Source organism: Actinoplanes sp. ATCC 53533 (assembly GCF_003947245.1).
The window spans coordinates 1-53,975 of sequence record NZ_QHHV01000035.1; the positions used below are offsets into that span (position 1 = coordinate 1).

49 protein-coding genes and 1 pseudogene are annotated in these 53,975 nt (G+C 71.3%); 17 read left to right on the top strand and 33 right to left on the bottom strand.

Features of this window, described 5'->3' with window-relative positions:
* From DMB66_RS13595 to DMB66_RS13610, 4 genes are all read right to left on the bottom strand, one after another.
* A partial coding sequence (locus DMB66_RS13595; RefSeq protein WP_199752304.1) for a transposase occupies nt 1–678 on the bottom strand: 678 nt, incomplete at its 3' end.
* A gap of 98 nt (nt 679–776) precedes the next feature.
* Nucleotides 777–1,070 (bottom strand): SAM-dependent methyltransferase, encoded by a 294-nt coding sequence (locus DMB66_RS13600; protein ID WP_125804435.1) that lies wholly within the window; start codon nt 1,068–1,070, stop codon nt 777–779.
* Nucleotides 1,071–1,092: 22 nt separating this feature from the next.
* Nucleotides 1,093–2,367 (bottom strand): sorbosone dehydrogenase family protein, encoded by a 1,275-nt coding sequence (locus tag DMB66_RS13605; RefSeq protein ID WP_125804436.1) that lies wholly within the window; start codon nt 2,365–2,367, stop codon nt 1,093–1,095.
* A 134-nt stretch (nt 2,368–2,501) separates the two neighbouring features.
* On the bottom strand, nt 2,502–4,427 hold the full coding sequence (locus DMB66_RS13610) for a BTAD domain-containing putative transcriptional regulator (RefSeq protein ID WP_125804437.1): 1,926 nt from the start codon (nt 4,425–4,427) through the stop codon (nt 2,502–2,504).
* Nucleotides 4,428–4,453: 26 nt separating this feature from the next.
* On the opposite strand from DMB66_RS13610, the gene DMB66_RS13615 reads away from it, so the two are divergent.
* From DMB66_RS13615 to DMB66_RS13625, 3 genes are all read left to right on the top strand, one after another.
* Nucleotides 4,454–4,972 (top strand): hypothetical protein, encoded by a 519-nt coding sequence (locus tag DMB66_RS13615; RefSeq protein ID WP_125804438.1) that lies wholly within the window; start codon nt 4,454–4,456, stop codon nt 4,970–4,972.
* Between the two features lie 138 nt (nt 4,973–5,110).
* Nucleotides 5,111–7,312, top strand: a complete 2,202-nt coding sequence (locus DMB66_RS13620; RefSeq protein ID WP_370318371.1) for a glycoside hydrolase domain-containing protein — start codon at nt 5,111–5,113, stop codon at nt 7,310–7,312.
* An 8-nt stretch (nt 7,313–7,320) separates the two neighbouring features.
* Nucleotides 7,321–8,595 carry a glycosyltransferase gene (locus tag DMB66_RS13625; RefSeq protein ID WP_125804440.1) on the top strand — a complete coding sequence of 425 codons (1,275 nt, stop codon included), beginning with the start codon at nt 7,321–7,323 and terminating at the stop codon, nt 8,593–8,595.
* 55 nt (nt 8,596–8,650) lie between these two features.
* Here the strand turns inward: DMB66_RS13625 and DMB66_RS13630 are convergent, their stop codons facing one another.
* On the bottom strand, nt 8,651–10,189 hold the full coding sequence (locus DMB66_RS13630; protein WP_125804441.1) for a carboxylesterase/lipase family protein: 1,539 nt from the start codon (nt 10,187–10,189) through the stop codon (nt 8,651–8,653).
* 124 nt (nt 10,190–10,313) lie between these two features.
* Entirely contained in the window at nt 10,314–12,980 is a 2,667-nt protein-coding gene (locus DMB66_RS13635; protein ID WP_125804442.1) for a PEP/pyruvate-binding domain-containing protein, read from the bottom strand.
* Nucleotides 12,981–13,072: 92 nt separating this feature from the next.
* On the opposite strand from DMB66_RS13635, the gene DMB66_RS13640 reads away from it, so the two are divergent.
* Both DMB66_RS13640 and DMB66_RS13645 read left to right on the top strand, forming a co-directional pair.
* The gene (locus tag DMB66_RS13640) at nt 13,073–13,486 is read left to right on the top strand and encodes an NUDIX domain-containing protein (RefSeq protein ID WP_233624530.1); all 414 of its coding nucleotides are present in this window, start codon (nt 13,073–13,075) and stop codon (nt 13,484–13,486) included.
* Between the two features lie 47 nt (nt 13,487–13,533).
* Complete coding sequence (locus DMB66_RS13645; protein WP_125804443.1) at nt 13,534–14,079, top strand: hypothetical protein; 546 nt, start codon at nt 13,534–13,536, stop codon at nt 14,077–14,079.
* 170 nt (nt 14,080–14,249) lie between these two features.
* Here the strand turns inward: DMB66_RS13645 and DMB66_RS13650 are convergent, their stop codons facing one another.
* The 5 genes from DMB66_RS13650 to DMB66_RS13670 are packed head-to-tail and all read right to left on the bottom strand — an operon-like array spanning nt 14,250 to nt 20,298.
* Nucleotides 14,250–15,044: an alpha/beta fold hydrolase gene (locus DMB66_RS13650; RefSeq protein ID WP_233624531.1), complete on the bottom strand. Its 795-nt coding sequence runs from the start codon at nt 15,042–15,044 to the stop codon at nt 14,250–14,252.
* A 1-nt stretch (nt 15,045) separates the two neighbouring features.
* A complete protein-coding gene (locus tag DMB66_RS13655) occupies nt 15,046–15,837 on the bottom strand; it encodes an MBL fold metallo-hydrolase (RefSeq protein ID WP_125804444.1) in 792 nt (263 codons plus the stop codon).
* Entirely contained in the window at nt 15,834–16,634 is an 801-nt protein-coding gene (locus DMB66_RS13660; RefSeq protein ID WP_125804445.1) for an alpha/beta hydrolase, read from the bottom strand. The genes DMB66_RS13655 and DMB66_RS13660 overlap by 4 nt, the downstream gene beginning before the upstream one ends.
* 10 nt (nt 16,635–16,644) lie before the next feature.
* On the bottom strand, nt 16,645–17,472 hold the full coding sequence (locus DMB66_RS13665) for an alpha/beta fold hydrolase (RefSeq protein WP_125804446.1): 828 nt from the start codon (nt 17,470–17,472) through the stop codon (nt 16,645–16,647).
* A 57-nt stretch (nt 17,473–17,529) separates the two neighbouring features.
* Nucleotides 17,530–20,298 carry a LuxR C-terminal-related transcriptional regulator gene (locus tag DMB66_RS13670; RefSeq protein ID WP_125804447.1) on the bottom strand — a complete coding sequence of 923 codons (2,769 nt, stop codon included), beginning with the start codon at nt 20,296–20,298 and terminating at the stop codon, nt 17,530–17,532.
* A gap of 110 nt (nt 20,299–20,408) precedes the next feature.
* Here DMB66_RS13670 and DMB66_RS13675 point away from each other — a divergent pair, with 110 nt between their 5' ends.
* Nucleotides 20,409–21,431 carry a helix-turn-helix domain-containing protein gene (locus DMB66_RS13675; protein ID WP_125804448.1) on the top strand — a complete coding sequence of 341 codons (1,023 nt, stop codon included), beginning with the start codon at nt 20,409–20,411 and terminating at the stop codon, nt 21,429–21,431.
* Between the two features lie 181 nt (nt 21,432–21,612).
* Entirely contained in the window at nt 21,613–23,196 is a 1,584-nt protein-coding gene (locus tag DMB66_RS13680) for a cellulase family glycosylhydrolase (RefSeq protein ID WP_125804449.1), read from the top strand.
* 84 nt (nt 23,197–23,280) lie between these two features.
* Here the strand turns inward: DMB66_RS13680 and DMB66_RS13685 are convergent, their stop codons facing one another.
* Nucleotides 23,281–23,724, bottom strand: coding sequence for a group II truncated hemoglobin (locus tag DMB66_RS13685; RefSeq protein WP_125804450.1), 444 nt, complete (start codon nt 23,722–23,724; stop codon nt 23,281–23,283).
* 260 nt (nt 23,725–23,984) lie between these two features.
* Between DMB66_RS13685 and DMB66_RS13690 the strand changes: the two genes are divergently transcribed.
* A complete protein-coding gene (locus DMB66_RS13690; protein ID WP_125804451.1) occupies nt 23,985–24,356 on the top strand; it encodes a hypothetical protein in 372 nt (123 codons plus the stop codon).
* 49 nt (nt 24,357–24,405) lie between these two features.
* On the top strand, nt 24,406–24,825 hold the full coding sequence (locus tag DMB66_RS13695) for a roadblock/LC7 domain-containing protein (RefSeq protein WP_233624532.1): 420 nt from the start codon (nt 24,406–24,408) through the stop codon (nt 24,823–24,825).
* A 62-nt stretch (nt 24,826–24,887) separates the two neighbouring features.
* Here the strand turns inward: DMB66_RS13695 and DMB66_RS13700 are convergent, their stop codons facing one another.
* Entirely contained in the window at nt 24,888–26,111 is a 1,224-nt protein-coding gene (locus tag DMB66_RS13700) for a YncE family protein (protein ID WP_125804452.1), read from the bottom strand.
* 50 nt (nt 26,112–26,161) lie between these two features.
* On the opposite strand from DMB66_RS13700, the gene DMB66_RS13705 reads away from it, so the two are divergent.
* Nucleotides 26,162–26,746, top strand: coding sequence for an RNA polymerase sigma factor (locus DMB66_RS13705; protein ID WP_370318370.1), 585 nt, complete (start codon nt 26,162–26,164; stop codon nt 26,744–26,746).
* Nucleotides 26,739–27,566, top strand: a complete 828-nt coding sequence (locus DMB66_RS13710) for a hypothetical protein (protein ID WP_125804453.1) — start codon at nt 26,739–26,741, stop codon at nt 27,564–27,566. The genes DMB66_RS13705 and DMB66_RS13710 overlap by 8 nt, the downstream gene beginning before the upstream one ends.
* Nucleotides 27,567–27,781: 215 nt before the next feature.
* Here DMB66_RS13710 and DMB66_RS13715 read toward each other — a convergent pair whose 3' ends face one another.
* The 11 genes from DMB66_RS13715 to DMB66_RS13760 form a co-directional block, all read right to left on the bottom strand.
* Nucleotides 27,782–29,026 carry a lactonase family protein gene (locus DMB66_RS13715; RefSeq protein ID WP_125804454.1) on the bottom strand — a complete coding sequence of 415 codons (1,245 nt, stop codon included), beginning with the start codon at nt 29,024–29,026 and terminating at the stop codon, nt 27,782–27,784.
* Nucleotides 29,027–29,053: 27 nt separating this feature from the next.
* The gene (gene acnA / locus DMB66_RS13720) at nt 29,054–31,657 is read right to left on the bottom strand and encodes an aconitate hydratase AcnA (RefSeq protein ID WP_199752306.1); all 2,604 of its coding nucleotides are present in this window, start codon (nt 31,655–31,657) and stop codon (nt 29,054–29,056) included.
* A complete protein-coding gene (locus DMB66_RS62540; protein WP_199752308.1) occupies nt 31,654–31,833 on the bottom strand; it encodes a hypothetical protein in 180 nt (59 codons plus the stop codon). The genes acnA and DMB66_RS62540 overlap by 4 nt, the downstream gene beginning before the upstream one ends.
* A complete protein-coding gene (locus tag DMB66_RS13725) occupies nt 31,833–32,900 on the bottom strand; it encodes an Ldh family oxidoreductase (protein ID WP_125804456.1) in 1,068 nt (355 codons plus the stop codon). The genes DMB66_RS62540 and DMB66_RS13725 overlap by 1 nt, the downstream gene beginning before the upstream one ends.
* Before the next feature lie 2 nt (nt 32,901–32,902).
* Nucleotides 32,903–33,535 (bottom strand): 3-oxo-tetronate 4-phosphate decarboxylase, encoded by a 633-nt coding sequence (otnC, locus tag DMB66_RS13730; RefSeq protein ID WP_125804457.1) that lies wholly within the window; start codon nt 33,533–33,535, stop codon nt 32,903–32,905.
* Nucleotides 33,532–34,803, bottom strand: a complete 1,272-nt coding sequence (otnK, locus tag DMB66_RS13735) for a 3-oxo-tetronate kinase (protein WP_125804458.1) — start codon at nt 34,801–34,803, stop codon at nt 33,532–33,534. Before otnK ends, otnC begins: the two co-directional genes overlap by 4 nt.
* Nucleotides 34,800–35,480, bottom strand: a complete 681-nt coding sequence (locus DMB66_RS13740; protein ID WP_125804459.1) for an aspartate/glutamate racemase family protein — start codon at nt 35,478–35,480, stop codon at nt 34,800–34,802. The genes otnK and DMB66_RS13740 overlap by 4 nt, the downstream gene beginning before the upstream one ends.
* Nucleotides 35,481–35,520: 40 nt before the next feature.
* Nucleotides 35,521–36,594 (bottom strand): isocitrate/isopropylmalate dehydrogenase family protein, encoded by a 1,074-nt coding sequence (locus DMB66_RS13745; RefSeq protein ID WP_125804460.1) that lies wholly within the window; start codon nt 36,592–36,594, stop codon nt 35,521–35,523.
* Nucleotides 36,595–36,611: 17 nt separating this feature from the next.
* Complete coding sequence (locus DMB66_RS13750) at nt 36,612–37,739, bottom strand: ABC transporter ATP-binding protein (protein ID WP_125804461.1); 1,128 nt, start codon at nt 37,737–37,739, stop codon at nt 36,612–36,614.
* Nucleotides 37,732–39,396, bottom strand: coding sequence for an iron ABC transporter permease (locus tag DMB66_RS13755; RefSeq protein ID WP_199752309.1), 1,665 nt, complete (start codon nt 39,394–39,396; stop codon nt 37,732–37,734). The genes DMB66_RS13750 and DMB66_RS13755 overlap by 8 nt, the downstream gene beginning before the upstream one ends.
* Nucleotides 39,397–39,535: 139 nt before the next feature.
* Complete coding sequence (locus DMB66_RS13760) at nt 39,536–40,699, bottom strand: ABC transporter substrate-binding protein (RefSeq protein ID WP_125804463.1); 1,164 nt, start codon at nt 40,697–40,699, stop codon at nt 39,536–39,538.
* 296 nt (nt 40,700–40,995) lie between these two features.
* Here DMB66_RS13760 and DMB66_RS13765 point away from each other — a divergent pair, with 296 nt between their 5' ends.
* Together DMB66_RS13765 and rraA are read left to right on the top strand one after the other, a co-directional pair.
* A complete protein-coding gene (locus DMB66_RS13765) occupies nt 40,996–41,697 on the top strand; it encodes a GntR family transcriptional regulator (protein ID WP_125804464.1) in 702 nt (233 codons plus the stop codon).
* Nucleotides 41,698–41,738: 41 nt separating this feature from the next.
* Entirely contained in the window at nt 41,739–42,230 is a 492-nt protein-coding gene (gene rraA, locus DMB66_RS13770) for a ribonuclease E activity regulator RraA (RefSeq protein ID WP_125804465.1), read from the top strand.
* A 128-nt stretch (nt 42,231–42,358) separates the two neighbouring features.
* Here rraA and DMB66_RS13775 read toward each other — a convergent pair whose 3' ends face one another.
* Entirely contained in the window at nt 42,359–42,976 is a 618-nt protein-coding gene (locus DMB66_RS13775) for a LysE family translocator (protein ID WP_125804466.1), read from the bottom strand.
* Nucleotides 42,977–43,109: 133 nt separating this feature from the next.
* On the opposite strand from DMB66_RS13775, the gene DMB66_RS13780 reads away from it, so the two are divergent.
* Nucleotides 43,110–43,562, top strand: a complete 453-nt coding sequence (locus tag DMB66_RS13780) for an Lrp/AsnC family transcriptional regulator (RefSeq protein ID WP_125804467.1) — start codon at nt 43,110–43,112, stop codon at nt 43,560–43,562.
* Between the two features lie 213 nt (nt 43,563–43,775).
* Complete coding sequence (gene fliQ, locus DMB66_RS13785; protein ID WP_125804468.1) at nt 43,776–44,045, top strand: flagellar biosynthesis protein FliQ; 270 nt, start codon at nt 43,776–43,778, stop codon at nt 44,043–44,045.
* 83 nt (nt 44,046–44,128) lie between these two features.
* Here the strand turns inward: fliQ and DMB66_RS13790 are convergent, their stop codons facing one another.
* The 4 genes from DMB66_RS13790 to DMB66_RS13805 all read right to left on the bottom strand — a co-directional run bounded on the left by DMB66_RS13790 (nt 44,129) and on the right by DMB66_RS13805 (nt 47,305).
* Nucleotides 44,129–44,590: an SRPBCC family protein gene (locus tag DMB66_RS13790; protein ID WP_125804469.1), complete on the bottom strand. Its 462-nt coding sequence runs from the start codon at nt 44,588–44,590 to the stop codon at nt 44,129–44,131.
* The gene (locus DMB66_RS13795) at nt 44,587–44,922 is read right to left on the bottom strand and encodes a helix-turn-helix transcriptional regulator (RefSeq protein ID WP_125804470.1); all 336 of its coding nucleotides are present in this window, start codon (nt 44,920–44,922) and stop codon (nt 44,587–44,589) included. The genes DMB66_RS13790 and DMB66_RS13795 overlap by 4 nt, the downstream gene beginning before the upstream one ends.
* A 110-nt stretch (nt 44,923–45,032) precedes the next feature.
* Nucleotides 45,033–45,833: a class I SAM-dependent methyltransferase gene (locus DMB66_RS13800; RefSeq protein WP_125804471.1), complete on the bottom strand. Its 801-nt coding sequence runs from the start codon at nt 45,831–45,833 to the stop codon at nt 45,033–45,035.
* Between the two features lie 41 nt (nt 45,834–45,874).
* On the bottom strand, nt 45,875–47,305 hold the full coding sequence (locus DMB66_RS13805) for an MFS transporter (RefSeq protein ID WP_233624533.1): 1,431 nt from the start codon (nt 47,303–47,305) through the stop codon (nt 45,875–45,877).
* Nucleotides 47,306–47,429: 124 nt separating this feature from the next.
* Here DMB66_RS13805 and glgX point away from each other — a divergent pair, with 124 nt between their 5' ends.
* Entirely contained in the window at nt 47,430–49,538 is a 2,109-nt protein-coding gene (glgX, locus tag DMB66_RS13810; protein ID WP_125804473.1) for a glycogen debranching protein GlgX, read from the top strand.
* Nucleotides 49,539–49,581: 43 nt separating this feature from the next.
* Here the strand turns inward: glgX and DMB66_RS13815 are convergent, their stop codons facing one another.
* Nucleotides 49,582–50,211, bottom strand: coding sequence for a hypothetical protein (locus DMB66_RS13815; protein WP_125804474.1), 630 nt, complete (start codon nt 50,209–50,211; stop codon nt 49,582–49,584).
* Between the two features lie 188 nt (nt 50,212–50,399).
* Here DMB66_RS13815 and DMB66_RS13820 point away from each other — a divergent pair, with 188 nt between their 5' ends.
* Nucleotides 50,400–51,512: a DUF4037 domain-containing protein gene (locus tag DMB66_RS13820; protein ID WP_233624534.1), complete on the top strand. Its 1,113-nt coding sequence runs from the start codon at nt 50,400–50,402 to the stop codon at nt 51,510–51,512.
* 177 nt (nt 51,513–51,689) lie between these two features.
* Here DMB66_RS13820 and DMB66_RS13825 read toward each other — a convergent pair whose 3' ends face one another.
* The 3 genes and pseudogenes from DMB66_RS13825 to DMB66_RS65840 form a co-directional block, all read right to left on the bottom strand.
* The gene (locus DMB66_RS13825; protein WP_125804476.1) at nt 51,690–51,932 is read right to left on the bottom strand and encodes a hypothetical protein; all 243 of its coding nucleotides are present in this window, start codon (nt 51,930–51,932) and stop codon (nt 51,690–51,692) included.
* Between the two features lie 104 nt (nt 51,933–52,036).
* Nucleotides 52,037–52,666, bottom strand: a complete 630-nt coding sequence (locus DMB66_RS63665; protein ID WP_125804477.1) for an FHA domain-containing protein — start codon at nt 52,664–52,666, stop codon at nt 52,037–52,039.
* 758 nt (nt 52,667–53,424) lie between these two features.
* Nucleotides 53,425–53,940: pseudogene (locus tag DMB66_RS65840) on the bottom strand (serine/threonine-protein kinase); the annotation flags it as partial.
* Between the last annotated feature and the right edge of the window lie 35 nt (nt 53,941–53,975).

Here is a 53,975-nt window from a genome sequence, read left to right on the forward strand (position 1 = left end):
GCTCAGGCCGCGGGCGACCAGGTCGGCGAAGAACGCGTTCCACGCCTGTTTTGTCTCGCTGGTGGCGACTTTGACGCCGAGGACTTCGCGGTGGCCGTCGGCGTTGACGCCGGTCGCCACGAGCACGACCGCTTTGACCACCCGGCCCTGTTCACGGACCTTCATGCTCAGCGCGTCGGCGGCGACGAACGTGAACGGCCCGGACTCGTCCAGGGGCCGGGTGCGGAACGCCGCGACCTGGGCGTCGAGTTCGACGGCCATCCGGGAGACCTGTGACCTGGACAGGCTGGTGATGCCCAGCGACTGGACGAGTTTGTCCATGCGCCGGGTAGAGACGCCGAGCAGGTAGCAGGTCGCGACCACGCTCACCAGGGCGGCCTCGGCCCGCTTACGCCGCTCGAGCAGCCAATCGGGGAAATACGTGCCTTGGCGCAGTTTCGGGACCGCGACGTCGATCGTGCCGACGCGGGTGTCCAGGTCACGATGGCGGTAGCCGTTACGGGAGTTGACCCGCTCCGGTGACACGGCCCCGTACTCGGCGCCGCAGACCGCGTCCGCGTCGGCCGACAACAGCGAGTTGATCACCGTGGACAGCAAGTGCCGCATCAGATCCGGCGACGCGTCGCCGAGAGCTTGGTCCAACAGCCCGGCAGGGTTGATGATGTGAGGTGCGGTCATCGCGATAGAGCCCTTTCGAGAGTGCTGTGAGAGGTTCACTCGAAAGATCACGCGATGACCGCGCTCTTCGTTCAGCCCGCAGACGGGCCGCCCGACGATCACGTCGATCGCGTTACACCACTATCAGGGACGCCACTGGAACTCTGCCGGATGCCCACTTCCGCGGCAAGGTGGTTGACAGCTCTTCGTAAGAATCCCCGATTTTGCCGGGGTGGTGTGTTCGCGTGCGGAAATCTCGCCAGCGACCGATCCGCCGCCTCGCGATCGGCCCGGAAGTTGTCCTTTCCTCCCAGCAGGTAGTCATAGACTCTGGCAGGGTGCGGCTCGTCGGTCCGCAATTCCACCGGCGGTTGCGCTGCCGGGCCCGGCTTCTGCCCATCCCGGTTGCTCACGCGATCACAGTCCTCACCACGATCACTGTCGCTTGAGTGCTGGGTGCCCGGTCTCAGCGTTCGCCACCCCGGCGCCGGAGGCTGGCTGGACCCGCTCGAACCGCACCTTGCTCAGCCATCCCGGGAGGTCGCTGAGCACGTACAGCTCGCCGTGCACGTCGGTGCCGAACGCGGTCGGCTGGGTCGGGAAGTTGCCGATCGTGGCGGACTCGTAGCCGCCCTGGGGCTTGGGACGCACGGCGAACGCGAGGGTCGAGCAGTAGTCGCTCGCGACGTAGGTCCCCCATGCCTCGGGGGTCTGGAACCCTCGGTACACAACGCCGCCGGTCACCGAGCAGTTCTCCGTCATGAAGTGTTCGTACTCGAAGACCGGGTCGGTGTACCGCCCGCCCGGCTGGCATTGCTGCGGGTCGAACACCGGGGTGCCCTCCTTGCAGGACCAGCCGAGGTTCGCCCCACGCTGGGACGGGCGGATGTGGTTGATCTCCTCGACCAGGCCCTGGCCGACGTCACCGATCCACAGCGAGCCGTCGACCGGGTCGACGGAGAACCGCCAGGGGTTGCGCAGACCGTAGAGCCAGATCTCCGGCCGCGCGCCCGACGTGCGGACGAACGGGTTGTCGAAGGGCACGCAGTAGGGCTTCGCCCCGCAGGCGCGGCTGACGTCGATCCGCGCGATCTTGCCGAGCAGGGTGCCGAGGTTCTGGCCGGCCTTGAACGGGTCGTTCGCGTGGCCGCCGTCGCCGAGGGACCAGTAGAGGTAGCCGTCGCGGCCGAACGCCACCTGTCCGCCGTTGTGGTTGCCGTACTCGGCGTGCGCCTGGGTGAGCAGCACCTGCACCCGCTCGGGAGCACCGATGGGCACTCGCGCCAGGGTCAGCGCGCCGTCCGGCAGGCTGGTGTAGGCCACGTAGAGGATCCCGGTCCGCGCGAAGTTCGGCGCCGGCGTGATGCCGAGGAGGCCGCGCTCGTTGTCCGACGTGTCGATCCGGGCGGTCAGGTCGAGCACCGGCTCGGCCGCCAGGCCGGTGTCGGGGTGGTAGGCGCGGACGGTGCCGTCCTTCTCCGCGATCAGCATCCGGCCGTCCGGCAGCCCGGTGATCGCGATCGGACGCCGCAGACCGACAGCAACCCGTTCGGACACCACGGTCAGCTCAGCGAGTGGCACCGCGCGGGTGCGGGATGTGTCGGCCGCGGCGGTGCCGGCCACCGACACCGAGGGCGACAGGATCGCGGACAGGGCCAGAACGAGCAGGCCGGCCAGCATGGTGGCCGGGCGACAACGCCGTCGAGACATGGTCAGCTCCTCGAGCAGAGTGGCGGACGCAATCTGGGAGCGCTCCCACCATACATCGACTCTCGCGAATGTCCAGCCCGCCTCGCCGGTCGGCTGAGCCTTCGGGCTCACCCGGCGGGCGAGCTGGGGTGAGCTCAGTCCCGCCCGTCGATCACGGCCCGCAACTTCCCGAGCTGGGGGGTGTCGCGAATGTCCAGCTCGTGGAAGATCCGCAGCGCGCGGGTGCAGTGCGCCCTGGCCAGGAGCCGGTTGCCCAGGGCATGATGCGCCCGCCCCGCGCCGCTGTGCGCCCGTGCCTCGCCGCTGAGCTCGCCTGCCCGTCGGAACAGTCGGAGGGCGGCGTGGTGGTACGGCGCGGCCGCCGCGAGCCGGCCCCAGGCCCGGTGGGCGACGCCAAGCGTGTTGAGCGCCCGGGCCTCGCCGATCGGGTCGCCCTGCTGCCGAAACATCTCGGCCGACTCGGTCAGGCGCTCGACGGCCGCCCCGAACCGGCAGATCTGCATGAGGGCCGTGCCGATCCCCAGCAGGGCGAGCGCCTCGCCGTGCCGGTCACCGGCCGCCACGGCCGCGCGCTCCGAATCCGCGACGAGGCTGGCGGCGTAGACCCGCAGGAGGTCGTGCATCCCGTAGCGCCCGGCGCGGGTGGGCTGGATGAGATAGGCCCGGACGAGCCGGGCGAGGATCCGGCGGGTTTCGGCGAGGCCGCCGCCGGTGAGCGCGGCGACTCCGTACAGGTCGAGGTCGGGGCCCGGATGCAGACCCAGCAGGCCGAACGTACGGGCCGCGTCCGCCTGCAGCTTCGCGACCGACCAGGAGAACACCGCCGTCACGGCCGCGTGGGGGTCGTCCCCCGAGTCGAGCAGCTCCAGGCGGGTCTGCTCGTCGGAGAGCTCTCGCACGAGCGCGGTCAGTGGCCGGGTGAGCTGTCCGACGACCAGTTCGGCGGCGATGCGCAGGGCGAGTGGGAGCCGGGCACACAGCACGGTCAGCGCCCGGGCGGCAGCCGGCTCGGCGTCCATGCGTGGACCGATCAGATGGCGCAGGAGACCGGTGGCCTCCTCCGGCGACAGCAGGTCGAGCTCGATCCGGCGCGCGCTGTGCAGCGCGACGAGTCCGGCCAGAGTGTCACGGCTGGTCACGATCACCATGCAGGACGAGCTGCCGGGCAGCAGCGGCCGGACCTGCTCCACGGAGCTCGTGTTGTCCAGGACTATCAGCATGCGCCGGCCGGCGATCTCAGTCCGGTAGCGGGCGGCACGTTCGTCCACCTCCGGCGGGATCAGCCGGTCGGACACACCGACCGCGGTCAACAGGCGTACCAGCGCGTCGGCGGCCGACACCGGCTCGGCCGGGTCGTAGCCGCGCAGGTCGAGGTAGATCTGTCCGTCCGGGAACCGGGCGGCGACCCGATGCCCCCAGTGGACCGCGAGCGCCGTCTTCCCGACCCCGGCTGTTCCGGAGATCGCCACAATCGGCATGGACGTCGACGATCCGGCGGCCTGCCGGGTGACGACGGCGTCGAGGACAAGCTGCTCGCGTTCGCGGCCCGTGAAGGCACCGACGTCGGCCGGAAGCTGTGCCGGCACACCTCGGGTCCGGACCACGGCGGCGGGCGTGGCGGGCCGTGGCACCGGGTCCGGGTCACCGCACAGGATGGCCTGGTGCACCTGCTGCAGCTCGGGACCGGGTTCGGTGCCGAGATCGTCGCCGAGGCGGCGCCGGATGGTGGCGTACCGCTCCAGCGCACCGGCCGATCGGCCGGCGCTGTGCAGGGCGCGCAGCAGCACCGCGGCGACGGGCTCCTCGAACGGGTTCTCGTCGGCGAGCGCGGTGAAGGCGCCGATCACCGCGTCCGGGTCTCCCCGCCGCAGCTCGGCGCGGCCCCAAGCGACGCTCGCATCCAGGTGGTGCTGCCGCCACGTCTCCCTGGTCCGGGCGGCCCAGTCACCCGGCAGGCCGCCCAGCGGCTGCCCGTGCCAGAGGGCGATGGCCTCCCGGAGCCACCCGGCGCGCTCGCTGTCCGTGCGGTGGTCCGGTACGGCGCGGGAACCGGCGGCCACCCGGGCGCGTCCGTATCACCATGCGTATGTTGCCGATCTGGCTCGCCGCCATGGCGCTCGGGGGGTGTGTCGGGTCCGGCCCGGACGGCGCCGGGCCGGACACCGCCGGTGCGGGTGCGGCGCCGCTCCGTGGCTTCGGGGTCGACGTCGACCAGGCCATCGCGCCGCGCGTCCCGGTGGTTCACCTGCGGACCTGCGGTTCGTGGGGCTGCCACGAGCAGGACGTGACTCTGGTCATCGCCGGCCCGACGAGCGCCGTGCCCTGCCCCTCGGCGTCGGCCGCCGCGGATACCGCCTGCGGGGTGGCGCACCTGCCCGGTCCCGGCCCCGGATTCGGCTACGCGCCGGTGCCCGAGCTGACGCTGGAACAGGTCACCGTCACGGTGACGACGCCGGCGGGTGCGCCGCTGCGGGTCAGGGCCGATTTGGCGGTTCGCCCCTTCGCGGTCTGCCCGGAAAGTGCGAGTTGCCCGCCATCATCCGCCGCGGTGCCCCAGGCGCGGCTGCGCATCACGGCGGACGGCACGGTCATCCAGTCCCGCTGAGCCGCCGCCGGCCGAGAAGGATCACCTGCTTGCCAAGCGTGCGGGTGCTCCCCGGCCGGGTGAGTTAATCGCGGCGTAACCAGCCGCGGGGTCCGCGCTGGGTAGGTTGGCGAGATCATCCAGCACATAGATCCCTTCATCGGCACCGCGGCGACCGACCTGCCCCCGCCGCGGGGTCTCGCGGCGACCTGGTGGTGGCCGAAGCCGCAGGTCGGCAACACCCATCCGGGTGCCACGTCGCCGCTGGGCATGGTGTCGGCGTGCGCCTACTCCGGCGCCTACCCGACCGGGTACGGGCGGTATGCGAAGAGCACCGAGGGCGTGCCCGAGGAGATGTTCGATCGCCTGCAGGCGTCCGGCTTCACGCATTTTCAGCAGTCCGGCACCGGCGCGATCCGCAAGTACTACAACTATGTGCGCGTCACGCCGATGGTGCAGCCGCTCGACGAGCTCGGGCAGGCGTGGCCGCTGCACGACGAGGTCGCGACGGCCGGATACTACGCCGCGACCCTGGACACCGGCGTGCGCAGCGAGATCACCGTGGGCGAGAAGGTCGCCGTGCACCGCTACACGTTCCCGGAGCAGCGCAGCGCCCGGGTCGTCATCGACCTCTCCATCGGCGGGCTGGCCATCGACCTCGGCCGCACGGTGCCGCTGCGCGCCCAGGTCGAGAGCATCGGATCCGGCCGGGCCCAGGGCACCGTCGTCATGGAGGGGGTGCCGCTCTCGGTCTATCTCGAGGTCGACAGCCCGGGCTGGCGGCAGATGCTGTGGTACGACCGGCGCCTGGTCGACGGTGGCACCCGGCTCGACTTCGACAGCATCCGGCACACCACGCTGCGCCCGTTCGGCCTGCTCTTCATGGGGCCGTCGGCCGCCGGGCAGAGCGTCGAGGTGCGGCTCGGCTTCTCGCTGCGCGGCTGCGAGCAGGCCCGGGAGAATCTCGAACGCGAGTGCGGGCGGACCCGTCCCGCGTTCGACGCGGTGCACGCCGACACCCTTCAGCGGTGGCGGGTGAGCCTCGACAAGGTGCGGGTCGACGGCGGCACCCCGGCCCGCCGCACGGTGCTGTCCACCGCGCTCTACCACTCCCTGATCAAGCCGTGCGTCGCCGACGACGAGAGCCCGTTCTGGCCCGCGCCCGGCCCGTACGCGTTCGACATCTGCACGATGTGGGACATCTACAAGACCCAGCTGCCGCTGCTCGCGGCGATCGCCCCGGAACGGCACGCGGCCCTGCTGGAGTCGCTCATCCGGGTCTGCGAGGAGGAGGGCAACTTCCCGATCGGCTACCGCATGGCGCGCGGCGCGGACAGGTTCTTCCGGCAGGCGAGCGCGCTCGCGCACACCGCGCTCGCCGACGCGTACGCCCTGCGCCCGCAGAGCCTCGACTGGAGCTGGGCCCTGGTGCACATGGTCGACGACCTGCGCCGGATGTACGGGGAGGACTTCTTCGAGCACGGCGTCGTGCACCCGATCACGCACACCCTCGACCTGGCGTACGCCCATCACTGCACCGCGCAGGTCGCGCGCGCCCTCAACGACCACCGCCTCGCCGACGACCTGGCCGAGCTCAGCCGCGGCTGGATCAACGCGTTCGACCCGGACACCGGCCTGCTGCACGACTCGTCGTTCTACGAGGGCGGCAAGTGGAACTACTCGTTCCGGCTCGTGCACGACATGGCCGCGCGGATCGCCCTGGCCGGCGGCGACAAGACCTTCATCGACATGCTCGACCATTTCTTCGGGTACGGCGCCGCGCCCGTCACCCAGCCCGGCGTGCGGCCGCCGCAGGCCGAGATGCTGCGGGGTTTCGCCCTGAACAGGTTCGAGGGCCTCAACAACGAGCCGGACATGGAAGCGCCCTGGGCCTACCACTACGCGGGCCGCCCGGACCGCACCGCCGAGGTGGTGCAGGCCGCGCTGACCTGGCAGTTCGGCACCGGCCGCGGCGGCCTGCCCGGCAACGACGACTCCGGCGGCCTCAGCTCGTGGTACGTGTGGGCGTCGCTCGGCCTGTTCCCGGTCGCCGGGCAGAACCTCTTCCTGATCAACGCTCCCGCCTTCGAGCGCGCCGCGCTGACGGTCGGTGACCGGGAGTTCGTGGTGGAGACCAGCGGGCACCGCGAGACCCCGATCGGCGCCGACGGCATCGAGCGGGATCAACCGACGCAATATGTGCAATCGGCGACCCTCAACGGGAAACCACTGCACGGCGCGCACCTGAGCGCCGCCGACGTCCACCGGGGCGGACGGCTGCACCTGACGCTGGGTCCCGAGCCGTCGGCCTGGGCGCACGGCGTACGACCCCCATCTGTGTCAGATCCGCACGCACCCTAGGATCCCCCATGAGACATCGCCCTCGTCGCCTGGTCATCGCGGTCCGGGCCGACCCGGTCATCTGCGGTCACTCCGGTGAGGCCCGTAACCTGGCCGAGGCCGCGCTCACCCGCGGCTTCACCGACGTCCGGCTGCTCACCTGGCCGATCTCCGCCCTGGAGGCGGCCGGCCTCCCGCTGAAGCCGCTGGACCGGCTCCTGCCCTACAGCCCGGGCATCACCGTCGAGCGTCCCGAACCGGTCGGCGACTACCGGGTCCCGGACGGGCGCTACCTGGCGGGCCTGACCGGGCGCCTGGTCGAGCTGCTCGCCGAGCCGATCCCGACGGTGTGCCTGTCGATGTACCTCGTGCCGCACACCGCCGTGATCATCGACGCCGTCGGTGCCGTCCGCGCCGCCGGCTTCGACCCCGAGGTGCACACGATCGCCAAGGCCGTCGGCTCCGACGTCACCAACGTCATCAAGTCCTGCCTGCGCGACGGCAGCTTCGGAGCCGCCATCGCCCTGTTCACGACGTTCCTGGCGAACGACGAGGTCACGGCCGTCTCGGAGTACACCCGTGACGAGATCATCGCCTCGGCCGCGGAGGTCGACGCGAAGCACGGCACCCGATTCGCCGAGCAGTGCCGCCGCCGGGTCACCGTCAGCTATCCGCCCATCGACACCAGCGCCTACCTCGACATCGAGGAGGCCGCCGTCGACGCCGCGCTCGCCGCGCGCGGGCTGGCCCGCGACGGCTACATCCTGTTCCTGTCCCGCGTCACCCGGGCCAAGGGCATCTACGACCTGATCATGGCGTACGGCCAGATGCGCTGCCGTTCCGACGTCAAGCTCGTCGTCGCCGGCACCGGCCCCGCCCTGCAGCACGTGCGGGCCATGGCCGCCGAGGACGAGCAGGTCGTCTTTCTCAGCGACGTCGACGACACCGAGAAGGGCCTGCTCATGCGCGGCTGCGCGGCCTACGTCCTGCCGACCAAGCCGGAACCCGAGTTCGTGGAGACGTTCGGCATCGCCCTGACCGAGAAGATGCTCGCCGGTGGCGGCCCGGTCATCACCACGCTCACCGGCGGCACCGGCGAGGCGGTCGGTGACACCGCCGTCATCGTCGAGCCCGGCGACGTCGTGGCCCTCGCCGCCGCCGTCGACGCCGCGGTCCTGGAAATGCCGGCCGAGGAGCGGGCGGACCGGGAAAGGCGGGCGCGCGCACACGCCCTGACCTTCGACCGGGCCCGGGTCTTCGACAACCTCTTTCGGCCGGTCCTCTCGCACCCGGAACCCGCCTGACAGCCGGCCGGGTCGGGCAGGTTCGGATCGCCGGCGAGTTTCCCGGCGCGCCGCGCTATCGGCTGGTCAACGGCAGCGCGGGGAAGGTGTGGCTCTGCCAGATCACGCGGGACGGCTCCTCCGGGTAGGCGGTGACGACCGGCCGGGTGTCGAAGAGCTGGACGAGGCGTTGCTCGGTGTCGTACGCGGGCCAGCCGGGGTCGCCGTGGGTGGCGAACGAAACCCATGCGGCGCGCATCCGGGCGGACAGGGCCGCCGCCTCCGGGGACGGTGTCTCGCCGATCAGCATGGCGGGCTGGCCGCGGTCCAGGTTGCCGAAGACGAGTGGCACGTCGAGGCCGTGGCAGGCACCGAGGGCACCGCCCATGCCCGGGGCCGGCCAGGTCAGCTCGTAGACATACGCCCGGCCCCCGGCCGCCGCCTGGGCCTCGGCGAGGTGCAGCGACGGCATCCGGAACAGCCAGTCGGAATGGACCAGTTCGTACAGCTCCTCCGGGCCCGCCGCCGGGTAGGCGTCGCGGTAGCGGCGCGCGCCGTCCGGGCCGGGCGCCAGGACCTCGAGGGCGTTCGCTGCCTGCTCCTCGCTCACCTCGCCGAGCAGTCCGCTGATGGCGGTGAACAGGCGCTGCTCGTCGCGGGTGTGGCCGACGAGCAGCTCGACGTCGCGGGCGGCACCGTCGGCCAGGGCCTGCCACGGTGTGCCGGCCAGGACGTCGCCGTCGACGACGGGCGAGAACAGGATCGTTCGGTACGCGGGCCGGCCCCAGCGGTGCCCCCACTGGTCCATCTTGGCGCTGATCGTGTCGGCGGCGGCGGGCAGCCGGTGCGGGGCGACGCCGGACAGGTCGGCCACCGTGGGCCGCAGCCCCAGTTCGGCGGCGCAGGCGGTGGCGATGTCCGCGGCGAGCTCCGGTGCGAAGAACGTGCCCGGCACACTCTGCGCGACGGCCCGGCGGAAGAGCCCGGCCGCGCGGTCCATCGCCAGCAGCGCGGCGACCGATCCGCCGCCCGCCGACTCGCCGAAGACCGTGACCGCGCCGGGGTCACCGCCGAAGGCCCGGATGTTGTCGCGCACCCACTCGAGGGCGGCGACCTGGTCGAGCAGACCCCGGTTGGCGGGAGCTCCCTCGATCTGCGCGAAGCCCTCGATACCCATGCGGTAGTTGAACGTCACCACGACGACGTCACCGTCCCGCGCGAGCCGGCCACCGTCGTATTCGGGGAGGCCGGACGTGCCGAACACGTAGCCGCCGCCCTGGATCCACACCATCACCGGCAGTCCCGCGCCCGGGTCGGGTGCGGGGGACCAGACGTTGACCGTCAGCCAGTCGTCGTCCGCCGCGTCCCGCGCCAGCGCGTCCATGCCGAAACTGCCGCTCTGTGGGGGCGGCGGGCCGTACGAGACGGCCTCCCGCACCCCGCTCCAGCCCGCCACCGGTCGCGGCGCGGCGAAGCGCAGCAAGCCGACCGGGGGCTCGGCGAACGGGATGCCCCGGAAGACCGCCACCCCCGCCTCCCGGACGCCGCGCAGGCTCCCGCCGGCCGCGCGGACTTCGGGCCGGGGTCCAGCCGGCTCGGACTCGGCAACGGTCATCACAACTTCCTCTCACGCAGGCAGCGAGTGCTCGCGGCGACCCCGGACCCGCGGATCGTCCACCGTGGTGGGACGCCGCGCCAGCGATTTACGGCCCAGCGGACATGGCGCCCGGCGCGGGAGGTCACCCCAGGGCCTTCAGGACGGTGCCCGCGGTGCCGTCGAGCGTGATCAGGTCGCCGGTGGCGATCCGGGTGGTGGCGTCGGGGACGCCGACCACCGCGGGGATGCCGTACTCGCGGGCCACGACGGCGCCGTGCGAGTTGGCGCCGCCCATCTCCATGATCAGCCCGCCCGCGGTCAGGAACAGCGGTGTCCAGCCGGGGTCCGTCGAGGGCGCGACGAGGATCTCGCCGGGCTCCAGGCGCGCGCCCACGGGGTCGAGCACCAGCCGGGCGGTCGCGGTGATCGTGCCGGCGGAGGCGGGGGTGCCGACGAGCGCGCCGTCCGGGGCGGCGGCGGCACCGGCGCTCGCCTCGGGCTCGGTGCCGTCGGAGAGCAGCACCCGGGGGACGCCGCGGCGGCGCAGTTCCGTGTCGTAGCCGGCCCGGCGGTCCGCGACCAGGTCGTGCAGGTCGCGGCCGGAGAGCCCGGCGCGGGCCTCGGCCGTGGTCAGCATGAAGATGTCCGCCGGCGCGGCGATCCGGGCGTCGGCCGCCAGCGCCTGACCGACCAGCCGCAGCTGGGCCCGCAGCTGGGCGAAGGCGACGATCAGGAGGTACTTGGGCAGCTCGCGGACGCCGGCGAGGCGGCGCGCCCGGTCGAGGGCGAACCGGACCAGCGGGCGGCGGATCGCGCCGCTCCGGTCGACGAGGGTGCTGACCATCCGGCCGGCCTCCGCCGCGCCACGGGCGAAGACGGCGTCGGGGGCGGCCCGGTCGTCGTCGAGGCGCAGGTAGTTGAGGACGACGCCGATGACGTGCCGGGGGTCGTCGGACCAGCGCGGCACCCCCAGGTCGATCTCCGCGACGGCGCGCTCGCCGTACCGGTCGAGGAAGCCCGTCAGCCCGGCCTGGACGGGCGCGGGCAGCTCGCCGTCCCGCCAGCGGTCGGCGAGTGTGGTCAGGGGAGTGGTCAGCAGCAGGGCGGTCGCGGCGGCGTCCCGGCGGATGGCGCGGGCCAGCTGCCAGAGGTCGAGGTCCATGGTGGTGGTGACGTTGTGCGGCAGCCCGCGCAGGACCGTCTGCAGCTCCCCCGGGCGGGAGCGGGCGAGCTTGCCGGCGAGGCCGAGCAGCGCGAACCCGCCCGCCGCGGGAGCCATGGCCCGCGGGGCGAGCGGGAAGACGTCGGTGGCGAGGGCGTGCTCGACCAGGTCGAGCCGCACGGCGGGGGTGGCGTCGGCGGGCAGGGAGAGCCGGCGGCGGATCTCGGCGGGCAGCCGCTCCAGGTCGCGGTGCAGGGCGTCCGGGGCGGCGATGCCGTGGATCAGGCGTACGGGAAGGCGATGCCGGACGGCGAACCGGGCCGCCCGGCGCAGGAACGGCCGCACCGACCGATGGGTGATCGACAGGCGGGGATCGTCGAAGAGCCGCCGCATCACCACCGCGGAACGGGCCTCCATGACGCCGAGGACCCGGGGGATGGCGAAGCGGCCGACCCGGCTGCGGACGGCGTCGGTGCAGTCGACGAAGATCCGCTGCCCGGGGGCCAGCAGGACGGCGGGCCCGGCGAGCGGGTCCGCGACCGCGAAGCCGAACTCCCGGGCCGCCGAGGTGCCGAGCAGCCGCAGCGCGGCGACACCCATCGGCGTGATCGGCCGGAACAGCCCTTGCGCGACGCTGAAGCAGAAGTACACGCGCAGGCCGTCGGGCACCGGGTCCGGCACCGGATACAGCGTGGTGACCGGCCGGGTCTGGGTCAGCCAGAGCGTGCCGCCGGCGTCGACGGCCCACTCGGTGTCCTGGGGCGCGCCGTAGTGCGCCTCGACCCGGTCGCCGAGGGCGGCGAGCTCCCGGACCCGGTCGTCGCTGATGCAGGCGGTCGCCGTGGCGTCCCCGGCGGTGACGCGCTCGACGCCGCCGCCGGGCCGGGCCCGGACGGCGACCCGCTTGTCGCCGAGCCGCCGGTCGAGAATGTCGCCGGTGGCGGTGTCGACGACGAAGTGGTCCGGGTTGACCGCCCCGGAGACCACCGCCTCGCCGAGCCCGGGGGCGGCGTCGATGACGGCCTGGCGGCGCCGGCCGGTGACCGGGTCGGCGGTGAACAGCACGCCGGCGACCCGCGCGTCGACCATGCGCTGGATGACGACGGCGAGATGCACGGTGCGGTGGTCGATGCCGTTGGCGGCCCGGTAGACCACGGCGCGGTCGGTCCAGAGCGAGGCCCAGCAGCGGGCGACGGCGTCGATCACCGACGCCGTGCCGACGACGTTGAGATAGGTGTCCTGCTGACCGGCGAAGCTCGCCGACGGCAGGTCCTCGGCGGTCGCCGAGGAGCGGACCGCGACGGGCACCTCCGTGCCGAGCCGGGCGTACGCGGCGGTGACAGCGGTGGTGACGGCGGCCGGCACGGGCGCGGCGAGCAGCGCCGCGCGGGCGCGCCCGGCGAGCGCGGTCAACGCCGCGACGTCGTCGGCCGCCGCCGCGGCCAGCTCCCGCAGCACCTCGCCCAGGGCGGTGCCGGCGACGGTCAGGCGGTACGCGTCCGTGGTCACACACAAGCCGGGCGGCACGGGCAGGCCGGCGCGGATCATCTCCCCGAGGTTGGCCGCCTTGCCGCCGGCGGTGGCCGGCATGGCGGCGTCGACCTCGGTGAGGTCCATGACGAGGCGGGACGGGGTAGCGGTGGCCATGGTCGACGGTAACTCAACGAGCGCTGAGTTACGCCGGCCGTCCATTCATCCGCCTACTGGGATACATCGGGCGTGCGGCACAATGGTCTGCCGTGACGAGAGAACCCCGCGTGTCCTGCGTCTTCATCTGCCACGACGGCGCCGGCGAGATCCTGCTCGCCCGGCGCTCGGCCGGTGCCCGGGACGAGCCCGGGACCTGGGACACCGGCGCGGGCGCGCTGGAGTTCGGCGAGACCTTCGAAGCCGCGGTCACCCGCGAGGTCAAGGAGGAGTACGCGACCGAGCCGCGCGAGATCACCCTGCTGGGCGTCCGCAACGTGGTCCGGGCCGAGCCGCCGTCGCACTGGGTCGCGGTGATCTTCGCGGTGCTCGTCGACCGCGGCGCCGTGGCGATCGGGGAGCCGCACAAGTTCGACGAGCTGGGCTGGTTCCGCCCCGGCGCGCTGCCGTCCCCGCTGCATTCCCAGCTCCAACCCACCATCGACCTGTTTCAGGACGCCCATTGACGCCGGCTCGTGACCGGCACGTGATGGCGGCCGCCGACGATGCCAGCATGAGGCGCTTGCTCCCCACGGCGATAGCGGCGACCGCGGCGTTGATGTCACTGAGTTCCTGTTACCTCGGTCCCGACCCGGTGCAGTACGCGGCCCTGGCCGTGGTCGACGGCCGGCCGACGGCGGTGGTCGCCGTGTGCGGGCGCCCGGAGATCGGCGTCGACGTGCACCGCGATGACAACACCGACGACAATGACCTGCGGATCTGGTCCGTGACGGTCACGCTGCCGCACCAGGTGCGAGACGTCGAGGTCGAGTTGCTGGGAGCCGCCCGGCCCGGCTGGGAGATCACCTCCAGGGACGGGGAGATCGCCGACACCGGCCTCGGCGCCATCAAGGTCGTCCAGCTGACGTCGTTCGAAGCCGGGCACCGCTACAGGCTGGACTCGTCGAAATCAGGTCCTGAGGGGACGAAAGCGCCCGCGGTCAGCTTCACCACGGCTGACCTGACCGGGATCGGGCCCGGTCAGGTGCTGGCCGCCGTCGACCGGGACGACGCCGAGGTCGTGTCGCGTGATGCGTTCGTCAAGGACAGCTGCGGCTGACCCCGCTCGCCGGGCTCACGCCCGGTGGTCCGGGCCGGCGAACACGGGGCTGTCCCACCTGGGCCTGGCGAGCGCCGCTGACCCGAGGACCGTCCGGAAGGCCCCTGCCCGAGCCCGCGCCGCCGGATCGCGGCACCCGATCCGGCGGCGGGCTGTCGCGCACAAGGTCGTCAGTGCGCGGTGCGGGCAGCCGTGGTGATGAGGTCGGCGGTGGCGTCGGGCCGGGACATCATGGCCACGTGAGAGGCGTTGACCTCTCGGGTGCGGGCGCCGGCGCGCTCGGCCATGAAGCGCTGGGCCGCGGCCGGGATCACCTGGTCCTGCTTGGCCACGAGGTACCACGATGGGATCGCCTTCCAGGCCGGCGGGCCGGACGGCTGCTGCAGGGTGCTCAGGTCGCCGGGGCGCTGGGTGGCGGCCATCAGGGCGGTGGTGCCGGCCGGCAGGTCGGCGGCGAAGACCTCCCGGAACAGGCTCGCCTTGATGTAGCCGTCGTAGCTGTCCGGGCCGGTCGGGCGGATGTCGAGGGCCTCCAGGCCCAGCCTGGTGCCGGGGAACTTGGTCTGCAGGGCGATCAGCGGCTCGCCCTCGTCGGGTGCGAACGCCGCGACGTAGACGAGGGCTTTGACGTTGGGGTTGCCGGTGGCGGCGTTCGTCATCACGATGCCGCCGTAGGAGTGTCCGACCAGGACGATCGGTCCGTTGATGCTGCGCAGCACGCCGGCGACGTACGTGGAGTCCGAGGGCACGCCGCGCAGCGGGTTGGCCGGCGCGATGGTGGGGTATCCCGCGCGCTGCAGGCGCTTGATGACGTCGCTCCAGCCGGAGGCGTCCGCGAACGCGCCGTGCACGAGCACGATGGTGGGCTTGGGACCGCGGGGTCCGGATGACGCGGATGCCGCCGGTGAGGCGAGCAGGCCGGTGGTGGCGAGCAGGAGGACGAGTGCGGTCAAGAGTCTTCTCACGTCAGGTCTCCAGGTCGGTGGGGGCGCCGATGGGCAGCCAGCGGATGCGGTCCCGTACGTCTTTCGGAGCGTCGCCGAATTCGCGTTCGATGGCGGCCCGGGGTTCTTGGAAGTGCTTCCAGCCCTCGTAGTGCACGGGTACGGCGGTGTGTGGGCGTACTGTGCCGAGCAACTCGACGGCGTCGCGGGCAGTCATGCTGTACCGCAGCGGCCCGGTGACCGGGAAGCGGACGCCACCGAGGTGCACCAGCGCGACACCGACCGGGATCCGGCCGGCGACCTGCCGGACGCCATCGTGGAGGACGGTGTCACCGGAAACCCAGACGACACCGTGCCGCTGACCCTCCCAGCGCAGGGCGAAGCCGATCACGTCGCCCACGATCGGGCGGCTCAGCGGCGGCCCGTGCCGGCACGGGGTGGCGGTGACCTCGATGGCCGGCCGCCCCTGGCCGTCCAATGTGGTTGATGCCCACGGCGCCAGGCCGCGGGTGCCGCCGCCGAGCCGGGCCGCCCCGGACACCGTGGTGATCACGGTGCCCGCCGTGGGCAGCAGGTCGCGGCCGGCATCGTCGAGGTTGTCGCCGTGGTGGTCATGGGTCAGCAGGACGGCGTCGATCCGACCGAGTGCGTCGGGGGTGATGGCGGGGCCGGCGAGCTTGCGGGACGAGGTGCCCCAGCCGAACGCGTACCTGCGTCCGGCCGGGTCGAACGTCGGATCGGTCAGCAGCCGCCAACCCGCGAACTCGATGAGCGCCGTCGGCCCACCGATGTGCGTGACGCGGACGCTCGTCATGAGCGCGCGTGCCGCACGGCCCAGTCGAGCGCGTAGTCCGCGATGTCCTCCCAGCCCTTCTGCGCCGGCAGCAGGTGGGCGTAGCCCTCGTACTCCCGGCGTTCGGTGATGGTGTTGGACTTGTAGTGCTTGGCGTTCGATTCCTGGATGGCCGGCGGCATGATGTGGTCCTCGCTGCCGGAGACGAAGAGCAGCGGCGCGCGGTTGTCGTTGTGGTAGTCGACCCAGGTGTCCTGGTGGCCGGGCTGGAAGTTGGCCAGCACGCCACCCCAGAGGATCCCGCCGCTGGCCGGGATGTGGTAGCGCTCGTAGAGGGCGCGGGACTCGTCCTCGGTGAACGTGTTCGTGAACGCGTACGTCCACTCCTGCAGCGACAGGCCGACCGCCTTGTGCCGGTTGGCGGGGCTCTTGAGCACCGGGAACGTGGACTTCACCTGGGACAGCGGCACCACCCGGACGCCCTCGGTGGGCGCCGAGTTGAGCGCCACGCCGGCGGCGCCGAAGCCGTGGTCGAGCAGGATCTGCGTGAAGGCGCCGCCGGCGGAGTGGCCCATGATGATCGGGGGACGGTCGAGGCCGCGGATGATCTCCTCGATCTTGGAGATGATCGCGGGCACGGTGACGTCGGCGATGATCCGCGGATCGGCGCGCAGGGCTTCGACCTCCACTTCGAAGCCGGGGTAGCCGGGGGCGATGACCCGGTACCCCTTGGCCTCGTAGTGCGTGATCCAGTGCTCCCAGCTGCGCGGCGTCACCCAGAAGCCGTGGACGAGAACGATCGTGTCGGGTGCGGTCATGGTGGTCTCCTTAGAACGAGCGGAGGAAGGCGAGCAGATCGTCGGAGAGTTGCTGTTTGTGGGTGTCGGTGATGCCGTGCGGCGCCCCCGCGTACACGGTGAGGGTCGCGCCCTTGATCCGTGCGGCCGACGCCTTGCCGCCGACCTCGAACGGCACGACCTGGTCGTCGTCGCCGTGGACGACGAGCGTGGGCACGTCGAAGGCGTCCAGGTCGGCGCGGAAGTCGGTGGCCGAGAAGGCCGCGATCGACTCGTACGCGTTGCGGTGCCCGGCCTGCAGGCCCTGGCGCCAGAAGGCGTCCCGCGTGCCCTGGGAGACGCTCGCCCCGGGCCGGTTCAGGCCGAAGAACGGGCCGTCGGCCAGGTCGCGGTAGAGCTGCGAGCGGTCGGCGGCCGATCCGGCGCGGATCCCGTCGAAGACCTCGATCGGCACGCCGCCGGGATTGTCGTCGGTGTGCAGCATGAACGGCGGTACGGCCGAGACCAGCACCGCCTGGGCGACGCGGGCGGTGCCGTGCCGGCCGATGTAGCGGGCCACCTCGCCGCCGCCGGTGGAGAACCCGATCAGCGTGACGTCGCGCAGATCGAGCGCCTCGATCAGCGCGGCCAGGTCGTCGGCGTAGGTGTCCATCTCGTTGCCGTTCCACGTCTGCGTGGAACGGCCGTGTCCGCGCCGGTCGTGCGCGATCGCGCGGTAGCCGTGCTCGGCGAGGAAGAGCTGCTGCGCCTCCCAGCTGTCGGAGTTGAGCGGCCAGCCGTGGCTCAGCACGACCGGTCGCCCCGCACCCCAATCCTTGTAGTAGATCCGCGTGCCATCGGTAGTGGTGACGAACGGCATGGAAGCGCTCCCGTCTGCGAGACTGCCGGGATCCGGCCGCTCGATCGTCGGTCGCGGCTACCGGTCGTCGAATCCCGTGGCGCGCGTAGTCCCGCCCGCGAGTGCCGCGGCCAGCTGCCGTCGGGACGTCACGGCGAGCTTCCGGAAGACCTTGCGCAGGTGGTAGTCGACGGTGGCGGCGCTGATGAACAGCTGGGCGGCGATCTCGGCGTTCGTGGCGCCGCCGGCGGCGAGCCGGGCGATCGTGAGCTCCTGCGGGGTCAAGCCGGTGGCGGTCTCGGACCAGTGGCGCAGGGCGCGCTCGCCGGTGGCGGCGAGCTCCTGCGCGGCCCGCCCGGCGAACCCGGCCGCGCCCATCCGCTCGAACATCCGCAGCGCCGTGCCGAGTTGGTCGCGGGCGTCCCGGCGCCGTCTCTGGCGGCGCAGCCACTCGCCGTACAGCAGGTGGGCGCGGGCCAGGTCGGCGCGGGCCGCGCTGTCGGACAGCAGGGTGATCGCCTGTCGATAGAGCGGCTCGGCGGCGCCGGCCGGGGCCAGCTGGGCCCGGGCCCGCGCCAGCACGCCCAGCGCGTAACCGGTGCCGGCCGCCGTCGCCCGGGAGTCCAGCGTGGCGAGGGCGCCGGCGGCCAGCACCCGGTCACCACTGCGGACGGCGGCCTCCACGAGGTCGGGGAGCACGCGGGAGTGCAACCCCATGGTGTCGGACTCGACCACCTGGCGCGCGACCGTGCAGGCCTGCGCGTAGTCACCGCGCCCGAGGTACAGGATCACCAGGCCGAACCGGACGATGGACTGCACCGACCCGCCGCCGAGCCAGGTCGCCGCCGCCAGCGACTCGTGCAGCCGCTCCTCGGTGTCGTCGCCCTCGGCACGCCAGCCGAGCAGCTCGGGCTGCCGGTGGATCGCCCACAGCTCGTCGGTGGCGCCGATCGCCGCGCGCACCTGGTCGCACTGGGCCAGCAGTTCGTCGGCCGCGTCCAGCTCGCCGAGGTAGGTCTCCACCGTCGCCGCGCAGTACAGCGCGGTGACCAGCGTCCACAGGGCGCCGGTCTCCCGCGCCACCTCGACTGCCCGCCGCCACGCGGCCCGGTGCAGTTCCTCGTCCCAGAGCAGGATGCTCATCGTGCTGCCGGCCAGATGCCGGCGGAGCACGAACTCCGCGGGGGTCCCCGGGTCCAGCAACGTCTTGACGGTGCGCCGGACATGGGGCAGGGCCTGCTCGTAGCCGCCGAAGATGACCACGGTGAACGCGTGCAGGATCAGATCGCGCGCCGTGCCGGCGCCGTCCGGCGGCAGGACCTCGGCGGCGCCCCGGGCGATCTCCGCCGGCGTGGTGTCCTGGATGAGGTGCCCGCCGCGGATGAAGTGCTCGACGGCTTCCAGCACCGCCTCGCGGGCCAGCGCCGGGGCCTGCTCGCGGAAGGCCGACGCGGCGGTGAGGCAGAAGGCCGATCCCCGCGCGTACGCTCCCTCGCCGCCGAGGACCACCACGGCCATCGCGCGCAGGAGCAGCGCCCGGCCCTGGTCGACGCCGCCGGCGAGATCGGGGGCGACGGTGTCCACCAACTGGACGGCCTGCACCGGCGCCCCGGCGGTCAGCGCGGCCTCCGCCGCCGCGAGCAGCCGCTGGGTGCGCATCGGGCCGACCGGCGTGAGCTCGGTGGCCCGCGACAGGAAGGAAGCGCGGGCCGCGTACCCGCCGCGGGCGCCGGCCCGGTCGGCCGAGCGCTCCAGCTCGGCGGCGACCGCGGCGTCCGGACCCACGCAGGCCGCGGCCAGGTGCCAGGCCCGCCGGTCGGCGTCCGAGGGCCGGGTCGTCACCTCGGCGAGCGCGGTGTGCGCGTGCCGGCGCCGTACGCTGGTCGCGCCGCCGTACACCGAGGAGCGCACCAGCGGGTGGCGGAACTGCGCGGTCCCGCGCAGCGCCAGCAGGCGTACGGCCTCGGCCGGCCCGGTAGCGTCCAGCCCGACCCCCAGCCGGGCGGCCGCGTCGCGGATGTAGCGCAGGTCGCCGCTCGGCTCGGCCGCGGCCAGCAGCAGCCACGTCTGCGTCGGCTCGGGCAGCTCGTGCACCTGGCGCAGGTAGTGCTCCTCCAGCCGGCTGCCGACCGGCAGCGGGTCGGGCAACGACGCGCCGCCGGCCAGCTGGTCGACGGAGAGCTCCTGCCCCAGGTCGGTGAGGGCGAGCGGGTTGCCGCCGGTAGCGTCCACGATGCGGGCCCCGACCCGGGCGTCCAGCGGCCCGGATACGGCCGAGCGCAGCAGGTCCAGCGCGTCCGGGTGCTCGAGGCCGGTGATCTCCAGGACCGGCAGCCCGGCCAGGCCGTCGAAGCCACCCCGCGCGGCGAACACCAGGCCGACCCCGTCGGCGTACAGCCGCCGGGCGACGAAGGCCAGCGCGCCGATCGACTCGCCGTCGATCCACTGGGCGTCGTCGACGCAGCAGAGCACCGGACCCTCGGCGGCCACCTCCGCCAGCAGCGTCAGCGCGGCCAGGGCGACGAGGAACCGGTCCGGCGGCGGCCCGTCGGCCAGCCCGCAAGCGATCCGCAGGGCCCGGTCCTGCGCCGGGGGCAGGGCCCGGCGCCGCTTCAGGTGCGGCAGCAGCAGCCGGTGCAGAGCGGCGAACGGGAAGCCGGCCTCCGACTCGACGCCGGAGACCCGGATGACCCGCAGATCCTCGGCCACGCCGGCGGCGTAGTCGAGCAGCGCCGTCTTGCCGATGCCCGCGTCACCCTGTAGCAGGAGCACGCCGCTGAGCCCGGTACGGATACCGGCCACGAGTTCGTCCAGGCGTTCGCGTTCCTTGACCCGCCCCCGAAGCACAGTTGCCCCCCTCGTAACACTTCCCTGCGAACCTTAGGACTCGCGTGAGGTCATCGGCGGGGCTGTCCGTGCACCGTTGTCGGCCCACCGTGCACACGGGAGCAGCGCACATGGGATTTGTTCTGGATACGGCCGACATACCGCGGGGGGAGCGGATCGAGGCGGTCCATGCGGCGATGATGGCGGCGTCTGTTCCGTCCTATGTGATCCATGAGGACCCGGACGGCGAGGTCCGTACCCGGCTGCGGGTCTGGGAGCTCGGGAGCGCCGACATCTTCACCGCCAGCTCCACCGGCCTGCGGCTGCTCCGCACCGCGAAGCAGGCCAGACAGGACGCCGCGCCGATCATCGCGCTCTCCGTCCAGATGCTCGGCGACGGGCGCCACGAGCAGCTCGGCCACCGCCAGATCGTGCGGCCCGGCTCGCTGATGATGGCCGACCTGTCCTCGCCGTATGACTTCCGCTGGTCCGGGAACGGCGCGGCCGGCTGCATCCAGATTCCCATCGACCAGATCGGCCTCCCCGTCGACGTCATCCGCCGCGCGGCGGCCAACCTGCGCACCAGCCCGCTCTACGAACTGGTCACCGACCACGTCGCCCACCTGGTGCGCGACGCCGAGCAGCTCAGCGCGGACCTGGCCGCCCCCGCGCTCGGCCGGGCCAGCATCGAGCTGGCCCGCGCCCTGCTGGCCTCCGCCGCGCACACCGAGCCGCACGCCGGCGCCGTGTTCGCCGAGACCCTGCTGACCCAGGTCCGCGCCTACGTCCGCCAGCACCTGGCCGATCCCGGCCTGCGCCCGGCCACGATCGCGGCGGCGCACAACATCTCCCTGCGCTACCTGTACAAGATCTGCGCCCAGGCCGACTTCAGCCTCGAGCAATGGATCATCGGGGAGCGACTGCACGGAGCGCGGGAAGAACTGCTCCTGCCGCGGAACCGGGCACGCACGATCGCGATGGTCGCCCGCCACTGGGGCTTCACCGACCCGACCCACTTCACCCGCCGCTTCCGCACCGCGTACGGCCTCACCCCGAGCGAACTGCGCCGCATCTCCACGAACGCGCACCAAGCTGAGGCGGGCGGCGAAGCACCGGCACGCGGATCGCACGGCCGGGGTCTCGCCATCACCTGACCGGAGGTCGGCGTGGGCGTGGCCCGCGATGCGGACGGCGGTCCCTGGTGGACCCAGGACTTCGGCTCCCCGCGCTGAAAGGTAGTCCGGCCGGGGGCGAAACCATTGATGATCGTTGTTGTTGGGAGCGCTCCCATGCGACGATGGCGGGAACGCCTTCCGCCCCCGAAGGAGCTCCCTCGTGAAACACCGTCAATGGCTCGCGGGCGCCACAGCCCTCGCGGCCGTGGCCGTCACCACGGCCATCGCCCTCGCCCAGCCGGCGGTCGCCGCCACCGGCGGCACCGGAACCGGCTACCTGCACACCAACGGCAACAAGATCGTGGACAGCGCCGGCGCCACCGTCCGGCTGACCGGAATCAACTGGTTCGGCATGGAGACCGACAACAAGACCTTCCACGGCCTGTGGTCCAGCAACCCGTGGCGGAGCCAGCTCGACACGATGGCCTCGCTCGGCTACAACACCCTGCGGGTTCCGTTCTCCGACGACGCTCTCCAGGCCGGCGCGACCGCCACCAGTATCAACGACAACACCAACCCGGACCTGGTCGGGCTCTCCCCGCTGCAGATTCTCGACAAGGTGATCGCCTACGCCGGCGACAAGGGCATGCGGATCATCCTGGACCGGCACCGCCCCACGTCGGCCGGGCAGACACCGCTCTGGTACACCTCCGCCGTACCGGAAAGCACCTGGATCGCCGACTGGAAGGCCCTCGCCCAGCGCTACGCGGGCAACACCACCGTGATCGGCGCCGACCTGCACAACGAGCCGCACGCCGAGGGCACCAACCCGGCCGCCACCGGCGCCTGCTGGGGTTGCGGCGACACCGCTCGCGACTGGCGGCTGGCCGCCGAGCGGGCCGGCAACGCGATCCTCGCCGTCCAGCCCAACTGGCTGATCTTCGTCGAGGGCGTCAGCTGCCCCAGCGGTGGCCTGTCCAACGTCTGGGACAACGACACCAGCAACGACGAGGACTGCGGCTGGTGGGGCGGCAACCTGTCCAAGGCGGGCCAATATCCGGTACGCCTGGACGTGGCGAACCGCCTGGTCTACTCGCCGCACGAGTACGCCACCTCGGTCTACCACCAGGCCTGGTTCGACGACCCGAGCTACCCGGCGAACATGCCGGCGATCTGGGACAAGTACTGGGGCTACCTGCACAAGCAGAACATCGCCCCGATCATGATGGGTGAGTTCGGCACCACCATGCAGGCCGCCGTCGACAAGATCTGGCTGCAGGAACTGCTCAAGTACACGGGCACCGGCGTCAACGGCATGTCCTTCACCTACTGGTCGTGGAACCCGAACTCCGGCGACACCGGCGGCATCGCCAACGACGACTGGACCACGGTCAACCAGGCCAAGCAGGCGGTCATCCAGCCGTACCTGATCCCGCCGGTCGGTGGCGGCAGCGGCCCGCAGCCGTCGTCGTCGGCGAGCTCGCCGGTCCCGGCCGGTGCCTGTAAGGCCACCTACGTCCAGGACAACAGCTGGCAGGGCGGCTTCCAGGGCCAGCTCAAGGTGCAGAACACCGGCGGCGGCGCGGTCAACCCGTGGCAGGTGACGTGGACCTGGCCGGCCGGCGTGACCCTCGTCAACGGCTGGAACGCGACCGTCACCCAGAGCGGGGCCACGGTCACCGCGGCCGCGCCGAGCCATGCACCGTCGCTCGCGGCGGGCGCCTCGGTCACGGTCGGCTTCACCGCCAACGGTACGGCCGGCGCCCCGGCCACCGTGAGACTCAACGGCGTGGCGTGCTCATAAGGCTCCTGTCCTGAGCCTCGGTCGTGGTCCTGACCGGCGACGCCGATGGGGGCGTCGTCGGTCACGGCCCCCGCGATCACCTGCTCAGGCGCGAAGCCCGGCGAAGTCCCAGCGCGGAGTCGCCAGCCGTGCGGGGACCCGGGCATCGGCGGGGGAGTATGCCATGACCTCGTCGGTCGCCCACCGGATGTAGCCGGTCAGGGCGGCGCGCAGCCTCGGCTCGGCCGGGAGGCCCGCGCCGTCCAGGGCGGCCACGAAGCAGGCCACGAACCGGTCGCCCAGGTCGTCCTCGGCACCCATGTTGGCGTGCAGGCCGAGCATGGCCGAGTGCCCGCCGTGGGTGGCGGAGTAGACCGGCGGCCCGCCGAACACCTCACCCCAGTAGTCCGCGAGGCGCCGCACGTGCTCCGGGTTGCCGGTGTGCGAGAAGGGGTGCTCCAGCACCGGGTCGGCCAGGCACCGGGCGTGGAAGTCGGTCGCCAGCGCCAGCATCGCCGGGGCGCCCCCGGCGGCCTCGTAGACGGACATGCCCCTCACTCTGCCAGAGAAACGCCCCGTGGGCCGGGGCGGTCCGCGACCTCCGCGCGCAGTCGGCCGACCACGTCCCGCTATCGCTCGCGGCGGCGGGTTGTCTATCGGGTAGTTCGATGCATTCTGCGTGCGTTCGGGCGACCCCGAACGGAAGCCCATGTGCGAGTGTGCTCGGGCATGATCTGTAACGCTCCGACCCCGATCACCGTGCGTGACGGTCGGGCATGGCTGGAGCCTCGAGCATCCATGGAGGACAAATGGCCAATATCGACACGTCCCTGAAGGAAGCGATGGGGATCGAGGGCGCCATCGGCGTGGCGCTCGTCGACTACACCAGCGGGCTGACCCTCGGCGTGCTGGGCGGGGGCCCGAACCTGGACATGAACGTGGCCGCCGCCGGCAACACCGACGTGGTCCGCGCCAAGGTGCGCACGCTGGAGATGCTCGGCCTCGCGGACAGCATCGAGGACATCCTGATCACGCTGGACACCCAGTACCACCTGATCCGGCTGCTGCAGGCCCGCGGCAACGACTCGCTCTTCCTCTACCTGGCGCTGAGCAAGAGCCGCGCGAACCTCGGCCTGGCCCGGCACCAGCTCCGCCGGATCGAAGCGGATCTCGAGGTTTGACAGCCTCCGCGCGCCACCTCTGATCCACGCCGACCGACCGGAGTTCGAAGTGCAGAGCACCATTGACCCGTACATGGCCGTTCGCGCGGAGCTGGCCGCGCTCCGGCACCAGGTGCCCGGTGTCCAGGGGTGCGTCATCGCGGGCGTCGACGGGCTGTTGATCCTGCACGACACCTTGCCGGGCGCGGAGCCGCACGACATCGCCGCCCTGGCCGCCGGCGCGCACGGCATCAGCCGCACCTGCGGAGCGGCCCTGCGCCAGGGCGGCTTCCACGAGTGCACGATCCGCAACCAGCACGGCTACCTGGCCATCTACGCGGTCGGCGACCTGGCCCTGATGGCGGTCCTGGGCGACGAGGGCCTGAACATCGCCCGCCTGCACCTCGAGGCCCGCCAGGCCACCGCCCGGTTGGCCGAGCTGATGCAGATCCAGATCGCCCGGGAGGCACACCCCTTCGACCAGCGGTAGGGGGTCCGCCGGTGCCCGCCCGCCGCTTCTGGCCCCTCGGCGGCGGACGGACACCGGCGGCGTCACCTGACGTGGCGCACGGCCGTGAGGCCGGCGACCGGCGTACGCCCCCGTAGCGCCCCGGTCGCCGCGTCGAGCCAGATCACCTCCTCGGCGCCGCCCGCGTACACCCGGGACGCGTCGCCGCTCAGGCCGAGCCCGCGGACCGCCGCCGGCACCGCCCAGCGGGCCTCGACCGTCGCGTCCGGGCGCAGCACGGTGACCGTCCGCCCGGCGCCGAGCAGCAGCCGCGGTGCGCCGGGGGCGAAGGCCAGGCTCGCGACGCCCGGGCCCGCCGGCACGGTGACCACGCGGTCGATCGTCAGCGCGGCGGTGCCGGCGTAGGCCACCGCGCCCGAGGTCGCGTCGGCGATCGCGAGGGTCTGCCCGTCCGCGCTGACCGCGAGCGCGTGTCCCTCGCCGGGGCCCGCGCCGAACGGGTCCGGCAGGTCGAGGCAGTAGGCCCAGCCCTCCGCCAGGTGCAGCACGTGCACGAACGCGTGGGCACCGCTCGCGCGCCCGGCGAGCAGATCACGGGTGTGCCGGTGGCCGGGCTGGTGGGTGTACAGCGTGTAGAGCACCTGCCGGTCCGGGGAGAGCGCCGCCTGCCGCCCGTCGCCGCGCATCTCCTCCTCGGCGCCCGCCGGGACCGGCACCTTGGCCCGGGTCAGCAGCGGCTGCAGCCTCCCGGTCGAGAGCTCGAGCCGCCGGACCCGGTAGTGCTCCGGCGCCCCGGCCGGCAGCCACTCCAGCACGAACAGGCCGGTGGTGTCCCGGGAGAACGCGTCCGGTTCGATGACGCCGCTCAGCTCGTACTCCCGATGCCCCGAGCCGGAGACCACCAGCAGCCGCGTCCGGTCCCGGGCGGCCGGCCGGATCGCGGCCTCTTCCCGGGTCAGGGCGCAGCAGCCGCCGTCGGCGGCCAGCACGCGCGGAAGCCAGCCGGCAGCCAGCGGAAGCGGCTCGCCTAGCGCATCGGCCGCGGGGTCGAGCCGCAGCAGGGCCGGGCGGCCGGCGCCGTCCCGGGTCAGCACCCCGGCGAGCCGGCCGTCGGCGCTGGTCACGGCCTCCCGGCCGAGGCCGCGCGGGTGCGGCCCGCCGAGTACGACCAGCCCCTGCCGGGTCTCGGCCACCACCACATCCGGTACGGGCACAGCGCGGCCCTGGGCTCTGGGTGACTCGTCGCGGCAGCCGGCGAGCAGGGTGGCGCCGCCAGCGATGATGAGAAGGTCCCGCCGGGTTGTCATGTCCTGTCGACACCGCGAAACCGCGGCCGGTTCCCGGGAACCTTTCCGCGGTGCGCGGTGTCGAGGAGGTGATGGTGACCGAACTGGACGATGCGGCGGCCGTGGCGCGGGCCCGCACCGGCGACGTGGACGCGTACGAGATCCTCGTCGTCCGCTACACCACGCCCGCGCACCGCGCCGCCGTCCTGCTCGGTGCGGGCGCCGACGCCGACGACGTGGTGCAGGAGGCGTTCGTGAAGGCGTACCGGCAGCTGGCCCACTACCAGGGGCGGTCGGGGTTCCGGCCGTGGCTGCTGGCGATCGTCGCCAACGAGACCCGCAACCTGCACCGGTCCCGCCGCCGCCGCGACGGCCTGGTCCTGCGCGCCGCCGCCCGCGCCGAGCCCGAGGCGTCCGTCCCGGACCCGGCCGAGTCGGCCGTCGAGGTCGAGCGCCGGCGGTACCTGGTCGAGCAGATCCGGCTGCTCGACCCCCGGGACCGGGAGGTGCTGGTCTGCCGCTTCCTGCTGGACCTGTCGGAGTCGGAGACGGCGGAGACGCTGGGCCTGCCCAAGGGCACGGTGAAGTCGCGGACGTCGCGGGCGCTGACCAAACTGCGCGGCCGCCTGGCGGGACAGGAGGTGCCCGGTGCCTGACGACCTCGACGACCTCGCCGTGCGCCTCCGCGCGCTCGGCGCCCACCTCGACGTCGGGGCGCCGGCCGACCCGTGGCCCGCGGTCCGCGCCCGCCTCAACGTCAGCCTCACCGAGGCTGAGCCTGAGCCCGCGCCGCAGCGACCGCGGACCCGCTGGTGGAGCCCGCGTGGCGCCGGCACGCCGCCCGGCGCCACCCGCGCCGGCCGGCGGATGCCGGCCGGCCGGCGGTGGATCCTGGCCGGGATCGCCGCGCTGATCGCCGTGGTCGCCGGCGTCGCACCGGCCCGCGCCGCGGTGGTCGACGCGGTGGGCGGCCTGCTCCGGATCGCCGGGATCGAGGTACGGCGGGAGCCGCCCCCGGGCGGCCTGCCGTCGCGCCCGAGCCCGCTGCCCTCGCTGAGCTCCGTCGCCCTGGAGGACGCCCGGCGGGTGGCGCTGTTCCCGCTGCGGGTGCCGGCGACGCTCGGCGTGCCCGAGCAGGTGCAGCTCGGCGACCCCGATCCGGCGGGCGCGCCGCGGGTGGTCACCCTGGTCTACCGGGGCGGCACGGTCCGGCTCGACGAGTTCGACGGCGCGATCAGCCCGTACTTCTCCAAGACCGCCCCCGAGGCCGAGTGGACCCGGGTGGGCGCGGGGGAGGCGATCTGGTTGCCCCGGCCGCACCCGGTCAGCTACGTCGGCCGCGACGGGGTGGAGCGCAGCGAGACCGCCCGGCTGGCCGGTCCCACGCTGGTCTGGACCGACGGCGGGGTCACCTACCGCCTCGAAGGGCTGCCGGATCTCGACCAGGCGCGGACCATCGCCCTGTCGCTGCGGTGACACCGCGGCGCGGCGGGAGGTCTGACGCCTGCGGTGACGTGGTGACGGCCTGCGACACGCGAAGCGCGGGGCACCCAGACGGCCCCGCGCTGCACGCTTCTGGATCAGTTGCCGCGGGAGACGCATGGTGCACCAACTGGTGCCGTCCGAAGAGTTGCTGGAGCGGGCTGTCGCCATCGCCGAACACCTCAAGGGCCGCCCGGCGCAGTGGTGAGCTAGCGTCCTGCGGGCTGGAAGACGATGCAGACGGGTGATCCGGTGTGGGCGACGACGCCGTGTGGTTCGAGGCGGCCACCACGGTCGTGGAGTGAGAATCCGGCGATGGTGTCGGTGACCTCGTTGGCGGCGAAGAGCCGCTGTTTGGTGGCGTTGAGACCGATGAAGCGTGGCCGAATGCCCTCGGTGGGCACCCATCGAACCGGGGTGAGGGTTCCGGAGCGTGAATCGATGCGGAATACGCCGATGGTGTCGGGGCCGGGGCCGCCGGGGGTGCTGTCTCCGGCGCCACTGCGGTTGGAGACGTAGATGTACTGGCCGGATGGCGCGACGACGATCTCGGCGCCGCGGCTGTCACCGGTGGCCGACGGTGGGTTGCACGGCAGCACCTCAAGCGCCTGTAGCTCGCCGGCAGCGCGGTCCCATCGGTAGGTGGTCACCGTGGAGCGCAGTTCGTTGACGACGTAGGCGAACGGCCGCTCGGGGTGGAACGCGAGGTGGCGTGGGCCTTCGAGTTCTCGGGTCGGTGTCCATCCCGGGTCGTGGAGGGCGAGGGCGCCGCTGCCGGGGTCGAGCTTCGCGGTGAAGATGCGGTCCAGCCCGCGATCGGGGATGAGCAGCCAGTGCCCGGAGGGATCGAATACGACGTGGTGCGGGTTGGGCCCGAGTTGCTGAGTCTTGTGTGGTCCGGGGCTTCCGGGTAGTTCGAGGGCGGAGGTGGTCTGGCCGAGGGCTCCGGTGGCGGTGATGGGCAGGGTGGTCACCGATCCTGGTGGTGCGAGGTGGGCGACGGCGAGCCATCGGCCGGTCGGATCGATGGCGAGGTGAACGGGGTTGCGCCGGCCCGTGTCGACTGTGTTCAGCACGGTGAGTAGGCCGGTGCGGGTGTTGCGGGCGAACGAGCTGACCTGGGTGGCGTCGCCGTGGACGGCGTACAGGAATCGGCCGTCCGCGCTGAGCGTGAGGAACGACGGATTGATCGGCAGCTCGCCGGGCATTCCCGGGGTGCCGGGATCGCCGTCGTCGGCGGGAAGCGTTTGGATCTGTTCCCAGGGGCGTGGGCCGTTGACTCGCCAGACAGTGATGCCGGTGCCGCGGGCGTTGCGGGCTTTGGTGGTACGCGAGCCGACGTAGGCGAATTCGGATCGGGCACCGGCTTGTGCTGAGGTGGCGTGCAGTGCCGTCGCGGCTGCGCCGGCGACGGAGGCGAGTAGCAGTGAGCGGCGGTTGACGATCGGGAGCATGTGGTGCCTCGCAATCGGATGCGTTGGTCAGGCTCGGATGGCGAGGCTGCGCAGCACGTACGGCATGATGCCGCCGTGACGGTGGTATTCGGCCTCGCGGGCGGTGTCGAGTCGTGCGGTCGCGGTGAAGACGATGGAGTCGGCGGTGATGGTGACGTTCGCCGGGACGGGTCCGTCGCCGGCGAGTCCGGTGATGGTGTAGGCCTCCTCGCCGGTGAGGCCCAGGGACGCGGCGGTGTCGCCGGGGAGGAACTGCAGCGGCAGGACGCCCATGCCGATGAGGTTTGAGCGGTGGATGCGTTCGAACGACTCGGCGATGACAGCTCGCACGCCGAGCAGGGCGGGGCCTTTCGCGGCCCAGTCCCGGGAGGATCCGCTGCCATAGTCCTTGCCGGCGAGGACGATGAGCGGGGTGCTGCTGTGCCGGTAGGCGATAGCGGCGTCGTAGACCGACACGACGGTCTCGTCACCCGCGACGCGGGTGTAGCCGCCCTCCATCTTCGGAGTGAGCTGGTTGCGCAGGCGCACGTTGGCGAATGTGCCGCGCATCATGACCTCGTGGTTGCCGCGGCGCGAGGCGTAGGTATTGATCTCGAATCGGGTGACTCCGAGATCCTCGAGGTAGCGGCCTGCCGGTGTGTGCGCGGGGATGGCTCCGGCGGGTGAGATGTGGTCGGTGGTGACGGAGTCGCCGAGTTTGACCAGGATCCGGGCACCCACGATGTCGGTCATGGCGGGTGGATCGGCCGCCATGCCGTCGAAGTACGGCGGTCGTCGAAGGTAGCTGGACGTGTCGTCCCAGGCGAACGTCGGCCCGGTGGGAGTGTCGAGCCCGCGCCAGCGTTCGTCGCCGGTGAAGACGTCGGCGTAGGCGTTGCTGAACATCCCGGGTTCGATGGTGGCGTCGATGACCCTCTGCACTTCGTGGGGTGCCGGCCAGATGTCGCGCAGATACACCGGCTGGCCTGCGAGGTCCTCGCCGAGTGGCTCGGTGGTGAGGTCGATGTTCATCGTGCCGGCGATGGCGTAGGCGACGACGAGCGGTGGGGACGCGAGATAGTTCATCCGGACGTCGGGGTTGATCCGGCCGTCGAAGTTGCGGTTGCCGGAGAGCACCGATACGACGCTGAGGTCGTGGTCCTTGACGGCGGCGGTGACCTCGTCGATGAGCGGGCCGGAGGCGCCGATGCAGGTCATGCAGCCGTAGCCGGCGAGTTGGAAGCCCAGTTCGTCGAGGTAGGGCGTGATCCCGGCCTTGTCGTAGTAGTCGGTCACCACGCGCGATCCGGGCGAGAGACTCGTCTTGACCCAGGGCTTGCGGCGAAGTCCGCGCTGAACGGCGTTGCGGGCCAGCAGGCCCGCGGCGACCATGACGGCCGGGTTCGAGGTGTTGGTGCAGGATGTGATGGCGGCGATGGCGACGTGTCCGTGCTCCAGCAGGACCGCCTGTCCGTCGAGGTCGACGGGCACCGAGGTCGGGCGTGTGCGTGCGATGGCGTCGCTGAACGCTTGCTTGGCGTCAGCGAGAGCGACCCTGTCCTGGGGTCGTCGCGGGCCGGCCAGAGAAGGCACAACGGTCGTCAGATCCAGTTCGACCAGTTCGGAGTAGCGGATGTGGCGTTGCGGGTCGTGCCAGAGGCCTTGTTCCTTGGCATAGGCCTCGACCAGGGCGTTATGTGAGCCTGAACGTCCGGTCAAGCGCAGGTAGCGCAGCGTTTCGTCGTCGATGGGGAAGTAGGCGCAGGTCGAGCCGAATTCCGGGCTCATGTTGGCGATCGTGGCACGGTCGGGGAGGGTGATCTGGGCGATGCCGGGGCCGGAGAACTCGACGAACTTGCCGACCACCCCGTGGCGACGCATGAGTTCGGTGATGGTGAGGACGAGATCCGTGGCGGTCGTGCCTTCGGGCAGTCGTCCGTGCAGGCGTACCCCGACGATGCGTGGCAGCAGCATGGACAGCGACTGGCCGAGCATGACGGCTTCGGCTTCGATGCCGCCGATGCCCCAGCCGAGGACGCCGAGTCCGTTGACCATCGTGGTGTGCGAATCGGTGCCGAGGCAGACGTCGGGATATGCCTGGCCGTTGTCGGCCGTGACGACCCGGGCCAGGTATTCCACGTTGACCTGGTGCATAATACCGGCACCCGGGGGGACAACCGCGAAGTTGCGCAGACTCCGCTGGCCCCAGCGCAGGAAGCGGTACCGCTCGGCATTGCGTCCGTACTCGATCTCGACGTTGCGTTCGCGGGCGTCCGCGCGGCCGAACACGTCGGCGATAACGGAGTGGTCGACGACGAGTTCGGCGGGGATCAGCGGGTTCACCCGAGCCGGGTCGCCGCCCATGGCGACGATCGCGTCGCGCATCGCCGCGAGGTCGACCAGCGTCGGCACGCCGTTGGTGTCGTGCAGGAACGCCCTTGACGGATGGAGGTCCACGGCGGTGCCGAACGAGGCGTTGTTCCCCCAGTCGAGCAGTGCCGGCACCTGGTCGTCGTGGCCGTGCCGCAGCAGGTTCTCCAGGACGACTCGCAGGCTGTAGGGCAGATCCGCGGGGGCGAGGTCGGCGATACCGTGGATGGCGTAGGACGTGTCGCCGACCGGTAGGGCCGCGGCTGTGTCGTAGGAGTTCATGGCTGCTCCACGATGTCCTGGGGAAAGGCCGGCGTCGCGTAGGTGTTCGTCTTGCTCCGCACGCACCGCTCGGCGACCTTGAGCCATTCGGCATAGTGCGGGGCTACGGCGATCGCGGCCGTGAACTCGTGCACCCGTTCGGGTACGACGTCGAGGGCGACGACGACGGTGAACATCAGCGGTCCCTGACAGGTTCGGCGATGCTGAACGGCACGCCGCAGGAGGCAGCGAGACCCCGCAGGTCGCCCATGGTCTTCCGGGGCAGGAACGCGCCGTCGCGCCGGCCGCGTTCCTCGGCGCGGTTCTCGATCTCGCCGGGGTAGTAGATCTCGGTGGCGTCGCGGGCGAGCGGCACCTGTTTGGTGACGTCGATGAGGTCTTCGATGCGCCGATCGAAGTGGGCCCGGTCCGCGAAGGCGTCGATGCGCATCGCCAGGACCAGGTGGCCGCAGCCGCTGCGTCGGTCCGCTACGTACGGTCCGACGACGCCGGTGGCGTAGGAGCTGCCGGTCAGGACGCCGGACAGTACGTCCATCATGAACGCGATGGCGTAGCCCTTGTGGCCGGCCATCGGGGCGAGGATGCCGTCGATGGCGATCCTGGGATCGGTGGTGGGCAGCCCGTTGGCGTCGATGGCCCAGCCCGCGGGGATCGGCTCGTCGCGCTGCAGAGCCGCGTAGATCTTGCCGCGGGCGACGCCGGTGTTAGCGATGTCGAGAACAACGGGTCCCCGGCTGCCGCCGGGTGCGGCGATGGACCACGGGTTGGCGCCGACGGCCTTCTCGCGGCCGCCGGTGGGCGCCATCGCCGGGCTGCCGTTGGTGGTCAGAATGCCGATGCAGCCGGCCGCCGCCATGATGCGTGTCCAGTACGCGGCGGTGCCGAAGTGGTTGCTGTTGCGTACGGCCACCGCGCCGATGCCGTGCCGTCCGGCGCGGGCCACGGCGTCGCGGCAGGCGTGGTTCGTGATCACCTGGCCGACGCCGTCGTGCCCGTCGATGACCGCTACCGCACCGCCGTCGATGACAGTCTCCAGCCCGGTGACAGGTTTCATGACGCCGGATCGGATCCGGTTGACGTACCAGGGCAGGCGGAGCATGCCGTGCGAGGCGTGCCCCCAGAGGTCCGCCGTGACCAGGCTGTCGCTGACCAGACGCGCGTCGGTGCCGGGCACCCCGACGGACTGAAGGACGCGGGTTCCGAAGATGCCGAGCCGGTCCGCGTCGACTCGTGTTCCGGCCATGGTCAGACACCTCGACGATCGGGGGAGAGGTCGTTCACCTGGCGTGGGGTCAGGGGCCGGGTCTTGTGGCCATCGAGGAGCAGGAAGAGCCGTGCGGTCTCTTCGAGTTCCTCGACGGCGTCGGCAGCCGCCGCCAGGTCGGTGCCGGCGACGACCGGGCCGTGGTTGGCCAGCAGGAAGGCATGATGGTCGCGGGCGGTCTCCTCGGCGACGGCTCTCAGGCTCGGATCGCCCGGCGCATGATAGGGCAGCAGCGGTAGCCGGCCCACCCGCATGACGTAGTAGGCGGTCAGCGGCGGCAGGGCGTCGGCTGGGTCCAGGTCAGCCAGGCAGGATACTGCCACGGAGTAGGTGCTGTGCAGGTGGACGACGGCGCCGGCTGAGGGGCGTGACCGGTAGACGGCCGCATGCAGGAAGCCCTCCTTCGACGGCTTCGGTCCGCCGAGGTGGTCGCCCGCGACGTTGATGATCGACAGCCCGTCCGGATCCAGCGCACCCAGGCTCGCGCCGGTGGGGGTGAGCAGAATCTGTTCGCCGTCGCGGACGCTGATGTTTCCGGTGCGTCCGAACGTGAGCCGGCGAGCGAACATCGAGGCGCCGAGCATGACGATCTGGTGCCGAGGATCGTGGGTCATACGGCCGCCTTCATCGCGCGCACGAGCAGGTCAGGTTCTCCGAAGTTGCCGGACTTCAACAGCAGGCCGAGAGCCGGCAGTCCGGTCGTGACACACCACGGCACTCCGCGGTCCTCCTCCGCGGCGATCACCACCGCGTTGACGCCCAGGGCCGAGACGACGGCGCCGGAGGTTTCCCCACCGGCCACGACGAGGCGGCGGAAGCCGAGATCGACTGCCGAACGGGCCAGCGAGCCGAGGGTCCGTTCCAGGATGTCGGCCGTGTCCGGTCCCATCGCGGCGAGTGCTTCTCGGCGCTGTTCGACTGTCGCTGATGAGTAGATCAGGACCGGTGCGGCATCGGCGTGATCGTGCAGCCAGGCGGTGGCCTGGCGCAGCATGGTCGCCGGATCCGGTGTCGCCGCCGGGTCGAGGCGATAGTGAGGGAAAGCAGATCTCGCCTGTTCCACCTGGGCGAGGGTCGCCGCGGAGCAGCTGCCCGCCAGCACGATGCCGGGGCCGGCCGCCGACACCTGCCGGGCGAACTCCCGGTTGCCTGACCGGGTCTTCGCCATGATGGTCCCGGCGGCCCTGGCCAGCCCGGCGCCGCCGGTCAGCACGCTGAGCGAGTCTGCGGCTGCTGCGACGGTGTCGAGGTCGCTGTCCTGCGTCGCGTCGACCACCACATGGCGCACCTGTGCGGCGCGCAGCCCGGCAAGGTGCGCCGCGACGGCGTCACGGCCGGCCCGCACGACCGCCAGCGGCAGCAGCCCTACCCGATGGGGAGTCTGGCGAGTCAGCACGCGGACCAGGTTCGCATCGGTCATCGGCGTGAGTGGATGGTGACGCATCGAGGATTCGGACAGCAGCGTGTCACCGACGAAAAGATGACCCCGATACACCGTACGGCCGTGCTCCGGCGACGCCGGGCAGATCAATGTCATCGGAGTCTTGGTGACGTCCAGTAGTGCGTCGGTGACCGGACCGATGTTCCCGGCGTCAGTCGAGTCGAACGTGGAGCAGTATTTGAGGTACAGCCGTGGGACTGCTCGCTCGCTGAGCCAATGCCGCACGCGCAGGGTCTGGGCGACGGCGGCCGCTGCCGCTGTCGTCCGGGTCTTGAGCGCGACCACTACCGCGTCGCAGGGTGGTAGCGCGAGGGACGGCTCGGGCGGACCGAAGAGCAGGACCGTGCTGAGTCCGGCTCTGCGAAGCGCGGCGGCGACGTCAGTGCCGCCGGTGTAGTCGTCGGCGATGCAGCCGAGCGCGGGGCTTGTCGCGCTGCTCATCGCGGTTCCAGCGCGAAGTGGCGGCGCAGTGTCTGCGCGGCCAGCTGCGGTGCGCTCAGCACAGGAACGTTCACCGCCGCTTGGGCGGCGGGTTGTGCCGGCGATATCGAGAACTGCCCGAGCACGATGAGTTCCGCCTCTTCCGGAACCGAACGGGCGGCGTCGCGTACAGCCTGGTCGAGTGCTCGCGGGTCGCCCGAGGTGGTGGCTTCTCGTGCTCCGTCGATGACCGAACCGGCGACCAACGTGTCGGAATGACCGTCGGCCAGGTGTTCGCGGAGGCGTTCGACGGTGTCGTCGACGCCTGTCCGGACTGGCCCCAGGACCGTCACCCGGCGTGGGCTCAGCCGGCCGACCTCGTCGAACAGGGCCTGATCGGAGGCGAGGACCGGCACGGGCATGGCCGAGGACAGCTCCCGGGCCACCGGTCCGTACATAGAGCACGTGAGCAGGACCGCGTCGGCTCCGCCGTCGACGGCGTGCTGGATGAGAGTCCGCATGCGCCGGTGTAGCGCCGACGTGACGCCGCCGGCTTGCTCGGCCTGGCTGATCAGAAGGTCGTCCAGCAGATTCCACAACCGGGCCTGCGGGAAGGCCACCGCGAACGCGGCATGTGCCGGTGACATGGAGGCAGGAGTGGCGTGGATGAGAGCGACGGTGGGATGGCTGCTGCTCACGGTGGTCCTTTCGCGCGGCGCCGGTTTCAGATGCGTGGGGTCAGCCGGCTCGGATCGCCTCGACCACCGCCGCGGTGAAGTCGGTGGTCGACGCGGAGCCACCCAGGTCGCGGGTGCTGACGCCGTTGCGGACTGCGGTTTCGACGCCACGCTCGATCCTGCCGGCGGCGTCGCGGGCGCGGTCGTCGCTGTGTTTGGCGGCGAGCCAGTCCATCAGCATGGCGGTGGACATGATCATGGCGATCGGGTTGGCGATGTCGCGTCCGGCGATGTCGGGTGCCGAGCCGTGCGCGGCTTGCGCCATGGCGTGGGTGTCGGATGAGTTGAGCGACGGTGCGATGCCGAGCGAGCCGGCGATCTCGCCGGCGAGATCGGACAGGATGTCGCCGAACATGTTCTCGGTGACGATGACGTCGAAGGCGTCGGCGCGGCGGACCAGGTGCACGGTCATCGCGTCGATGTGGAAGTCGTCGATGGCCACGTCCGGGTAGTCCGTGCCGATCTCGCGGCAGACGTCCCGGAACAGTCCGGTGGTCATCTTGAGCACGTTGGCTTTGTGCACGATCGTGACGCGCTTGTCGCGGCGGCGGGCGAGTTCGAACGCCGACCGGGCGATGCGTTCGACCGCAGGGCGGGTGATGATGCCCAGGGCGATGGCCACGTCGGGGGAGGGCATGAATTCGCCGGTGCCGGCGTAGGTGCTGCGGTCGGCGTAGAAGCCCTGGGTGTTCTCGCGCACGATGACCAGGTCGGTGCCCGGGACGACGGCCTTGCTGCCCTCGAACGCCTTGGCGGGGCGAATGTTGGCGTACAGGTCGAAGTGCTTGCGGATCGTTCCGCTGGGGTTGAGCTGCGACCGGTGGGGCTCCGGGTAGGCGGCGCTGTCGTGTGGTCCGAGCAGCCAGCCGTCGAGGCCGGCCAGCGCGGTGAGGGTCGACTCCGGTACGGCGGTGTCGTATTCGGTGATGGCGGCGGCGCCGAGCGGAAGTTCGACCCAGTCGACGGGCTCCAGGCCGGAGGCCTCAGCCGCGGCGTCGGCGATGGCCGTGGAGGAGGGGACGATCTCCGGGCCGATGCCGTCGCCGAACAGAACGCCAAGGGAGTAGCTGGTCATGAGATGCAGTCTCGCTTTCAGGAGGGGATGGTGAGCAGTTCGGCGACTTCGGCGGACGGCACCACGGCTGCGGGGTAGAGCAGGGCCTCGTCGGGGGCGAAGGTGAGGCAGACCGTGCCGGTGAGGCCGGGCCGCGACGTCTGCACCTGCACGATGCGGTTGCCCAGCTTGAGGTCGTACTCGTATCGGGAGCCGACGTATGAGGTGGTGAGGACGTCGGTCTTGAGGCTGTTGACGCCCGGGCGGGTGTCGCCTGCCGGCAGCGCCTCGAGGCGCTCGGGCCGAATGGCGATGGTGACCTCTTGACCCGGCTCGACCCGGTGGCCACTGATGATCTCGACGATGTCGCCGCTCGCGTCCAGCCGTACGTGGCTGCGTCCGTCGGCAGTGTCCTCGACGCGGCCGAGCAGGAAGTTGCACCGGCCGACGAAGGCGGCGACCTCCGGAGTGGCCGGTGTCTCGTAGATCTCGCGGGGCGTGCCGATCTGCAGCATGTTGCCTTCGGACATCACCGCGATGCGGTCGCTGAGGGCGAGTGCCTCGTCCTGGTCGTGGGTGACGTAGACGGTGGTGATGCCGAGGTCCTCCTGCAGGCGCTTGAGCCAGGCCCTCGCCTGTTCACGCAGTTTGGCGTCGAGGTTGGACAGCGGTTCGTCGAGCAGCAGCACCGACGGCGAGTACACCAGGGCGCGGGCCAGGGCCACGCGTTGCTGCTGGCCGCCGGACAGCTGGTGCGGGTAGCGGTCCTTGAGGTGCGCGAGGCCGACCTTGTCGAGGGCATCGGCGATGCGTTCCCGCTTGTCCTTCTTGCTGGTCTTGCGGATCGTCAGCGGCATGGCCAGGTTCGCCGCCACCGTCATGTGCGGCCACAGCGCGTAGGACTGGAACACCATGCCGAGGTTGCGTTCCTCGGGGGTGAGGAACTTCTTGTTCCCGGTGTCGACGAAGGTGGTGTCGCCGACGCTGATCGTTCCGCCGGTCGGCCGTTCGAGGCCGGCGATGCAGTTGAGGGTGGTGGACTTGCCGCAGCCGCTGGGCCCGAGCAGGGTGAAGAACTCACCGTCGTGGATCGTGAAGTTGATCTCGTGCAGGACGGTGACGGCCCCGAACGTCTTGAACAGGTTCGCGACGGTGACGTCAGGCATCGCGGTATCCCCTCATGAGTAGCCCGGCAAGGCCGACGAAGGCCGCGGTGATGGCGATCTGGATGCTGGCCAGGGCAGCGACGGAGCCGGTGTTGCCCTGGACCCAGAGCTCGAGCATCGTGGTGCCGAGGATGTTGGAGTCGGCCGAGCCGAGGAAGATGGCCGGCGAGTATTCCTTGAGCATGGTGACGAAGGTCAGGATCATGGCTCCGGCGAAGGCGGGCACGAGCAGCCGGCCGAGGACGCGGGTGAAGGTGCGCAGCCAGTCCGCACCGGAGACCCGGGCGGCGTTGTCGAGTTCCAGCCCGAGTTGCATCACCGATGGTGCGATGGAGCCGAAGCCGCTGGGCAGGGCCCGCAGTCCGAAACCGATGATGAGGGCGAACAGGGTGCCCTGGATGAGGCCGCCCGCGCCGAACGGGGCGTAGGCGAAGGCCCAGAACAGCCCGATGCCGATGATGATGCCCGGCATGGCCTGCGGTGCGAGCGAGAGGTATTCCACGGCGCGGCGGAAGCGGAAGCTGGAGCGGCGGGCGACGAGCACGGCCAGCACGGACAGCGCACTGACGAGCACGGCGCCGACAGCGGCGACGATGAGACTGTTCCAGATCGAGCGCGTGTACGCCTCGAAGCTGAAGATGCGCTCGTAGTTCGCGCCGGTGAGCGTTTTGAACGGCGACTGCAACGGCGTGAAGATGAGCGTGAACGATCGGAAGACCAACCCGCCGATCGGCAGCAGCGCACCGAAGATGACGTAGCAGCCGATCGCGACGATGCTGACCCACTTGAACCAGCCCAGGTCGAGCCGGCGCGGCCTGGTGGCCTTGCCCCGGACGGAGACGAAGCGCTGGGCGTCCTTGAGCAGTTTCGCCTGCACGGCGACGAGCCCCATGGTGACGAGCAAGATAAGCGCTGACGCGGCCCCGAGCACGCCGTAGTCGGGATTGATCGACTGCAGGCCGTTGCTGTACAGGAACGTGGAGAAGACCGAGATGCCGACGGGCTGGCCGTAGAGCAGCGGAACGCTGAGGGTCTCGACGGACATGCTGAACACGAGGATGGAGCTGTAGACCATCGGCGGGCGCAGCATCGGGATGATCACCGAGAACAGGATCCGCAGGGGCCGGGCGCCGCACACCTGCGCGGCGCTCTCGAGGGACGCGTCGGACTGCCGGAGGGCGTTGGCGCAGAAGACGTAGGCGATCGGTGCCAGGGCCACCGCTTCGGTCACGGCCATGCCGGGGATCGAGTACAGGTTCCACGGCACCGTGCCGATCCAACCGCGTACCTCGGTGCTGACGAAGCCGGCCGGGCCGTAGAGGGTGATCCAGCCGAACCCGAGGATCAGCGACGAGATGAAGAAGGGCCACTGCATCGCGGCGGCGAAGAGTCGGGCGCCGGGCAACTGCGTGCGGACGACCACCACTGCCATCGGTACGGCGATCAGCAGCGTGAGCAGGGTGGTGCCGACCGCGAACAGCGCTGTGTTTCCAATGACCTCGCCGAAGCCCGAGTCGGTGAACAGCCGTACGTAGTTGCCGGCGGTGAGGATGCCGCCCGCTTCGTACAGGGGACGGTCGAGGAACGACTGGTAGAGGGTGGGGACGACGGGTGCGAGGACCAGCAGGGCGAGGAGGGCCAGCACTCCGTACTGCACCCAGGTTTCCCGTCCGGCGCCGAGCAGGCGCCGGTAGCGCGGCGGTTCCAGAACGGATTGTCCGGCCGCACTTGGCGCTTTCGCCGGTGTGGTTGCCGTTGACATCGTGTGCGCTCCGCTTGTCGAGGACTGCCGGTGCCTACTGGGCCAGCAGGCCATTCCATCGGCTGACGAACTGCTGCACGTCGGCGTCGGGCACGAGCTGATACTTCGCCTGGATCACCTCGTCCTGGCCGACCTGGTCGACGACCTCCTGATAGGTGTGCAGGCCTTCGGCTTTCTGAACGTCCTCGCGGTATGCCGTCAGCCCGCCCTCTGCCACGGCCCGCTGTCCCTCCGCGGACAGCACGAAGTCGGTGAACAACTTCGCCGTGTTCAGGTGCGGTGCCTTGGGGGCGATACCGATTCCGCGCGGCAGGACGACGGTGCCGTCGTCGAGGAAGGTGACCTTGAACAGCCCGCCGCTGTTCTTGACCACGGGATACGCCGGTGCCGCGGAGATGAAGAAGCCCACCAGGTACTCACCCGAGAGGATCTTCTCGGTCTGTGTTCCCGAGGAGGTCTCCGGCCGGGCGAGCGGTAGCAGCTTCTCCAGATTGCTCCAGGCGGCGGGGTCGGCGGCGGCGAAGGCGTTCGACACGGTGAAGCCGAACGCGCCCTTGACGTCGCGCGTGGTGATCTTGTTGTCGAATTTCTTCCGGTCCTTGGCGACGATCGTGGCGAGGCTGGCCAGGCCCGTCGGCGCCTCGGGCACCAACTGGGCGTTGTAGGCGATGGTCATCGGATCCATCGACATCGCGAACACGTTGGGCATGAGGGTTGCGAACTTCGGCAGCTTCGCCAGCTCAGGCGAGGCGTAGGTGGTCAGGCGGTTCTTGCCTTCCTCGTTGTATTCCGCCCAGGCCTGTGCGGCGTTGGAGACCAGCACGTCGGCGGGGGAGTTGCCCGTTGCCTGTTCGCTGAGCGCCCGCTGGAACACCTCGTCGCTGTCCAGGTTGTTCGCGGAGATCTTGGTGACCCATGGGTACTTCTTCTGGAAGTCGCGGAAGATCGGCGCCCAGTTCTCCTGGTCGGTGTTGGAGTAGATGGTCAGCGAGCCGTCCTCGGTCTTCGACGCCTCGATGATCTGGCTGTACTCCGCCGGGTAGTAGTCCGGCGCGGTGCCCTCGGTGATCTTGTTCGGCGGTGCCGCCGCTTCGTCGGCACCGCCGCAGGCGCCCAGGGACACGGCGACTATCGCGGTGGCGAAGGACGCGAGCAGCCGGCGGCGTCCGATCAGCGGAGATGTTCGCGGACTGGTCAATTTACGACTCCTTGACGAGGAGGAAACATCGCTGTGTGACCGCCTCACGATGGAGGTTATAACCTATGGCCGTCAACATCTGGGCTGAAACAATCTTGCGGAACCCGTGAAGTTGGTGGTCCAAAGCCGCGCAAGCCGGGGCGTTCTGCCGAGAAGGCACCCATGGGTGAGTGGCCATGGAGGCATTCTGACCTGCGTACGGAGCAAGCCAGCCGCGATTCGCCCCGCTCGCCGGGATTGGCGTACCGTTAGGACTGGCCGGTGGTGTAGGTTATAAGAAGATTCTGGGAGGTTGGATGAGCGAGCCGTCTGAGCTCTTCTCCACGAAGAGCGACTTCGCCTACATCAAGTTGCGCGAGAAGATCCTGTCCGGCGAGTACGAACCTGGCGCGGTGTTGAACCAGTCCGTGCTGGCCCGAACGATCGGGATCAGTACCACCCCGCTGCGCGAGGCGCTCCGCCGGCTCAAGTCCGAGGGCCTGGTCGAGCTCGACGCTCATCGCGATGCCCGGGTCACCCAGCTCACTGCCGAACAGGCACGCGATCTGCTGGAGATCCGGACCTCGTTGGACCCGCTGGCGGTGTCACTCGCCGCCGAGCGGCGCAGCACCGCCGACATCCGCGAGATCCGCGACGCGATCCGCGGCCTGGAGCCGCTGCCGCACAATCCCGCCTTCGTCGACCTCGTCGCGCACCGACGATTCCACACCGCGATCTACACCGCCTCGCACAACGAGATCCTCACCAGCACCCTCGACGCGCTCTGGGACAAGGCTGATCGCTACCGCCGGCTCGGGCTCGAAGTCGTGCGCAGCCAAGAAGAGCGCGACCAGAAGGCGGCCGAACACCAGGCCCTGCTCGACTGCGTGGTCAATCGTGACGCCGCCGGGGCCGCCGAGGTGATGCGCCGGCACATCGACACCAGCCTCGGGGCCAAGGCAGCATCGCGTCTGAGCGCGCAGGAGCTGGTGACCGTCACGCCCCAGCCGATCTCCTGACCGAGCCGCCGGCCCGCCAGCCACCCCCAGCGAAGGAAGCCATGCCCGACACGACCAGCACAAAAGCTACCGCGGACCTTTACGACCAATACGGCGAGCAGCTCGGTTCCTGCGACACGCAGCTACGGCAGTTCGGCCGGTCCTCCGCGTTCCACGGTCCCGCGGTGACGGTGGAGTGCTTCGAGGACAACGCCTTGCTGAAATCGGTGCTCTCCCAGCCGGGCGAGCGCCGGGTACTGATCGTGGACGGCGGGGGATCCCTCCACCGCGCTCTCATGGGCGACGTCATCGCAGGCATCGCCGTCGACAACGACTGGGCCGGCATCATCATCAACGGAGCGATCCGCGATGTCACCGCACTCCGCACCCTCGACATCGGGATCAAGGCGCTAGGTTCCAACCCTCGTAAAAGCACCAAAACCGGAGCTGGCAGACGAGACGTGCCGATCACCTTCGGAAACTGCACCTTTCACCCGGGCGCTCAGATCTACAGCGACGACGACGGAGTGGTAGTGCTGCGGCCGTTCCCATAGCGAAAGCGGCGCCTGCTGAGTCACCTCCGGCCGGCTGGCCCGGCCGATGCGTACGTCCCGGCGCGATCTCCGCGTCAGCGGGCACCAGGATGGCGCATCAAGCCCTGCCGCCCACACATCGGCGGGCGTTACCGGATTGCTTGCTCCACCAGCAGCAACACGCCGATCATGACCATGGCGGATCCGGAAGCACGGGTTACGGCTCGCGCTACGGTCGGCCGGGCCCGCAGCACTCGCCGGGCCCCGGTGCCGATCACCGTGTAGATCACCGCGCAGCTGGCCACATGCACCAGACCCAATACGATGATCTGCGCCGCAAGCGGCCAGCTCACCGTCGGCCGGGTGAACTGCGGCAGCAGGGCGAGGAACAGCAGGAACACCTTCGGGTTGAGGCCGCTGATCCCCAAGCCCTTGACGGCCTGCCGTATCCACGAGTGCGGCGCTTGCTCGCTGCTCGCCTCCAGCGTCGGCGGCTGCCGAAGCATGCCGATGCCTAACCACACCAGATAACCCGCACCAGCTACGGTCAGCACCGTCAACACCATCGGTGACCCCGCGACCAGCGCGGCTACCCCGGCCGCCACCACAGCGGTCGCCAGTAGATGCCCTGCCAGCAGCCCACCAACCGCGGGCAGCACCGTGCGATAGCGCAGACCGGCCGCGATCGCGTAGGCCCAGTCAGCACCAGGAGTGATGACGAACAGGAACGACACCGCCCAGAACGCGGCGATGGTACTGACGGCCATGACACAGCCCCTTCTCGGGCATAGATGATCATTCGGGACAGGTTTGGCCCTGAGGGAAAGGCTATGCGTGAAACCGAGGAAGGTGTTCCCGACTATCTCGCCGACAGGCCGTTTTTGGAGGAGAATCTGCCCCGTGGACGCCCTGGACCGCAAGATTCTTGCCGAACTACAGCGGGACGGTCGACTGACCGTCACCGACCTCGCCGAACGCGTTGGCCTGAGCGTCTCGCCCTGCCACCGTCGACTACGCGCCCTCGAACAAGCCGGCGCGATCAGCGGCTACCGTGCCCACGTCGACGCCAAATCCCTCGGCCTGACCTTCGAAGCCCTCGTCTTCGTCACCATGAACGCCGCCGACCGCCGCACCCTCGACGCGTTCGAACAGGCTGTCGCTGCCATGCCGCACGTCCAACAGGCTCAACGTCTGTTCGGCGACCCCGACTACCTCCTGCGCATCATCACCCGCGACCTGCCCGCCTTCCAGGAGGTCTACGACCAGCAACTCGCCACCCTGCCCAGCGTCCAGCGCATGCGCTCCACCCTGGTCATGAAGACCGTCGTCGAGAACCGGCCACTGCACCTGTAACGCGAGTTAGCTGGAGTCACCGTGGAGGGGGCATCCTGGAGGGCCTTTCCGAGGTGGGTAAGCAGCACCCTGGGACACATGGCCACCCACCCCCTTGCGCGCCGCCACGGCCGCTGGCGGTGACTTGAGGTTTTCGCGGGGGTGAACCGAATGGCAACCGGGGCGCCCCCGTTGTGCACTCGGTGGTTTCGCTGGGGTCCCGAAGGGGATGGCATGACGGACACGCAGATCGTTGAGCTGGGTATGCAGGCCATGACCATCGCCGCGAAGATGTGCGCGCCGGTGCTGGTGACGGCGCTGTTGATCGGGTTCGCGATCTCGTTGTTCCAGTCGGTGACCCAGATCCAGGAAGCGACGTTGTCGTTCGTGCCGAAGGCGGTCGGTGTGGGTGCGGCGATCTTGTTCTCGGGTAACTGGATGCTGCACGAGATGGTGACGTTCACGACGCAGCTGTTCGAGAAGATCCCGACGCTGATCGGTTGATCGATCGCAGTGTGCAAGGGCCGCCCGAGAGGGCGGCCCTTTTCGCATGCCGGCCGGCGTGCGGGTGCCGTCCGTGTGGGTGGTCAGCCGATCTTGGTGAGGTAGGCGTCGAGGGCCGCGTAGCTCTGGTTGGCGCCCTGCTCCATGCCCGACTGGAGCATGCCGTCGCGCTCCTGCTGGGTGTCGAACTGGGTCGTCCCGGTCACCGTCGTCCGGCCGTCCTCCTCGGTGAAGACGAACTTCTCCACCGCGATGTGGCCGGCCATCGGCTCGTATTCGAAGGTCCAGGTGAAGGTCTCGGGCGCCGCGATCTCGCGGAACTCGCCGCGGAAGGCGTGCTGTTTGCCGTCCGCGGTCTCCACGAAGCGCCAGGTGCCGCCGACCCGGAAGTCGATCGCGACCTCGAGCGGGTTGCCGCGGCCCCACCAGTGGCGCAGGTGCTCGGCCTCGGTGTGCGCGGCGAAGACCAGCGCCCGGGGCGCGTCGAACGTGCGGCTCATGACCAGTTCGGTGGGGCTCGGAGTGCTGACGCTGATGGTGTTCATGGCTGCTCCTTCTGCAGGTCGGCCAGGTATCCGCCGAGCGTGTCATAGCGCTCTTCCCAGAGGCGCCGGTATTGCTCGACCCAGCCCGCGATGTCGCGCAGCGGGGCCGGTTCGATCCGGCAGCGCCGCCATTGGGCCTCGCGGGTGCGGGCGATCAGCCCGGCGCGCTCGAGCACGTTCAGGTGCTTCGAGACCGCCTGCATGCTGATCGGGAACGGCGCCGCGAGCTCGTTGACCGTGGCCTCGCCGCGGGCCAGCCGGGCGAGGATCGCCCGGCGGGTCGGGTCGGCGAGGGCGGCGAAGACGCCGCTGATCGGGTCGGCTGTCGTCATGCTCAACCACCTGGCTTATCAACTAGCCGGTTTATCAACCGGTAGGTTGAGAACACCGCCCAGGGCAGGTGTGTCAAGGCCCTACGCGCTGGCTCCTGCGAGCCGCTCGGTCAACGACCGGCCACGACCATCCGGACCCTCGTGGTCAGCTGGATGCGGCCGTCGCCGGCCCGTGCGCCGGCCAGCTCGGCCTCGGCCGCCGCGGTCGCCGCCGCCAGGCGCTCCCGCGGGACGGCCCGGATCAGCTCCCGGCCGGCGTGCGAGCCCATCCAGCTCATCCACTGCTCGACCCCGGTGAAGTGGCTGACCTGGGCGAACTCGGTGATCCGCACGTCGGACCAGGCGGCCAGCGCGGCCCGGATGGTCTCCTCGCCGCGGAACAGGGTGGGTTTCGGCAGTTGCCACTGCGCCTTCGCCGTGTGCGCGGCCACGGCCTTCAGCGCGCCTTCGTACCGCGGGTCGAACGCGGCGAACGAGCTGAACGCCAGCCGGCCGCCGGGGCGCAGCAACCTCCGGTACGCCGCCAGCGCGGCCGGCGGGTCCGGCAGGAAGAACAGCACCAGCCCGGCGGTGACCACGTCGAAGGACCCCGCCGCGAACGCGGGCGCCTGCGCGTCGCCGACCCGCACCGACACGGCCGGCAGGTGCGCGGCCGCCGCCGCGGTCAGCTCGACCATGTGCGGCGCCAGGTCGGTGCCGACGACCCGGCCGCCGGGCCCGGCGGCGGCCGCGGCGCCGAACAGCACCGCACCCCGCCCGCAGCCCACGTCGAGGACGTGCTCGCCGGGCCGGATCGCCGCGCGGCGCACCAGCTCGGCGCCGATCGGCGTGAAGAAGTCGACGCCCACGCTGTCGTAGCTCGTGGCCGCCTCGTCGAAGACCCCGATCACGTGGGGGAGCTCGGCAGGCATCGCGGATCCGAGGATACGGGATCCGCGCCATGTTCGGATCGTCACGCCACCGGCACCGGCGAGTCGACGGCGGTCGCCCGGGCCCGGCGGCCGGTCGTGGCCAGGCCCAGCGCGAGCACCGCCACGCCGCAGCCGAACAGGATCCACCAGCCGGTCCGGCTCGCCGCGGCGAAGTGCCCGGCGGCCGGGCCGCCGAGCCCGGAGACCACCGCCGAGCCGACGACCGCGACGCCCAGCGCCGTGCCGACCTGCCGGCTGGTCGAGGCGATCGCCGCGGCGACGCCCGCCCGCGCGCGGGGCATGCCGGAGACCGCGGTGTTGGTGATCGGCGCGTTGACCATGCCGAAACCGAACCCGAACATCGCGTACGCGCCGAACAGCAGCCAGACCGGGGTGTCCGCGGTGAGCCGGGTGAGCGGGAGCATCGCCAGCGCCATCCCGGAGCCGGCCAGGATCAGCGGCAGCCGGGGCCCGCGCGCGCCGACGATGCGGCCCGACAGCGGGGCGACGATCGCGGTCAGCAGCGCCATCGGCAGCGTGTAGATCCCGGCGTGCAGCGCGGACAGGCCGCGGACGTCCTGCAGGTACAGCGAGTTCAGGAACAGGAAACCGCCGAGCGCGCCGAAGGCGCAGACCGCGATGACGGTCGCGCCGGAGAACGGCACGCTGCGGAAGACCCCCAGGTCCAAGAGCGGTTCGGTACGGCGTGACTCGTACGCCAGCAGCGCGGCCAGCGCCACCGCGCCCAGCACGAAACAGCCCACGATCAGCGGCGAGCCCCAGCCGGCGACCGGGCCCTCGATGATCCCGTACGTGACCGAGGCGAGCAGGAGCAGCACCAGCACCTGCCCGCCCGGGTCGACCCGGCGGGGGTGGCCGGCCCGCGACTCGGGGACGAACAGCGCGGCCAGCACGAAGGCGGCCACCCCGATCGGCACGTTGATCCAGAAGATCGACCGCCAGCCCAGCCCGGCGACCAGGGCGCCGCCGAGCACCGGGCCCAGCGCCATGCTGAGCCCGACGACGCCACCCCAGACGCCGATCGCGCGGGCCCGCTCGCGCGGCTCGGTGAACGTGTTCGTGATGATCGACATGGCGACCGGGTTGAGCATGGAGCCGCCGACGGCCTGCACCATCCGGAAGGCGATCAGCCAGCCCAGGCCGGGCGCCACGCTGCACAGCAGGGAACCGGCGGTGAACAGGACCAGCCCGGTCTGGAAGGTGCGCCGCCGGCCGAACCGGTCGGCGGTCGAGCCGGCCAGGACGAGCAGGCTGGCCAGCACCAGCGTGTAGGAGTCCAGCACCCACTGCAGCGAGGAGACGGAGGCGTCCAGATCGGCGCGCAGCGAGGGCAGCGCGATGTTCACGATCGTGACGTCCACCGCGACGATGAACAGGCTCAGGCAGCAGATCGCGAGGACGAGCAGGCGGCGGCGGTGGCTGAGTCCACCGGCGGCGGAAAAACCGGGCAAGTTCGTGACATGAGGCTCTGGCATTCGGGTTCCATTTGTACACCCGGCCCCGCGCGCGCAGGGTTCGGGGGACGGCAGAGTGGGGAAGCAGTGCGCGCAGCATCCGCTTGTGTTGAGGAGTGACATGAAGATCTGGCCCGGTTCGCCGTACCCGTTGGGGGCCACGTATGACGGCGGGGGTACCAACTTCGCGCTCTTCTCCGAGGTCGCCGACCGGGTCGAGCTGTGCCTGTTCGACGACGACGGCACCGAGACCCGGGTGGACCTGCCGGAACGCGAGGCCCTGGTCTGGCACGGCTACCTGCCGCGGGTCGTGCCGGGTCAGCGGTACGGCTACCGCGTGCACGGCCCGTACGACCCGCCGAACGGGGTGCGGTGCAACCCCTCGAAGTTGCTCCTCGACCCCTACGCGAAGGCGATCGACGGGCACAACGAGTGGAACAACGCGCTGTTCTCGTACCATTTCGACAACCCGGGCGAGGTCAACGACGAGGACTCGGCGCCGTACGCGACGCGCTCGGTGGTGGTCAACCCGTTCTTCGACTGGGCCAACGACCGGCCGCTGCGGATCCCGTTCCACCAGACCGTGATCTACGAGGCGCACGTCAAGGGCATGACCCAGAACCATCCGGGCATCCCCGACGACGTCCGCGGCACCTACTCGGGCCTGGCCCACCCCACGATGATCAAGCACTTCAAGCAGCTCGGGGTCACCGCCGTCGAGCTGATGCCGGTCCACCAGTTCGTGCACGACAGCACCCTGGTCGACCGGGGACTGACGAACTACTGGGGCTACAACACCATCGGCTTCTTCGCCCCGCACAACGACTACACGTCCTTCGGCGGGCACGGCGGTCAGGTGCAGGAGTTCAAGTCGATGGTCAAGACCCTGCACGCCGCCGGCATCGAGGTGATCCTCGACGTCGTCTACAACCACACCGCGGAGGGCAACCACCTCGGCCCGACGCTGTCGTTCCGCGGCATCGACAACCCGGCGTACTACCGGCTGGTGGACGACGACAAGCAGTACTACTACGACACCACGGGCACCGGCAACAGCCTCAACGTGCGGCATCACGAGTCGCTGCGGCTGATCATGGACTCGCTGCGCTACTGGGTGACCGAGATGCACGTCGACGGCTTCCGCTTCGACCTCGCCTCGGCGCTGGCCCGCGAGTTCCACGAGGTGAACCGGCTGGCCGCGTTCTTCGACCTGGTCAACCAGGACCCGGTGGTCAGCCAGGTGAAGCTCATCGCCGAGCCGTGGGACGTCGGCGACGGCGGCTACCAGGTCGGCGGGTTCCCGCCGCTGTGGACGGAGTGGAACGGCAAGTACCGCGACACGGTCCGCGACTTCTGGCGCGGCGAACCGGGCAGCCTCGGCGAGTTCGCCTCCCGGTTCACCGGCTCGTCCGACCTGTACGAGATCGACGGCCGCCGCCCGCTCGCCTCGATCAACTTCGTGACCGCGCACGACGGCTTCACCCTCAACGACCTGGTCTCGTACAACGACAAGCACAACGAGGCCAACGGCGAGGACAACCGCGACGGCGAGAGCCACAACCGGTCGTGGAACTGCGGCGTCGAGGGCCCGACCGAGGACCCGGAGGTCGTCCAGCTGCGGGAACGGCAGAAGCGCAACTTCCTCGCCACGCTGCTGCTGTCGCAGGGCGTGCCGATGATCTCCCACGGCGATGAGCTCGGCCGCACCCAGCACGGCAACAACAACGTGTACGCCCAGGACAGCGAGCTGAGCTGGGTGGACTGGGCGGACGCGCGCATGCACGACGTGCAGACCCGGTTCACCGCGTCGCTGACCAGGATGCGCGCGGAGCACCCGATCTTCCGCCGCCGCCGCTTCTTCACCGGCGAACCGGCACCCGACGCCAAGGTGCCCGACATCGCCTGGCTGCGCCGCGACGGCGAGCTGATGACCGAGGAGGACTGGAACGCCCGGTCCGGCATGACGATGACCGTGTTCCTCAACGGCCACGGCATCCCCGAGCGCGGCTCGCTGGGCGAGGAGATCACCGACGACTCGTTCCTGGTGCTGTTCAACCCGCTCGCCGACAGCGTCACGTTCACGCTGCCGCCCCGCCCGTACGGCCGCACCTGGGAGACCGTGGTCGACACGGCCGATCCGCTGCTGGCCGCCCGGCGCCGGACGGCCAAGGCCGGCGGGCAGCGCACCGTCGACGGGCACACCATGGTGGTGCTGCGCTGCCGGTACTGAGATCCGGTCGCCCGGCACGGCAGGGAAGCCGTGCCGGGGGTGGTCAGAGCGTGGCGATCTCGTTCACCCGCGCCTTGACGTGGATCGTGCGCTTCTTCGTGTGATGGCCGTCTTTCACGGTCAGCGTGTACCGGTGGGAGACGTAGGTGTTCGCCGGGCCGGCGCACGGGAAGTCCAGGGTGGCGGAGTCCTTGGCGCCGTACTCGCCGTAGAGGCCGGGGCCGTCGACCGACAGCGTGGCCTTGTGGGCGCCCTTGACCTTCCATTCGAGCACTACCGGCTGGCCCGGGTAACGCACCACATCCGTGCCGGATTCACAGGTCGGCTTCTGCTTGACCCGGAAACGCACAATGCTCAGGCCGGCGGGCTTCTTCGCCGCAGGCTTCTTCGCGACCGGGGACTCTTCCGTGATTTTCGCGGGGGCGGAACCGGCTTCCGGCTCAGCGCCGACCGGTCGCGCGTCCTTGGCCGGCTTCGCGTTGTTCTTCGCCGCCTTCTGCGGCTTGGACGAGCTGTTCAGTGGGCTGGTGACCGAGGCAGGAGTGGGTTCGCCAACAGTCGGCCGAGCCAGTGCGCAGCCGCTCCCGCCGCCGAGAACAACCGCGGAGATCAGAACGGGAATGGACCAACGGCGCTTCTTCGCCGCCGACGAAGCGGTAAACACAACCGGCACTTGCGTCCTCCTCGGTAGTCGCTGTGGCACTGATGGAAACTCTAAGAAGAAAACGTCGCCGCCGACGCGGCGAGGAATTCTCCTGGCACGAAGCTGGTACCCGGCGGCTGGACGGCAGCGTCGTTTCGCGAGCGCGGACACCGCTGCCGGCACTGAAATCCGGTTGCCCGGTGCGGCAGGCTGGGGCCGTGTCCGGGATCGCGCTGAGCCGCCGCTTCTACGAGCGCGCCATCCGCCCCTCGCTGGGCGGGCGGCCGCACGCCGCGGCCCTGCTCGGCGAGGGCTCCGAGGTGCTCGGCTTCGACGACGCGGTCTCCACCGACCACGACTTCGGCCCGCGCGTGCAGGTGTTCCTGCCCCTGGGCGCGCCGGCGCCGTCGTTCGACGCGCTGCCGGGCACCTTCGAGGGATACCCGACGGTCTTCGCCGCCACCGGCCGCAACGGCGGCGAGCCCTGCCACCACGTCGAGGTGACCGACGCCGGCGCGTTCTTCGCCCGGCGGCTGGGAATCGACCCGGCGGCCGGGCTGGGCCTCGCGGACTGGCTGCTGACGCCGACCCAGACCCTGGCCGCCCTGACCGCCGGGGCCGTCTTCCACGATCCGGACGGCGAACTGGCCCGCCGCCGGGCGGCGCTGAGCTGGTATCCCCGCGACGTCTGGCGCTACGCGCTGGCGGCCGGCTGGCTCCGGGTCGCCCAGGAGGAGGCCTTCGTGGGGCGGGCCGGTGCGGTCGGCGACGACCTGGGCTCGCGGGTGGTGGCCGGCAGGCTGGTGCGGGAGCTCGTGCGGCTGGCGTTCCTGATCGAGCGCCGCTGGGCGCCGTACCCGAAATGGCTCGGCAGTGGCTTCGCCCGGCTGCACCTGGCCGCGACCGCGGGGCCGCCGCTAGCCGCCGCGCTGGCCGCGGCCGGCACCCGCGAACGGGAGGACGCGCTGGTCACGGCCGCGGGTCTGCTCGTGGCCGCGACCAACGAGCTGGGGCTGGCCGCACCGGTCGACCCGGAGCCGCGGGCCTTTCACACCCGCGACATCCGGGTCCTGCACGCCGAGCGGCTGACCGTCGCGCTGACCGCGGCCGTCACCGATCCCGGGGTGCGGGCGCTGGTCGACCGGCTCGGCGGACGCCGGGGCGGCCCGATCGGGACCCTGCCCGGGACCATCGATCAGGTGACGGACTCCACCGAGATTCTCGTCGATCCGGCGCGCTGCCGGCGGGCGGCCGCGCTGGTCGGCCTGCCGGCGGTCGGGTCATGCGCGCCGGATCACGACACCGGCCGCCCGCCCGCGGCCGCGGCCTGACGCTGGGGCCGTCGGCGCTCGTGGCCGCTGGACCCCGGTGGCTCGCCGGTCCTACGATCGCACATACCCATTGACCGTGCTGAACGGCGTCGCGGGCGATGGTGTCACGATTCCTGGTGCCGGCGGGCCGTTTCCGCTGTGGTTCGTGCCCCGATGCTCCCGGAAGGAGCAGCGCGATCATGTCGCACAGAGACAGCATCTTCTCCCGGCTCGCGCCGTGGCGGAGGGTGCCGATACCGGCGTGCGGATCGAGATCCGGTCCGGTGGTCCCGCGAACAACTTCACGCCGGCGTCGAAGGTCTTGTGGACGTTGGCGAGCCTCAGAATGGGACCGGGCACGGCCAGACCCTGGCCAATCCGGTCGATGCCCACCACCGAGCGGAGCACAATGGTGCCGAACCGCGCGGTCTCCTGCCGCACGCCGACGACGCCGTTCCGGTCGATGCCGGGTTGTCCACTCCGTCGGCGCCGGTTCGGTGCCGTGCGCGCCGGCCGGCGGGTCGACCGGGCGCGCCGGCCGGGCGTCAAACGCGTCCGCCGCCGTCCGCACTGCCCGGCGCGGCGCGCAGGTCGGCCAAGGTGACCGCCGACCGGGCCATGGCCTCGTTGGCGAGCCGAACCCGTCGCCGGTCGCCGTCGTCATCGATGCCGAACTTCTCGTACAGGCGCAGCAGGTGCTGCTTCACCGCGGCCTCCGTCACCACCAGCGCCGCGGCGATCTCGCGGCTGGAGGCGGGCTCGGTGAACAACTGGCTGGTCAGCAGCGGGCGGCACAGGTGGATCAACACGTCCCGTTCCCGGGTCGTCAACGCCGGCCCGGCCGCCGCGCCCTCGGTGGGCGGGCCCGCGGTCGCCGCCGCCGGGCCGGCCCGGTAGACGAAGCGCGACGAACCGGCCCGGATCTCGTCGCCGTCGACCAGCGCCCGGTCCTGCCAGATGCGCCGGCCGTTGACCACCGTTCCGTTGCGGGAGCCGAGGTCCCGCACACACCAACCGGCCGGATAGCGCTCGAGGATCGCGTGCAGCCGGGACAGCCGCCGATCGACCGGCACCGCGAGATCGTTCTCATCGGCGCTGCCGAGCGTGAGCCGGTCGCCTTCCAGCGGCACGACCTGCACGCCGGCCGACGTCCACACCTCCAGATAGCCTGGCATCCTCCGCCGCCTACGCCCGGATCAGCCGCAGCGCGTAGCGGCCCTCGACGCCGGGTCCACCGATCCGCAGTTCGTAATCGCCTGCCTCGAGCCGGAGCGGCCCGTACCGCGCACACGTCAGGTTCGCGGCGGCGACGGTGCCGCCGCCGCGGCGGACCAGCGTCCAGGGCAGCAGGTGAGCGTCGCACTCCTCGTCCCCCCTGCAGGTAGAGGCCGTCGCCGTCGGCCAGCACGAGATCGTAGCGGTGCACCTCCCCGATGCCGAGGGCGACCGTGCCGGTCCGCGGCACGCGGGTGCCGAGGCTGATTCCACGCCCGGCGGTGCCGGCCGGGCTTCCCCCGGAGCCGGCGTGGGCGGCCGGGCTTCCCCCGGAGCCGGCGCGGGCGGTCGGCGGGACCGTCCCGGTGGTCCCGGTTCGGAGCGGCGTGACCGGTTCGGCGGTCCCGGTTCCGGTCGGTGTGCCGCCGGACTGGGCGCCGCTACCGGTGGGCGTGCCCCCGCCGGGAAACAGCACAATGGCCGTCACCAGGGCCGCGACGGCGGCCGCGGCCAGCGCGAGCAACCGGTACGGGATCCGGCGCGGCTCGCCGCGGGCCGGCGCGTCATCGGGCGGCGGGTCCGGCAGGGTCCAGTCGGCCGCGTCCAGCATCCGGGTCGTGGCGAGCACCGGGTCGGCTTCGTCACCCACGAGGGCCAGCAGCAGTTCGCGCGCGGTGGGCCGCTGCTCCGGCCGCTTCCGCAGGGCACGACCGACCAGGTCGCGCAGCCGGGGCTCCAGCCCGGACAGGTCCGGCTCGTCGGTGATCACCCGCCGCATCACCTCGTACGGCGTGCCGGCCCCGAAAGGCGTTCGCCCGGTCGCCGCGTACGAGATCACGCAGCCCCACGCGAAGACGTCCGACGCCGCGGTGATCTTTCCGTCGAACTGCTCCGGCGCCATGTAGGCGGGCGTGCCGATCACCGGGCCGGAGTCGGTGCGGGCACCCGCGGGGTCCGTGCTGCGAGCGATCCCGAAATCGATCACCTTCGGGCCGAGCCGGGACAACAGCACGTTGCCGGCCTTCAGATCGCGATGCACGACGCCGGCGGCGTGGATGCCGTTGAGCGCGGCGGCCACCCCGGTCGCCAGACTGTCCAGCATCGATCCCCGCAGCGGGCCGTCCTGCGCTATCCAGGCCGCCAGCGTCGGGCCCTCGATGAACTCGGTCACCAGGTAGGCCACCTCGCCGTCGAGCACGACGTCGAGCACCTGCGCGGTGCAGAACCGGGCCACCCGGCGGGCGGCCTCCGCCTCCCGGCGGAACCGCG

What these genes read in the sequence shown, in the direction of transcription:
- DMB66_RS13605 (WP_125804436.1), bottom strand. Translation starts at nt 2,367, where the DNA reads ATGTCTCGACGGCGTTGTCGCCCGGCCACCATGCTGGCCGGCCTGCTC.
- DMB66_RS13615 (WP_125804438.1), top strand. Translation starts at nt 4,454, where the DNA reads ATGTTGCCGATCTGGCTCGCCGCCATGGCGCTCGGGGGGTGTGTCGGG.
- DMB66_RS13625 (WP_125804440.1), top strand. Translation starts at nt 7,321, where the DNA reads ATGAGACATCGCCCTCGTCGCCTGGTCATCGCGGTCCGGGCCGACCCG.
- DMB66_RS13630 (WP_125804441.1), bottom strand. Translation starts at nt 10,189, where the DNA reads ATGACCGTTGCCGAGTCCGAGCCGGCTGGACCCCGGCCCGAAGTCCGC.
- DMB66_RS13635 (WP_125804442.1), bottom strand. Translation starts at nt 12,980, where the DNA reads ATGGCCACCGCTACCCCGTCCCGCCTCGTCATGGACCTCACCGAGGTC.
- DMB66_RS13645 (WP_125804443.1), top strand. Translation starts at nt 13,534, where the DNA reads ATGAGGCGCTTGCTCCCCACGGCGATAGCGGCGACCGCGGCGTTGATG.
- DMB66_RS13655 (WP_125804444.1), bottom strand. Translation starts at nt 15,837, where the DNA reads ATGACGAGCGTCCGCGTCACGCACATCGGTGGGCCGACGGCGCTCATC.
- DMB66_RS13660 (WP_125804445.1), bottom strand. Translation starts at nt 16,634, where the DNA reads ATGACCGCACCCGACACGATCGTTCTCGTCCACGGCTTCTGGGTGACG.
- DMB66_RS13665 (WP_125804446.1), bottom strand. Translation starts at nt 17,472, where the DNA reads ATGCCGTTCGTCACCACTACCGATGGCACGCGGATCTACTACAAGGAT.
- DMB66_RS13675 (WP_125804448.1), top strand. Translation starts at nt 20,409, where the DNA reads ATGGGATTTGTTCTGGATACGGCCGACATACCGCGGGGGGAGCGGATC.
- DMB66_RS13685 (WP_125804450.1), bottom strand. Translation starts at nt 23,724, where the DNA reads ATGTCCGTCTACGAGGCCGCCGGGGGCGCCCCGGCGATGCTGGCGCTG.
- DMB66_RS13690 (WP_125804451.1), top strand. Translation starts at nt 23,985, where the DNA reads ATGGCCAATATCGACACGTCCCTGAAGGAAGCGATGGGGATCGAGGGC.
- DMB66_RS13700 (WP_125804452.1), bottom strand. Translation starts at nt 26,111, where the DNA reads ATGACAACCCGGCGGGACCTTCTCATCATCGCTGGCGGCGCCACCCTG.
- DMB66_RS13715 (WP_125804454.1), bottom strand. Translation starts at nt 29,026, where the DNA reads ATGCTCCCGATCGTCAACCGCCGCTCACTGCTACTCGCCTCCGTCGCC.
- acnA (WP_199752306.1), bottom strand. Translation starts at nt 31,657, where the DNA reads ATGAACTCCTACGACACAGCCGCGGCCCTACCGGTCGGCGACACGTCC.
- DMB66_RS62540 (WP_199752308.1), bottom strand. Translation starts at nt 31,833, where the DNA reads ATGTTCACCGTCGTCGTCGCCCTCGACGTCGTACCCGAACGGGTGCAC.
- DMB66_RS13725 (WP_125804456.1), bottom strand. Translation starts at nt 32,900, where the DNA reads ATGGCCGGAACACGAGTCGACGCGGACCGGCTCGGCATCTTCGGAACC.
- otnC (WP_125804457.1), bottom strand. Translation starts at nt 33,535, where the DNA reads ATGACCCACGATCCTCGGCACCAGATCGTCATGCTCGGCGCCTCGATG.
- otnK (WP_125804458.1), bottom strand. Translation starts at nt 34,803, where the DNA reads ATGAGCAGCGCGACAAGCCCCGCGCTCGGCTGCATCGCCGACGACTAC.
- DMB66_RS13745 (WP_125804460.1), bottom strand. Translation starts at nt 36,594, where the DNA reads ATGACCAGCTACTCCCTTGGCGTTCTGTTCGGCGACGGCATCGGCCCG.
- DMB66_RS13750 (WP_125804461.1), bottom strand. Translation starts at nt 37,739, where the DNA reads ATGCCTGACGTCACCGTCGCGAACCTGTTCAAGACGTTCGGGGCCGTC.
- DMB66_RS13765 (WP_125804464.1), top strand. Translation starts at nt 40,996, where the DNA reads ATGAGCGAGCCGTCTGAGCTCTTCTCCACGAAGAGCGACTTCGCCTAC.
- rraA (WP_125804465.1), top strand. Translation starts at nt 41,739, where the DNA reads ATGCCCGACACGACCAGCACAAAAGCTACCGCGGACCTTTACGACCAA.
- DMB66_RS13775 (WP_125804466.1), bottom strand. Translation starts at nt 42,976, where the DNA reads ATGGCCGTCAGTACCATCGCCGCGTTCTGGGCGGTGTCGTTCCTGTTC.
- fliQ (WP_125804468.1), top strand. Translation starts at nt 43,776, where the DNA reads ATGACGGACACGCAGATCGTTGAGCTGGGTATGCAGGCCATGACCATC.
- DMB66_RS13790 (WP_125804469.1), bottom strand. Translation starts at nt 44,590, where the DNA reads ATGAACACCATCAGCGTCAGCACTCCGAGCCCCACCGAACTGGTCATG.
- DMB66_RS13795 (WP_125804470.1), bottom strand. Translation starts at nt 44,922, where the DNA reads ATGACGACAGCCGACCCGATCAGCGGCGTCTTCGCCGCCCTCGCCGAC.
- DMB66_RS13800 (WP_125804471.1), bottom strand. Translation starts at nt 45,833, where the DNA reads ATGCCTGCCGAGCTCCCCCACGTGATCGGGGTCTTCGACGAGGCGGCC.
- glgX (WP_125804473.1), top strand. Translation starts at nt 47,430, where the DNA reads ATGAAGATCTGGCCCGGTTCGCCGTACCCGTTGGGGGCCACGTATGAC.
- DMB66_RS63665 (WP_125804477.1), bottom strand. Translation starts at nt 52,666, where the DNA reads ATGCCAGGCTATCTGGAGGTGTGGACGTCGGCCGGCGTGCAGGTCGTG.